Below are 57,281 nucleotides of genomic sequence, written 5' to 3'. Positions count from 1 at the left end.
TTTTCAATTACTAGACGATGTTTGTAGGGATCTTCTAGCATCCCGGCGCTTCCTAGCTGCTTAATCGCTTCAGGGAAAAATGAGGGGGCAACCGAGAGGTAGAACATCCGATTTCCTCGCGTGCCCCGTTTTTCATCTAATTCACTCAATAAGTTTTTCAGTTTCTGGTAGCCTTCAGGGTTGTCTATATCCCCAGGGCTGTAGAACAGACCTTGAGAGAAATCTTGCCAGAGTTCTCCTAAATCGATATCAGGATGTGCCTCTTCCATGCCCTTTTGCATTTGTTCACGGAAGTACTCATGGCTCCATTCTCGACGTGCCACACCGACAATAGTAATTTCTGGGGGAATCCGCCGTTCTCGCCGCAATTTATAAAGTGCTGGCACTAGTTTGCGCCAGGTAAGATCGCCGGAAGCGCCAAAAATGACTATAATCTGGGGTTCGGGCATCCCTTGTTGTTGCAGACCAACGCGCAAGGGATTTTCTAGCAGACTAACCATAACAATTTTGGATTTTGGGTTTTGGATTTTGGATTTCGAGATTGGGCATGGGGCATGGGGCATGGGGCATTGGGCATTGGGCATGGGGCATGGGGCATGGGTTATTCTCCTTGTCCCCTTGTCCCCCTTGTCCCCCTTGTGCTCTTGTCCCCATGTCCCCTTGTCCCCTTGTCCCCAATACCCAGTCCCTACACTGGTGACAATACCTTGATCTTGTCTTCTAAAGAGTTCATCAAGGACTGGAAGGGCTGGATAAACTTGTCAATACCATCAACTAACAGTTCATCCATTACGTTATCGAGATCGATGTTGATGTCGGGATCTTTGAGGTTTTCGATCAGCGTGTAAGCATTATCTACATCTGTTTCTAAGCGATCGCCTACGTTACAATGATCGGCACAAGCTTTAATCGTCGCTGGTGGTACGGTGTTGACGGTATCACGGCCAATCAACTCTTCGATATACATCACGTCTCTGTAGTTGGGGTCTTTGGTGCTGGTGCTAGCCCAAAGTAGCCGTTGTACTGTGGCCCCTTTTGCTGCCAAATCTTGCCAACGCTCGCTTCTAATGATTTTCTTGTATTCTTGATACGCAATCTTAGCGTTAGCGATCGCTATTTTTCCTTTAACAGCTCTTAGCTTTGCTTCCACGGCAATATCATCAACGCCTTTTTTCAACTTAGCATCAATCTTGCTGTCAATGTTGCTATCGATCCGGCTGAGGAAGAAGCTAGCGACTGAAGCAATTTTACTGATGTCCTTACCTTCAGCCACCCGTTTTTCTAAGCCCCGAATATATGCCATTGCTGTGTTTACATAGCTTTCTATAGAAAACAGCAGCGTAATATTAACATTTATCCCTTCGGCTATTGCCTGTTCCACTGCTGGCAAACCATGTTCTGTACCAGGAATTTTAATCATCAGATTTTCCCGATCAACTTCTTGGAAATAGCGTCGGGCTTCGGCTATTGTTGCTTCAGTATCCTGGGCAATGGTTGGTGGTACTTCAATACTCACATAACCATCTAGTCTATTCGAGGCTTCATAAACAGGGCGTAAAATATCACAGGCATTACGGATATCTGCAAAAATCAGGGATTCGTAAATTTTGTGTGTCGGTAAGCCAGCCCGAACTCCGGCTTCGATATCAGCATCATAAATAGCGTTACCTGCGATCGCTTTTTCAAAGATAGCTGGGTTAGAGGTAATCCCAGAAATTCCTTGATTTTCAACCAGTTCTTTGAGTTCCCCTGATTGAATAATGTCACGGGTCAAATTATCCATCCAGATACTTTGACCGTATTGGTTAATTTCTAGTAGATGATTGGTAGACATAGCTCTAATTTGTTTCACTCCTGTATAGTGATGTTTCTAAGTAAGTTGGTAAAATTCATCAAAATTTGATGCTTACTTTTGAATTGTGGCGTTGCCAATCACTTATTGCATCAGCCAGCTGAGATAATCTTTAATACATCTTCAAGAAGTGCTATTCTGCATTCCCAATCCTAAATCACCATGATTAACTTTTAATTAATGCTATAGGCTAGACGCATCCTTGATACTTTTGTCTCTATCTTCTGGTGCAGAATGGCAAAAATAATTATTGAGTCGAAAAAAGTTCAAAAACGGAATTTACAAGCTTTTTTTCTCCTATCTCTGCCTTCTCACACTAGTACAGCACGGCGTAAATAAACCACCCATTCCAAATCAACGAAACGCTTACGTTGTATTCATTTTGAATTTTGAATTTTGAATTCCGCTTTGCGGTACTAGTGTCCGTTTTGAATAAAAGACTCCACCTTTGCCACATCCTCTTTGCTACCAATAATTAAAGGCGTGCGCTGATGCAATTTTTTTGGCACCACATCCAAGATATTTACTAATCCTGTAGTAGCACGGCCGCCTGCTTGCTCAATCAAATAGGCTAGAGGAGCCGTTTCATAAAGCAAGCGTAATTTTCCTTCTGGGTTTTGAATTGTGCCTGGGTAGAGAAACACCCCACCTTGAACCAAAATTCTATGGATATCGCTCACCATTGCACCGCTATAACGAGCTGTGTAGCCTTCTGTGCGATGAACGTAGCGAATGTATTCTCGAATCGATTCTTCCCACTGCCAGAAGTTACCTTCGTTCACGCTGTAAACAGAACCGTGGTTAGGAATGCGGATATTCTCTTCTGTGAGAATAAACTCTCCTAAGCTAGGGTCAAGAACAAAGGAATGAACGCCTTTACCTATAGTATAAACCAGCATTGTGGAGGGCCCATACAGGATGTATCCGGCAGCGAGTTGCTTACGTCCGTTGGTGAGCAAGTCAGTTGCTTTACCATCGCTATCAGTTCCTTCTTGTTGGCGAATGGCAAAAATGGAACCTAAGCTGAGATTATTATCAGTATTAGATGAGCCATCAATTGGGTCATACAGCAGGGTATAGCGGCCAATCGGGCAATTTTCGGGAATATAGTAGGGATTTTCCATTTCCTCAGACGCGAGGCGACAGACTAAGCCACTTTGCTTAAATACTGAGATAAATACATCATTGGCATAAACATCCATCTTTTTGACGGATTCGCCTTGGACATTAACTTCCCCAGTAAATCCCAGAACGCCTTCCATTAAGCCAGCGCGACTCATGCGACGAGCAACCAGTTTCCCGGCCAGCGCAATGCGATTCATCAGCGCACTTAAATCCTGTGCATCTGGCGAAAAACTCTGAAATTGTTGGAGGACGTGACGAGATAAAGTTGTACAGTCACGATCTAAAGCTCTGTCTGTAACATCGTAGGTAGATAAGTCTAAAGATTCTGGCGCTTTAGCCATTTTTATGCTCTCCGCAGCAACTAGCTGTTAATTGGATTTTAGTCATCTATAGCAACTTATAGTTGCTGCTTCTATCTTAGAAAGGTAATTTGATAACTTAGATGCGACTTTAGATAAACTAAAGAAATGAATCTTCAGTGACCCCTGCAACCAAAGCTTAGGTACTTTACACTTAACACGACTTTCTTAAGCGGGCGGGTATGTCTACACATCCTATCAACAAGCTAAAATCCCCACATTTGCGGTAGGGACTATAGGTTTACTCTGAAACATTAATACAAAACTACTATTAGGTTTGCCTAATGCAAGCAATCTTCCTGGTTAACTAAGTACAATTTTGCGTAAAGGCGTAGCGTTTTTAATGCAGGGGGATGCATTGGCATTGTATCGGGACGCAATGGCATTGCAGGGGCACGCATTAACATTGTATCGGGACGCATTAGCATTGTATTGGGATGCATTAACATTGTATTGGGATGCAATGGCATTGTATCGGGACGCATTAACATTGTATTGGGATGCAATGGCATTGTATCGGGACGCATTGGCATTGCAAGGTATTGCCAAATTTAATTCGCTACAAATTAATGAAATGCTGTACTAAGATGCTTTTGGTTGCTGCCATAAAATGAGTTTCAATTCAGAGCAGTAGTAAGCCTGATCACTGATTTGGCGTTCGTGGTCAGCTATCCAATCATAAATTTGTCTTGCTTTTGCTAATGCCACTTTTTCTGAACGATAAAGCTGAGGAGTAGGGCAGTAGGCTTGGCCATTGATATGTATAGCTGCAATCTGCCAATAATCGCTCTCTGGGACAACTTCTAAAAACCCGTTACTGTAAGGCTGGATTATTCCTATATTCATTTACAACCATCAAACTTTCTAACATTGGTCACAATAAAGCCGATACCAACCAATTCTTCTGAGTCAAAGCTGGAATCCAGGGAATGCAGTCGCAACCCCTGCTAATGATTTTGGGTTCCTAATCAATGGAAATCTGAATTATTGGTCACTTTTTTGGCTTGATTCCGTTATTGGCAGCAACAATAGCACAAGGGACTGGTCGGCGCGGCTACATTGTGATTGCCCAAACTCAGAGTGTGGCTGGATAGATGATAATCTGTAGAGCGAATCGTAACTCTCAGTACTCACTCGAAATAACCGAACAAAAAAAGTAAATTTATGATGTCCCGTGTGCTAAGAGCGTTCTGGCAGCGATTCTTGCGGAGTATCGCTTTTGCAATACTTTTAACTTTAATTAGTAGTTTAATACTTCCTGGGGCTACTTGGGCGGCTTCTAGCTTGAGAGTTGATAATGGTCATCTTAGTGCTTGCCCAGCTTCAAATAACTGTGTTGTCAGTCAAAACGCAGATGAAAAACACGCCATCGACCCGATTCTTTATCATGTAGACCGCAATGCAGCTAGAGAAATCTTACTAAAAGTTCTCAGCGTTGTTCCCCGTACAGAAATTGTAGAACAAACAGATAATTACATCCACGCTCTTTCTAAAAGCCGCATCTTCAGATTTGTTGATGATGTAGAATTTTATTTACCTGCTAATGAGTCAGTAATTCATCTGCGATCGGCATCTCGCATGGGAGAGTTTGATCTTGGTGTCAACCGCAGGCGAAGCGAGCAAATTCGTCTGGCTCTACGCGATTTAAACATCTGATGCTGCTACTTATTCTCATTTAACTGATAGAGATGCGATGGCAATACCATTTAAAAATTTATACTTAGTGGGGAAATGTCAGACTATCTGCAATGATTGTGCTTTCCATACCTTAGTAGAAGAAGCGATCAAGTGCATTCACCCTGACGAATCTGGGGTTAATTGTTCTACTGTCATTTTCTGCAATTCATTTGAGCCAGCACTCATAATTGACAGTCCTTGCGTGACATACGGCAATGATGAAAAATAACGTCAAAAGTGTAGGCGCAACAACTAAGTCTTTGGTATTTCAGCTTACGTTTTACGTTGCTATTTAATTAAGTTATGGTAATATAAAAGGTCTTGGGCGATTAGCACAGGGGTAGCGCACATCCTTCACACGGATGGGGTCACTGGTTCAAATCCAGTATCGCCCACTTATATACAGTAAAGTTTTCAGCTAACTAGCTTCAGTTTCTTAAATACGCTTCCCACATTAAGATGCGCTTATAGGGGAAAAAGAATGGACGCTGCAATGCCACATTCGTAATTTATAAAGCCCTATTTTCTGATGTAAACAACAAAAAACGATATCGTCAGAAATTGCGGGTTGAAATTTGCTTAAGATACGCCATGAGGTGCGTAAGCGTAGCCTGTCGGAGAAATCCTATTCAATTCCCAATGCCCTATGACCAACTACTTTCGCTCCAATGTTGATGCAATGGCTAGCTATATTCCTGGTGAGCAGCCTCAACGTGGTACACAAATTATTAAACTTAATAGTAATGAAAACCCCTATCCTCCTTCTCCGGCGGCATTGGCTGTGCTACAGAATATTGATGGTGAATGGTTGCGGCGGTATCCAGAACCTTTTGGGGGGGAGTTTCGGCAAGCTGCAAGTAAAGTTTTAGAAGTTCCTAGTGATTGGATAATTGTCGGAAATGGCAGTGACGAATTGTTGAGTGTAGTAATTCGAGCCTGTGCTGAACCTGGGAAGAAGGTAGTTTATCCGATGCCAACTTATGTGCTATATCGCACATTAACTGAAATGCAAGCGGCGGAAATTATTGAGATTCCCTACAGCAAAGACTATAGTTTACCTTTAGAAGAATTAGTTGCTGCCAATGGGGCTGTAACATTTATTGCCTCACCCAATAGTCCATCGGGGCATATAGTGGCAACAAATGATTTACGAAAATTAGCCAGCCAGTTATCTGGAGTTTTAGCGATCGATGAAGCTTATGTCGATTTTACCGAAGAAAATGCACTGGCTTTGGTTAAGGAATACGAAAACGTCATCGTGATTCGGACACTATCTAAGGGGTACTCGTTGGCAGGATTGCGATTGGGCTTTGGAGTAGCGAATCCCAAACTGTTGCAGGGATTGTTTAAGGTTAAAGATAGCTATAACATTGATGCGATCGCTTGTGCAATTGGCACGGCTGCCATCACTGACCAAGCTTATAAAAATGCTTGTGTCGCCAAGATTAAAGCATCACGGACTAAGTTAGCTACAGACTTGAAACAATTAGGTTTTCATATCTGGGATTCTCAAGCTAACTTTTTGCTGGCACAACCAAAAGAAGGAAACGCAGAATATCTCTATCAAAAACTGAAGGAACGGGGAATTTTAATCCGCTATTTCAAGCAGCCCGGACTAGATGATAAATTACGCATCACTATTGGCACAGATGAGCAAAATCAGGTTTTAGTAGAGGCACTAATACCAATTCAAAATTCAAAATTCAAAATTCAAAATTAAGAAAGCCAGACAGAACAAAGGTATGTCCGTATGTATCTGTCGCATTCTTTTTTCAGATTGGTATAACTACAAACCTTTAATTATTTATACCCACTTAACTTACAGTACTTGAAAACTAAAGCCAAGACTTGCCCAATTATTCACATCCAAGCTATGTGAATCGGGTGCTGTGCCGTTCATATCTGTTTTGAGGGCACTAGCGTTATGTAGGTCTTGTAGCAAGGCTTGTACAACGTCTAAGGAATTCAACAATGGGCCAATTGGCCCTTCTTCGTCTGTGGAATACTTGGCAGCGTTCAAAGCGGTGAGAGTTCCGTTAAAGGGGGCAGTACTAAAAATTAGTTGGTGTTCGCACTCAGAAGCTGGACCTGAAATCATCCATTCGGAAGCAGTATTCGTTTGGGGTAGGGTGAGAGTTTCACCTGGAGCAATGACAACTTGTTTCAGGACGGGTTTGGTGTCGGCTGTGTTTGGTTCTTCGGGGGTTTCCCAAGAATAGAAGGCGATCGCTGTATGATTATTGTTTAATCCCAGCAAGATTAAATATACTGGGCGATCGCTCTGGTTTTCTAGCCGATATTGCATTCGACTACCGATAGGGACAATCGGAGTAGGAAGTGATTTTTGAATCGAAGTTTCTGTTTTGAAATTTCGTACTGTTTGGCGCTGCATAATAACGCGAGGCAATCTGTTGTCAATTATTTCTAAGGTTGTCTTGATAGCCAAGCGGGAAGAACCTTGATTTTCTGTTAGTCGCCATAACTTAGCTGCTAACAAGGTTGATAATTTTGGCGCTAACTTTTGCACTGTTGATTTTACTGCTTCTCCTGCTTCCCCCGTGGCATAGGAAATTAGTTCGCCACTAAGAGAAAATAGACCATAGCGACTAGGTGTTTGCTGTAGTTTGGCAAATAAATAATCAGCTGGTTTTTCTCCTACAACTACGGTAGAGATATAGGGAAATGCAGCGAAGGCACTTGTAGCGTCTACGCGCTCAATTCTTTCCAATCCAGTATCTAAAGCAATTATTAAATGGATCTTTCGGGATAAAACCCGGACTGCTTCTTGGACAAGTTGCCCGACTTGTAGGGAATTTCCACCTTCAATTTGGGAAATTTGCGCTTTTGCTGTTAACCCAGTCCGCGATCGCAATACTAATTCTTCTGTTGTCGTTGCTAAGGTGAATCGAGAATTAACTCCGTAGTATAGCAGCACTTGTGGCGGTAATCCTGCTAACCAAAGATGGACTGTTTTGCCATCTTCTTCAATTGCTGTCACTGCGCCTTCTGCACCAATAATACCGTCTGGTGGTAGAGACGTTAGATGTTGATTTTTTTCACTACTTAATAATGCTGGTTGCTGTTTACTACCTGATTTGGATAGAGAATTTTCCATATAGGAGAGGGCGACTTGAATTTTGGTAGTTGGGGTGAATTCCCACAAATACTGCGTCAAGGCGTAGGTAAATAACCCAGCACTAAAACCAGAAAAAAGTTCTTCCCTCGCCGACTGCTTGGGATTTGAGGTAGCTGCTAAGACAATCGGCGTGCTAGGTAACTTCTGAGTTTTAAGTTGTTGGAGAAAGTCAAGTTCTTCTGCTGCTAGCTTTGCCCCTACTGATTCTGGAAGGGCGCGACTTTTTAATCCTAATACTGGGGTTGGCGCATAGTAGCTAGTATCTAATACTGCTGTGACTCGTTGTGTAGGCAGCGATCGCAATAATAGCAGTAGAGTTTCTTCTAATATATAGTTGACTATTGTCTCTTCTTGTGAATTTATACTAGCATTAGCTGTCACCAGAGCATTTTGCATTGTTTCTGGTGATGTCTCCAATTTGACACGGCTACCATAACCGCTGAAGTGAAAGACGACCAGATCATCGGGTTTAGCTTGCTTACCCAAGCGATCCAAAAAAGCCGTCTTAATGAATTCCCTACTAGCTTCTTCCTCAGTTACAGTTAATATATCTGACCTTTGGAAACCAAAGCGATGAATCAAAAGTTCTCTTTGTAGTTCCACATCTGTCAGACAACCACTGAGGGCTGGAATTTTTGGGTATTGGTTAATACCTATTAACAATGCCAACTTGCGCGGACTGGGTTGTGCCAAAGCCTGATAATAGTGATTTCCCAAAGACAACCACTCAGCTTCAGTTATCCCCAATACCGCGAGTATTGAGCCAATTCTTTCTAAAAACGTGCGACGTTTCATAATTAGCTATCAGCCCTCAGCTATTCAGTTAGCAGCTTATACCAATTCAAAATTCAAAATTCAAAATTCAAAATTAAGAAAGCCAGACATAACAAAGGTTTGGGAGTATGTATCTGTTGCATTCTTTTTCAAATTGGTATTACAGGGCTGAACTCTATATTGTAAAGTTACAAAAACGTTGGAAGTGGGGAGCCGGGGAGACAAGGGGACAAGGTGACTTGAGTGAGAACTTGCAACAACTTTTTCCCCTTGTCCCAATGCCCAATGCCCTAAACCGTTACTTCTGTCCGCATTGCCCGCGCCAACTCTGCTGCTACCTCTGGACGAGAAAATTCTGGTGGAGGTAACTCACCGCGCCGCAGCATTTCCCTAACTTTTGTCCCTGATAGGTGAATGCGTTCTTCTGGCCTGCTGGGACTGGTTTTAGATGTTGCCATCTGCTTAGTGCGCGTGCAGTAAAAAGCGTGTTCAAATTTCATCGGCACAATGCCTAATTCACTTGGTGCAAACTCATCAAAGATATACTGAGCATCGTAAGTGCCGTAATAGTCACCAACACCAGCATGATCTCGTCCGACGATAAAGTGAGTACAGCCGTAGTTTTTGCGGACTAAAGCATGGAATATGGCCTCACGAGGTCCAGCATAACGCATTGCAGCTGGATTAATTGCCAAAGTTACCCGGTCTAAGGGGTAGTAATGTTCCAGCAAAATTTCATAGCAGCGCATCCGCACATCAGCAGCAATATCGTCCTCTTTTGTCGCCCCGACTAATGGGTGCAAAAATAGACCATCAACGATTTCTAAGGCGCACTTTTGAATATATTCATGGGCACGGTGGATGGGGTTGCGAGTTTGAAAGCCGACGATGGTTTTCCAACCCTTATCTTGAAATAGTTGCCGTGAGGCAGCTGGATCGATTTGGTAAGTAGGAAATTGGGGATGAGGTTCGCGTTGTAACAACCAAATATCACCCGCTAGATTTACAGTACCTTGGTTATAGAGTACTTGTACGCCGGGATGATTGACATCATTAGTACGGTAGACTTTTATTGCTTCGCGGATTTTGTCGTAGTGATATTTTTGCGTAAGTTGCAAAACTCCGATAAATTCGCCTTTGGAGTTATCCAGACGAATTAAGCCGCCTTCTGGCAATGGTGAAGCTACTTCTTCGCTTACCGATAGTGTAATCGGGATTGACCAGACAAGACCGTTAGCTAATCGCATTTCTGTCACAGTGCGATCATAGTCTTCTTGATTCATAAAACCCGTTAGCGGACTAAAAGCACCGATCGCAATCATTTCTAGATCGGAAATGGCGCGATCGTCAAGTTGCACTCGCGGCAAAAAGTCAGCTTTTGAGAGAAACTCTGCTCTTTGTTCTGGCGTGGCGATACGGTTAACCAACTGTCCACCGTGGGGGGGTATGGCATCTGGATTGTGACTCAACGTAGATCCCCTCTCTGCTTTTACTGTTATTGTTTCAGATTATGTACTAACTTATCAAATGCTGGTACGTAGAGAAAAATAGTTTAGAAAATGGAAGAAAATTTTTGCAACTAGCCTCCAACCGATCTGATTAGGTTAGGCTAAAGCTAATCCAGTCTCAAGTTTCAGAATAGTTCCTGTATAAGGAAAATGCTTATGACTGCTGTATCCCCCGTTGTTAAACCTGTTAGCCAAATGCGGCTAGCACCTGGTAGTACAGTGAATATCCAGGATATAAGTTGGGAGGAATTTGAATCTATTTTGGAAGAACTGGGAGAAAAGCGATCGCTACGAGTTGCTTATAGCAAGTCTACGTTAGAAATTATGGTTCCTCTACCCGAACACGAAAAATCAAAGGACTTAATTTCAGATATTGTAAAAATCTTGCTGAAGATTGCAGAAAAAAGTTATGAACCCTTTGGTTCAACCACCTTCAAGCGGGAAAATATAGCGGGGGTAGAACCAGATGCTTGCTTTTACATCCAAAATTACCAAAGAATGATCGGTCGTCGCAAACTGGAACCAGACGATCCGCCTCCTGATTTGGCAATTGAAACAGATGTGACATCAAAAACAACTCTTGATGCTTACGAAGCGATCGCTGTTCCAGAACTATGGATTTACGATAGTAAAAAACTGAGGATTTATTTACTCACGGATGGACATTACATTGAATCCGATCACAGTCCTAACTTTCCAAATATCCCTCTAATTCAAATTATTGGCACTACAGTTGAAAGAGCTTGGCAAGTAGGAACCGTACAAGCTTTGAAAGAGTTTGAAGGGGCATTAGATAGAAGTAGTTTTTGATAGAAAGTACGTAGTTTTAGCCCCCCAAGTATCGATTTTGCCAATTCTCCATAGTATCAATACGGTTCAGTTAAGGAAATTTATCTTTCAAGGCAGGCATGGGAAGCAGGGGGAGAACAAAAGCTTAACTAAACTGTATTGTTATCTTTTCTGAATCAGTTTTATGACAGTAATTAAAGAAAATTTAAAGCGAATCTGGGATTGCTTAGTAACAAAAGCACCTGAAATTATCTCATTACTTCAACCAGGATTTAAGCCTGAAGAAATTGATGAGATAACAAAAGATTTACCTTTTAAATTACCAGAAGAAGTTTATGAAATTTATCAATGGCGAAATGGTTTGTTAAAAGGAGTTGATCTATATGGTTGGAAATATAGGGAATCATTTATTGATTTTGATTCTTTACAAGCTGCAATACAACATCTTAAAAAAATAATTATAGCTGGTCAGCCTACTTATTTTATAATAATTTTTTCTTTGGCGCATGAAAACGGAGGAGATTTTTTTACTGTTCCTATTGGTCGAGATATCTCTTCTGTTATTTATTTGAATGATGATGATGATCTTGAATCTGTTGATTATCAAACAGAATTTGTACCAAAGCTTAATAATAATTTAATTGAAAGCGTAAACACTTCAGCAAAATCTACTTTAAAAGATGATTTATTTGAAAGGCGAAAAGCTTACAACAATGTCAGAGATTTTATTGCAGAAATAGCAGATTGTTGTGAACAAGGATTTAACAGGTTAGAAATAAATGAATATGGTTCTATTTCTGTTTATCTAAATCAAGAAAAGTGTAATTTGATTCATTACAGACATAGAGCCGCCAAGAAAAATATATACTGTTTAACGTTAGAACAAGAAGGACAACTTTCTGAAAAAAAGCAAAGTTGGGTAGATGTAATCAATACCCCTCTAAACCATGAAAAAGCCGCTAAAATTATTCAAGAATTATATGCATATGCAGGAGAAGAGATACCAGATGTAGTTTTTGTACCTAGTTTTTACACTGCACATCTAGGAATACTAAAAAAATCAGATTTTTTAGAACAAATTCAAAACACTTATCTTGCTGAAAAGCTAAAATCTTTATATTGGGACTTGTTACTAATTCCTTTTGATTGTCTTTTGGCACAACCTGTAATTACTTCTGTTTTAACTTCTTTAAAATCTGAATTGTCTGATTCTTTAAACAATTTGATAGAAGATGATTTGAAACTTGAGCTAACAGATTTTTTTCGATATGAAGTAAGTCCTATTTTTCAAAAAGTAATTAAATTATTATACTCTGGAATTAAGTATGACTTAAAAGATACTTTAGGAGATAATTTTATTGAAGTTAATCTTAAGTATAAGTATATTTTGGGTAATGAAGACTTTATTAGTTCAGCAGCACTATTTGAATTTGCTCATCTTTTAGGAGTGAAATTTGACAAGCAAAAGTTAAATTTGTTTGTTTCATACTGTCGAGAAATATGGTGTATTATTCCTTTTGATAAAACTATTATAGTTTCTGAAAAGCCTCAAATAACATGGCCAGAAAACTTTTACCCTAATAGCATACAACAACCTGATATCAATTTTCCAGATGGTTATAGCATTTAGAAAGTATGAAAAGTATAAGTATATCTCTCCCTGACGCGATGCGGATTTATATAGAAGAGAAAGTAGCGACTGGTAGCTACAGCAGTGTCAGTGAATATTTCCGTGAGTTAGTGCGCCAAGACCAAAAGGGTCAAGCTACTGAACATTTGGAAGCGATGCTTTTAGAAGGTCTAAATTCTGGGAATGCAACTGACAGACATGACTCCTGACAATTGGGAAGATATACGCCAAGCTGTGCGGGAAAGAATCGCCAAGCATAAAGGGTCAAACCAAGGTTAATCAGTAATGATTTTAGTCACTTTGAAACTGCAAATATTCCAAAAGTAGTAACCGCAAGTAATCTAACGTTCTAATATAACTCTTTATCTGCTCATAATTGCCATTACTGCCAAAATAAAAACTCGCAATCTGAGGTACATTTAAAACTCGCATAGCTTGTAATTGCCCAATTGTCTGGGTTTTATCGACAATTTGACCTGTACTTTGAATTTGACTAGCATAACCTCTGAGATTTACTGTTAAAAGTTCAAGTTCTTCTAAAAGTGAAAACTCTTCATCTTCTGGTGGAAACTGAATAGAAATTTCTTCTCGTTCGCTGCGTGTATTTTTATAAATATTAGTCAACTGTGCTAATAAGTGACTAATATTTCTCTTAATTAATTCTTGCTGATTTAAAATTGCTTTAGTCATCATTGACTCCATAAGTAACTATCTTTTCAGTACCGTATTGATCGGGTCTGACAATCAGATATTCATTGCTTTTACGATATACAGCTGAACTATCTCCACGATATCCAGTTTTCGGAACTCTAATAGCTCCTTTTTTATTAAAGTTATGAGCCTTGCGTAGATACTTTAATGGGTCAATTCCTTTTCTATTAGCATGGTCTAAGATACTCTGGGCAACACTCGTATAGGTGGCAGCATCCCACTCACTTATGTACTTTTGAATCTCTGCCACCTCTGCTGAGGTATAGCTTTCTAATAACTGTATCAAAAACTGGTCATAGATAGGTTCTTCCGGCATATATCCAATTTAAAAATAAAAATACCCCTCCTTACAAGTGAGGAAGGGTGGTTTTGCTTTATGCCAAAACAGGGTAAGAGTTATTATTAACTAAACTGTTCAATTATTCCGCCACCTAAGACTTTCTCGCCGTCGTACCACACCGCCGCTTGTCCGGGGGTGATGCTGATTTGGGGTTCATCAAACACCAAGCGCACGCGGGAGTTTTCCAACGGAATCACCGTCACAGGTGTCGCAGTTGAACGATAGCGAATTTGCGCTTTGGCATGAATTGGGGTAGATGGTTCGGCAATGGAAACCCAATTTACCCGATTTACAGTGCATTCTGGCTGAGTTACTTTTGTGCGATCGCCTACTACTACCTTATTATTTTCCGCATCTAATTCAATCACATACAACGGTTCGGCAGCAGCAATTCCCAAGCCTTTGCGCTGACCAATGGTGTAATGATGGACACCATCATGCTGTCCCAAAACTTTGCCTGTGGTATCGACAATATCGCCTGTTTTGGGAGTTAAATATTTCTCCAAAAATGCCCGCATGGAACCGTTACTTTCCACTAAGCATAAGTCTTGACTTTCTGGTTTATCAGCAGTTTTCAGTCCGTATTCAGTTGCAATGCGGCGCGTGTCAGTTTTTTCTAGTTCACCTAGAGGGAATATGGTTGCAGCAAGTAAATCTTGAGACAAATCATAGAGAAAATATGACTGGTCTTTGTTGCGGTCAACGGCTCTTAATAACTGGTAACGTCCAGTTGCTTCGTCATGGCTAATTCGGGCATAATGACCAGTGGCAATGCGATCGCATCCCAATTCTTCACGAGCATACTGCACCATTGGCCCAAACTTTACCGTTTTATTGCACTGGGAGCAAGGCAAAGGTGTAATACCAGCACTGTAACCAGTCACCAGGTAATCGACAATATGCGTCTGAAAGACATCTCGAATATCTACAATCTGATGGGGAACGCCCAATTGTTCACAGATATCAGCCGCGTCGATCATACCTTCAGAGCAACATTGACCTTTGCCTTTCATTAGCCAAAGAGTCAAACCAATCACTTCATAGCCCTGATGGTGCAGGATAGCGGCGGCGGTGGAACTGTCAACGCCACCAGAAAGACCAACGACGACTTTTTTCATACAAAGCACGACACGATAGCTGCGTGGTTGTCCAATTGTAGCACATACTCTTCAAAGCCTTGCTAGCAAAGCACTTCAGTTTTAGAGCTGCTGAATTAGCAATCGCTATTCACTGCTTCATCATCTTTATCTAAGATTAATTACAGATGTATTTTTTGCACGCAGATGAGCTAATTTTACGTTAACGCTATATAGTTGCTACAACGGTGAATTCATAAGTTCCTGATTGGAAATTACCTAAAAATACTGTGACTACTTTCTAACTATTATGTCGAGAGGAATATCAAGTAAATTTATCCCATTTCAGATGCTGCGCCAAAGTTCTCAGGGTTGGAAGCCCAGTCTAACAGTTCTCTTTTTGTTAGTGGGAGGATGGTTAGTACTGATTCCCGACTCTACCCCAGCACAAGCACAAATTTCCAACAGCAACCTCTTACTGGCTCAAGAAGGTGAGATTTTACCGCCACCGCCAATTCCTTTTGGTCAACAGCCATCACCGCAGTTACAACCAGCTCAATCACAGGACTTCAATCAACCGGAAGTGAACTTTCAGCCTTCCCAACCAATACAGAACAATCAACCGGAAGTGAACTTTCAGCCTTCCCAACCATTACAGAACAATCAATTTGAGCAGAATTTTCAGCCCTCTCAACCCGTACAGTTTAGTCAATATAACCAAAATGAGCGCTATTTAGTTTACGTTGATGGTAGTGATTACCAGACACTACAAGCAATACGTCAGATTGAACCCAGTGCTTACATTCGCCAGTTCCAAGGTCGGACTGTAATTCAGTCAGGAGTTTTTAACAGGGTATCCAACGCTCAACAACGAGTGAATGAGCTACAGTCACGAGGTATATATAACGCCCGAATTATCAGCTTTGGTAACGGACAGGAAATAAATGCAGGCAATGGCAGCTTTATAGGCTATCGCAATAATATAAATGCTAATAGACGAGTCTCTAGATATTATGTCGCCATTCCTACTACTTCCGAACAGTTACCTGCGATCGCAGCACAACTTAGGCAGAATTTAGGCCAATTTACGCAAGATTTTGGACGATCTGGCGGAGTCCTCGAAAGGAGGCAACCACGAGGTCCGCACGTAGCAGTAGGGCCTTTCCAAAATCGATTCCAAGCTGAGGAATGGAACAAGTATATCCGAAATATCGGATACGGTAATGCTAGAGTTTACTACGGAAAGTGAATAAGTCGGAAGTTAGGAGTGAGATAGGAAGTACACCAACGGCAAGCCCTCCAATGTAAGTATCATAGAATTTTAGGCAAATCAGTTGTAAATCATGCTACAGCTATAAGCCAAAATTTTTATAGAGACTCACACAAGTACAGTCAAAATGGATATAAAGAATGGCTTCGTTGGTACTGTTGGCAATACCCCTTTAATTCGCTTAAACAGTTTTAGCGAAGAAACAGGGTGTGAAATCCTTGCGAAAGCAGAATTTCTCAATCCTGGGGGTTCCGTCAAAGACCGCGCCGCACTTTACATTATCGAAGATGCGGAAAAGAAAGGTCTACTCAAACCTGGTGGCACGGTTGTAGAAGGAACCGCTGGTAATACTGGCATTGGACTAGCACATATTTGCAACGCCAAAGGCTACAAATGTCTAATTATTATTCCCGATACCCAGTCACAAGAAAAGATAGACGCACTGACAGCACTAGGAGCAGAAGTTCGTCCCGTTCCCGCCGTACCCTATAAAGACCCGAACAACTACGTCAAGCTATCTGGCAGAGTCGCTGCTGAATTGGAAAATGCCATTTGGGCAAATCAGTTTGATAATTTAGCTAACCGCCTCGCCCACTACGAAACCACAGGGCCGGAAATTTGGACGCAGACAGATGGTAAAATAGATGCATGGACAACTGCAACTGGTACTGCTGGTACTTATGCTGGTGTAGCATTGTACTTAAAAGAACAAAATCCAGCAATTAAATGTGTTGTAGCCGATCCGCTAGGTAGTGGACTTTATAGCTATGTCAAAACTGGCGAAATCAAAATAGAAGGAAATTCCATCACTGAAGGTATCGGTAACGGTCGTGTCACAGCCAATATGGAAGGCGCACCTGCTGATGATGCCATCCAAATCGATGACCAAGAAGCTTTGCGAGTAGTTTACCAACTGCTGAGGAAAGATGGGTTGTTAATGGGCGGCTCAACGGGTATTAATGTTGGGGCAGCTGTTGCCATAGCGAAGCAGTTGGGATCAGGACATACCATTGTCACCATCTTGTGTGATAGTGGTTCCCGGTATCAGTCGCGGATATTTAACCCGGAATGGCTAGCCTCAAAAGGACTTTCAATAGATTAGTTATGGGGCATGGGGCATTGGGGATGAGGATTGAATATTTAATTTTGAATTTTGAATTTTGAATTGATTTCTCCCTGCCCCCCTGTCTCCTCTGTGTCCTCCGCACCTCTGTGGTTCGCTAAAAAATGTCAAACATCAGTAAACCATTCAACTTCCCGATAATAGATCAAGACTCTTCTGCCAAATGTGTGCGGGTTTGTCAAAATCGTACTTGTAAAAAGCAAGGTGCAGCCAAGGTTTTAGCCGCTTTTACAGCTTTGCCAATCCCCGGTGTAACTGTAACGGGTAGCAGCTGTTTAGGACAATGTGGCAATGGGCCGATGGTGCTGATATTACCCGATATGGTCTGGTATAGCGGCGTTCAACCTGATGAAGTATCTTTACTGATAGAAAATCATTTGCTAGGTGGTCAAAGAGTCAAACAGATGCTCTATTATCGGTTTCATCCCCAGAAATAAAGCTAAATTTTCAATATTAAGGTCTGCAATCTTTTTGACTGAAGTGAGGCATCCAATGAATATTCAGCAATTGCGTCAATCCTTGAAACAAAAGTGGCTTATTTACTACAAGCAAAATATTTCTTGGTTGGTCAAAATGCGAATTTGGGCTACTTATGATGGTTTGCGCCGTCCTTTGTCCGGTTTTATTTTGGCAACACTGTCTGCTTTGGAACCCCAATTTGATGAAATACTTTCTTTTATGGTGGAACTGAATAACGATCCAGATAAAATAGTCGCTGCTTTAGGTCTTAATTTCAATCCTGATCAAGAGTTACGTTTAATAAAATCAGACCATTCTATAGCTACCACCCAACCTGAAAACGAGCCGCTAGATGAAGAGTATTCTGAGGATAAACATCTGTCATCGGTTGTAACTGCTACCAAGATTGCGCCTCATTCTCTTGCCAAAACTCCAGACTCCAACTTGCCATACGCCGATCAAGTTGTGCCATTATTTACGGCTACTACGGGGGTAGTTCGGACACGCAAACCTGAGTTGGTAGTAGCAAATGCAACTAAAATTGCTCCAGATACTCCGCCAAAAACGCCAGTCCCCAGTTTTGTCAGCGAATATCAACCACTACGTAGCGGCTTTGCAACTTCTCGTCAGACATCACTGACAATGATTGCTGAGGTTAAAACCAAAGCCAAAACTATGCCATATGCGGCGTTAGCTACTGAAGTTAAAAGCAACGCGCCATCTAACCTAATCCCTGTGGGCGCATTCCTGGCAATTACCACTGAGATTGACAGTAATGGCAAACCAGTGCGATCGCTAGCAATTACTACTGAGGTTAAAAGTAACGACAAACAACCGAATATTCAACCACAAGAGGTTAAAAGCAAAGTGAATTTACCAACTACAAATGCCCGTAGTCTAGCTTCTTGGGTAGATGAATTTTGTTACGGTGTTAGGGATAAAGAGAAAGATATTTTGATTTGAGTTACTTATGGGTACTCGTGAGAAACAAACGGGATTTCAACTATTTCACCATCAGTTTCTCCCACTTTGACTTTTAAGCCTACACCACCAGCTTTGGTGCGAATGTAACCTAGTCCAAAGTAACCATCAGCGGTTTGGATGTAACTAGTAAGTTTGCCGACCTTTTCATCTCCAACTGCGATCGCACTTCCAACTTCCACAGGGGCACTGAGGCGAACACCAAGCAGGTGTTGTTTTACACCTTTATATGTATTTAACCGAGCAATAGTTTCTTGCCCAATATAGCAACCTTTAGTAAAAGAAATTGTTTGCCATAAACCAACTTCCAGAGGATTGTAATCATCTGTGAGTTCTGCATCTGGGGCGGGGCGGCCTTGTATGATTCGCAAGGCATCCCAAGCGCGATCACTCATCTCTACCGCTCCAGCTTCTAACAGTTTGTTCCACACTGTTTCTTTGTCAGTATAGGGGAAAGTGAAGGTGTATCCGGGTGCAGCTAACCCGCTACCTACAGCAATTCGCACTCCCTCAGCCGGAGCGATTGTGTATACTTGGTGACTACCATAAGGTTGGCCGATGAGTTCGCTAATACCTAATTTTTCTAAAACAGCGTCGCTTCCTGGGCCAATCAGGCTGAAGGTGTTGGTATATTGGGTAATATCAGATAATTCCACCTTATCTGCATAGAAAATATATTTATCCAGCCATTCCATCAAGAACTGGCGACGGTTAGGTGAAACCAGCAAGATTACTGCATCTTCTCTAACGTAGGCGGTTACTAAATCAATTGTTCTGGCTGTAGAAGTGACGAAAACCGTATCACAACCTTGTCCTGGCTTGAGTATTTGGAAATTGTTAGTACTTTGGTTGTGTAAGAAATTGAGGCGATCGTCGCCAGCTACTTTGATCCGTCCCCAGGCGGTGCGATCGCAGATTGCAACCCCAACTCTGGCGGCTTGGATAGCTGCTGCGTCTTTATCGTCAAGTGTAGATGTTGGCATAGCGATCAGAAGTTGCCCTGTTTGAATGTTGTCGCATTGGAAATCTTAGCAAATAAGCGTTTGCGGCTTCAATGCACCTCCTCAGAACGACCAAAGTAGTGAACTGAGGAATTAATTATAACTTTTGTCTTTGTCATGCCATTCTGCTTGGCATAACCCATTGCTTCTGTTCAAGCTCTGGCGGAATTCTAATACTAAATTGAGGTGAAGTCATACTGTAAATTCCACTGCATAATCTTAGTATACCAGTGTCATTTTTGTACAACATCAAAAAATGCGTTTCTTTACTCTGTAGTACTGCAAATTACTAATTATGGTCAAAAAATACGATGTTGTACTGTCTTTTGCAAGTGAAAATCGAGAATATGTTCGAGCAGTTGCAGTTACTCTTCAAGCTGCTGGTATCAAAGTTTTCTATGACGAATTTGAACAGGTTAATCTTTGGGGCAAGAACTTGTATGTTCATTTAGATGAAATTTATCGTAATGAAGCACACTTTTGTGTCATGTTTATTTCTAAACATTATTTAAAGAAAACTTGGACTAATCACGAAAGAGAAAGCGCTCAGGCTCGCGCATTCAAAAGAGAAGAAGATTATCTTTTACCTGCCAAGTTTGATGATACAGAAATTCCAGGGCTTCTTCCAACAATTAGTTATATCAAATTACAAAAAATTACACCTAAAGAATTTGGACAGATTATTATTCAGAAGCTTATAAATGCAAACCCAAATTTTTTAACTTCTACTAAGAATGTACCTAAAGCTAGGGTTATTGCAGATAATAGTATCGAAACACCGAATATTAATAAATCAAAGCCTGACCAAAAGACTATTATCACACGTAAAAACTCATCAAATGATGCTAAAAAACCAAAATCAAAAACCAAAAGTGTAAATTTTACTCTTGAAGGAATTAGTCAATTATCTAACGATAAACCGATAGTTTATAAAATTTTAACTAAAGGAGGCAAAAATAATTATACAGGAGTAGCGAAGAAAGGAGAAATTTACATAACTATTCAGAAACATTTACAACCAGGGAAAAATCGTATTCCAGGATGCAAGGTCAGAATTGAGCGAATGAGTACTATTCAAGAAGCACAGGATAAGGCAGACAGAATTATAAAGATAAGTAAGCCTAAGTATAATAAATCAATAAAATATTAGCCAACTGTGATCGCGCCTCGTCATCGAGAAATTACTATCGGTACGCTGGGCAGTATTTTACGACAAGCTGGGATAAGTGTAGAAGAGTTTGAGGTTTTGTAAGGGCGCGTAGGGGTGAAAAGGGCTAGGCGATGCCTACAGCGGGCTGCACCTATTTTCCTAAGCATCAATAGCCCATTTTGCACACCGTAAACAATTACTTGTCTGCTGACTTCCGATTCAGCACTCATGTAAATTCTGCTGATTCTTCTCAATCTACTACCAACACAGCAGCACCACAAATCTTACCGCTACGTAGAGATTCTAAAGCTTCATTCGCTGCTGTGAGGGGAAATGCTTCAACTTCTGTGTGAATGGGAATCTGAGGTGCTAAGGCTAAAAATTCCTCTCCGTCTTGCCTAGTAAGATTAGCTACTGACCTCAAGATGCGTTCTCCCCAAAGAATTTCATAGGGAAATGTCGGAATATCGCTCATGTGAATTCCAGCACAAACTACTATCCCTCCCTTACACACAGTCCTCAACGCAGCAGGGACAAGGGAACCAAGCGAAGCAAAAATTATGGCTGCGTCTAAAGGTTTTGGCGGTAATTCATTAGAACTTCCAGCCCAAACAGCACCTAAACTACGGGCAAATTCTTGACCTTCAGTATCGCCAGGACGAGTAAAAGCGAATACTTGGCGATTTTGATAGCGAGCCACTTGAACCAAAATATGAGCAGCAGCACCAAAGCCGTAAAAACCAATATTTTTGGCATCCTCTACCATTTTAAATGCCCGATAGCCAATTAAGCCAGCACATAACAAAGGAGCCGCTTGCAAGTCGGGGTAATTAGGGGGAATAGGAAAACAGAAGCGATCGCTAGCAACCGTATATTCCGCATATCCGCCGTCAATTTGGTATCCAGTAAACTGGGCCCAATCACAAAGATTTTCCCTTTCTGCTAGGCAATAACGGCAATGGTTGCAAGTATGTCCAAGCCAAGGAACACCGACTCGTTCCCCAACTCGAAATTTTGTGACTTTTTCCCCTATTTTGACTATTTTACCGACAATTTGATGACCAGGAATCAAGGGTAACTTAGGGTTTGTTAGTTCCCCGTCAATTATATGTAAATCTGTGCGGCAAATACCACAAGTGTGCACCTGAATCAGAACTTGATTAGAACTAGGAGTAGGTAAGGGTAAATCGGCAAGTCGTAGTGGTTTTCCGGGTGCATCCAGAATCATTGCACGCATATATTTTAGTCCTCAAACCATTAGGTAGACTGGAAAATACCATCCCTGTTATATCCTAATATTACTCAGCCAAATTTGATACTTCCTAGAGGATGTTTGAAAAGTCCTCTAAGAAGTATCAAAAGTTTTAGCTCCCTCTAAATCCCTTTTAAAAAAGGGGACTTTGATTTTGGTTCACCCCTTTTTAAGGTGGGTTAGGGAGGATCTAAAAGTGCCTAAAGTCACAGCGAAACACTTTTCAAGCAACTGCTGAGGGTATTTTATCGTACATTCAAGGGTTTAAGACCCCTCTGTTACAAAGTTCTGATTCGAGGAAACCTCGGCTCAGACTTTGCGCTACGTCTTGTCGTAGCATATTTTGAGTCGCGGTTTAAATCCCAGAATCAAAATGTCTTTAATTTTGAATTTTGAATTGTTAATTGTTAACTCTCCGGCAATTTAGCAAACGCTTGCTCAACTAACTCCTTTGACTTAGCATCCAAACGCAGCCAATCCACTTCACCGAATTCATCGATTAAACTAGTATCAATATCAGCAGTTTCCTTCTCTGGGGTGTATTCAATAAAACATACTTCGTAACACAGTTCCCACAAATCGATACTCGCTTCTTGCTGTTGACGCTGCAAACGTAGATGATATCCTGGATGGGGCATCGGCAGACGAGCCAGAGTTCCTCTGATTTCATCTGCTTCTTGGGGTGTTGCAGTTTCCATAGCTTGCAACAGTTCAGTCACCAATGCTTTGATTTCATCAGTGGTGCTAGGCGGCCAAATCAGAACATCATGGTAAGTTCCAGTCCAAGAAGATTCATCAAGCCGCTTGCGGATATTGTCGATAACGCGAATGAAAGCGGGTTGCATGAGAATTTCAGCTTGTTGCCATGCAACTGGATTTGTTATTTTAGGTGGCATTGGTAATAAACAGGGGCACTAAAAGAAAAATAAACAGTCTGCGTTTATTAAAAAGCTGCGTTTTTAATCTAAATCTTTTCTCAAGATAGCGGATTTCGTTGAAGAAAATTTGGAGATATTTATTACCAGCTGGAAAATTAGGTAATAACTCTGGGGAGGGAATATGATAGGCAAGCTACTAGACCATCGTTACCAAGTAATTCGAGTCCTCGCGATGGGAGGATTTGGTCAAACCTATATTGCCCAAGATACTAGGCGGCCAGGCAATCCCATCTGCGTTGTCAAGCACCTTAAACCCGGAACTGACCCCAGAGTTTTTGATACTGCTAAACGCTTGTTCAGCAGTGAAGCCGAAACCTTAGAAAAACTGGGAAACCATGACCAAATACCCAGGCTGCTAGCGTACTTTGACGAAAACCAAGAATTCTATCTAGTACAAGAATATATTGAAGGACATACCCTAGCTGAGGAACTTATACCTGGTAAGCGCTGGAGTGAGAGCCAAGTAGTTCAACTGTTGCAGGAAATTCTAGAGATTCTCGAATTTGTCCATCGCCAAGGCGTGATTCACCGCGATCTCAAACCGGATAATATCATCCGTCGTGCCTCAGATAATAAGTTAGTTTTAGTTGATTTTGGAGCAGTGAAACAACTGCGTACACAACTGGTAACTGTAGGCGGACAACCCTCTGCCACAGTGGTTATCGGCACTCCTGGCTATATGCCTACAGAACAAGGGCAAGGTAAACCTCGTCCTAACAGCGATATCTATTCTCTTGGTATCATCGCCATTCAAGCATTAACAGGATTACATCCAACAGAGTTGCAAGAAGACCCAGAAACGGGGGAAATTATCTGGCGGCATTCAGTAACCGTGAACCATCAACTGGCAGCAGTGTTGTCCAAGATGGTGCGCTATCACTTCAAAGACCGCTACCAAAACGCTACGGAAGCACTGCAAGCGTGTAAAGATGCGATCAATCCAATAGCTGCACTTTCCACACCTCAAGAAGCTACCAAAAATTCCACTTACGAAGCAGCCAAATCTCAGCCTCTAGTATCTCGGCTGCAAACTGTTGCAGTTGCACCAGCCAATCCTGTCAAACCTGCGCGTAAAGACTCTACCAAATCCGACCCCTGGCCGATATTAATTGGCATATTACTGGCGGGTGGTGCAGCTGCTTTGGTAGCAAATGTATATCCAAATGTGAAAAATTTAGCTTTAAATCTTACAGGTAAGGATACTGCTTTAGCAAACAAATGCTCGGCTGTTGTCGTCGGAAATTCTAATATCCGTTCTGAACCTAGTTCGATAAATTCTGATAATGTTTTGCAAACTGTTGCTGATAACACCAATTTTGAGGTGACTGGCAAGCGGACAAAACGAGGTTGGATAGAAGTTAAGCTTAAATCTGGTCGTTTGGCTTGGGCACACTCGGATGTGATAACTAATAATCAAGAATGGGGTTCTTGCCTACGTGAAAAGGGCATTGCAACTAGGATTGTAGATGATAGTAGCTTAATTTCAACTCGAACAACTCCCCAGCCAAAACCAAAATCTAAGGATGTAGTAACTCCATTACCAGAAAAGCCAAAGGGGTCAACTGACGATGCTGAAAAATCAGAACGATCACAGCCTAATGATAACAGTGCCAATATTATCGAACAAGCAAAAAAGAAGTATGATTCAGGGGATATAATTGGAGCGATCGCACTTTTGAGATCAATTCCGGCAAATGCTGCTTCTAGTATCCAAGAAACAGGCAAAATGATTGCCCAGTGGCAGTCAGATTGGGCTAAGGCGGAGGCGTTATCTAATGAGATCAACAAAGCAATAGATGATGGTAAATGGGACAAAGTTTTAGATTATAGAAACCATCCAGAAAAGTTGCCTAATACTCAATATTGGCGAAATAGAATCGAACCATTATTTAAACAAGCAGCCGAAAATCTGGCAAAACAGGCACTAACTAAACTAGAAAATCAAGATAATCAAAAGACTACCCAACAGAAACTTCCTCATATTAACCAACCTGTCACTACAGAAAGTCCTAATGCTAGAGAAACTCCGAAAGGCAGTTTATAATATTAAGGTTGATTAACCATCCTATTTAAGCATCTATTGATTGGGAAGAACAACGTAATCAACAAAAAGCAAGTGTCTATTGGGCTTTTAAAACCACAGATGCACGCAGAAAGTACAGCGTTTATATCCAATTATTTTGACTTAGCAAAGTTTGTGTGGCGGACTACTAGAGCCGTTCAGCCTCGCGTCTTACTTCTGAATAAGAGATTTCCGCACTCTTGGCTTGGTTGAGCGCGTTCAAGCCAGTCGTTGATTCGTCATCCTCTTCAATGAGACCTTTGATAGCGATCCACGAGACGGCATCCACCTCCGGTTTCCATCGAGTATTGTAGAGTATAGCTGCTTCGAGCAGTTGCGTGGGTGAATTGCCTGCTTCGCCAATGGAGAGGTCGAGTGTCATTGCAGACTCCATCGCCGCGTTGACTCCCTGTCCGATCGGCGGGAACGCCGCCGCTGCATCTCCAAGCAATACAGCCTTTCCACCATAGAGTTGGGAGCAAGTCAGCGTTTGACCAATATGTCTAGAGGCGCGCTTTGCAAATGCGGCAATCTGCTCCTCACTTGTCAATTCGAGTATCTGTGGCAGGCGATCACCCAAAAACTGCTGTGCTGCTTGAGCAGAGGAGAACTCCAGCGGTGCATCAGTTCCGACGGCGCAGAACCAACGGGCTGTGTCAGAGCCTTGACCTCCTGTAATCGCACCTGCAAAGCTGAAAACGGGCATAACGGATAGGTCATAAAGGTAGTTTTTGTCCCATTGATCGAGTTTGCGATCAAGTTCAAGCATCGTGCAGTAGATCGGAAATGATTGGGTCTTGGCAGTAAATTCCGGAATCTGCTCCAGCATGGCTTTGCGGACGGCAGAACCTGTACCATCGGAACCAATGATGAAATCGAACTGCTCAGTCAGCGCACCCTTCGACTGAGATTCATAGGTGAGGCTGCCAGTCAGGACATCGACTGAAGTCACGCGGCATTCAAACTCGCAGGATATCCATTCTGAATACTGTTCTTCTACGAGTGCTATTAGCGTACGCACGATATCGCCACGCGACCCAATCCAACCTGGTAAGTTCCATTCCCCCGCCTCTCTCCCCAGCTTGATTCCCTTAAATTGCAGCATCCTTTGATCAAAGTAAGGACAGGCATCGATGTGGCGCAGGGCTTTGAGTCCGTGCCCCGTGATGTCTATCGCGTAGGAGCGCTCGGGGTTAAAGCGGGGTGCAACTTCTGGATGAGCATCCCGCTCGAAAAACGTTGTCCGAATGCCGCGACGGGCAAGAGCGATCGCGGCAGTCAGTGCAGCAGGACCACCACCGACGAAGGCAATCTTTGCTGGGGTTTCTATTGTCTCGTCTGTTTGCATAGTATTTTGTCCTCGTGTCCTTATAACCAGTCAGCGACCAGCTCAATGATGACTCGACCCGTGACCGGTTTCCCACGCAGTGTCCCAGTGATGGCGCTGAACCCTTCGTACTTGTGCATCCCAACCGGGGAGACGAACTCCTGCTCAATCACCTCCGGTCTAATGATCAGATGCCCATCCAACTGAGGTATCCGAATGTCCCAGTTGATCGGATAGATATGTCCGGTTTCTGGACTTTTCCACGGATTCGATGCATTCGCCGTCATGGGATCGCAGGCGACTACATCAACACCGCCATCAAGGCGCACCACTGTTGCCCAAGAATGTACGGGGCGATCCTCTTCAATAAACTCCCAGACGCTGATCCGATCGCCACTGTCGAGGATAATACCAAACCAGACCCACTTCTTGATTTCCTTGCCGAAGAAGCGTGGTGTCACACCCCATTGGCGATCAAGCCAGCCATCTCCGGTCACTTTGTACCGATCGCCGCTGATGGATACTGTTCCAGTGACGCTCATGGTTGGGAGTGCATAGTGGTAGGTTATGCCACCAAGACACGGAAACAGGCCGTTACCGACATTAGGCAACAAGGGTCCGGTTTGCTGGGCGGTGACATCAACCTCAATACCCGCCTTGGACCAGTTGCCCTTGAAGTTGAGCGCAGAGGTGGTACCGGATGCGGACGCGATCGGCGTGATCACCTCGAACTTTTCCGTATTGAACGAACACTTTTCACCGGGGAAGTCCTGTTCTTCTGCGATGTATTTATTAGTTTGCGGATTTAACACCGAGACCATCGCCGCCAGCAAGTCATCGCCGGTCGGCGGCGTAACGTGCAGAAGGTGAACCAGCAGATACATCGTCCCGCGATCGGACTCAAGATTTCCGACCAGGAACCACGAGTCGAGGTTTGCCCCAGGCTTAGCGACAAGATCTGGGTCAGTCGAGACAAAAAGGCTTAGTCCATTGCCCTCCTTTGAGGCGGATTCCCCTTGCATTGCTGCTGTGGGTATTGTTACTTGTAAATCCCGGTCCATTTTCGTATCTTCTGGTCTTAGGTTTGATACTGATCGCTTAACAATATGCGATCATTAGAAAAAACTTACAAGGACTATGCGCGAATTAAATCGGACATTTCACGACAAGTTGCATAGCCGCCAAATGCTCACAAGCATTGTTGCTAATACATTTAATTACGCTGTGGGTCGTGGCTTAGACTTGAAGCAGATCAAGGCTGCTACTGGAATAATACAGACCGATTTAATTAATTCAGAGTCTCGCTTGCCTGAAGAACTTGTCCCAACGATCTGGAAGTTGTTGGGTGAGGCTTACCCAAGGCAACCCTTGGCGCTCCATATGGCAAGTGCGGCTCCCTTCTCAACCTTTGGTCAATTGGCTCAGGGCGTTCAATATGCTGAAGATATTCGTTCAGCATTGCGGGCTTTTGTGAAATATCGATCTGTGCTTTCAGATCAACTCTGGCTGGACTTGATTGAATCTGGCTCTGAAGCGATTTTGCAAGCGTATCATCCGGTCGGTGAAATTGATGGGGGGTATGGTGCTGAGTTCGGACTAGCTTTGACAAAGCGCTTGGTGCAAGAAATCCTCGGAACAAATGATGCCGTGGTACGAGTAGAGTTCAAACATGAGCCATTTGGCTCAAGCCACGTTTACGAAAACTTCTTCGGTGTGACTGTCTGTTTTCAAAAAGACCATAATGCCCTCGTGTTGCGTCGGGAGGCACTAGATTTACCCACTCAAGGGCAAGATATTCACTTATTTCAGTATATTCAGGGAAATCTAGATCTCCTGCAAGACCATTGGCGATTACATCATAATCCTTCTCAGATATCTGCACTGTTTGACGCCATTGCTCGTAATGCAGAGTTGTCTGAGTATGGGGCTGAGACACTAGCCCAACAAATGAACATGAGCTTGCGTACGTTACAACGTCTGGTTCAAGAGCAAGGTTTAACGATTCGCCAGCTAATAGATAATGCTCGTGAAGCTAGGGCCCGACAGCTACTAACTAATTCCACACTCAGTGTCGCAGCAATCTCGGCTCAACTGGGTTACTCTGATGAGCGAGCTTTTCGCAGAGCCTTTCAGCGTTGGACTGACAAGACTCCTACAGAGTTTCGGCGTAGATTAGGCAGGGCTTGATACCAATTCACGAAAAACCTGAGACAAATAAAGCGTCAAGAATAAAACCCCAACCTGTAATAGAAGCAACAATTGATGTGTTTAATTTCTCAAGACGTTGCCAGATAACTGGTCGTCCTGTTTTTTGTTTTCGCTGACTGTGCGATCGCACTACCTCCAGCATTTGGTTAAAAGTATCCGGACGTAGGCCACATAAGCGTTTAAAGTCTTCTGGCTTCAGACTCTTTACCTCAAGGTAGGTCATAGATGCTACCTAACTCTAACTTACTTGTCCCACGCATCTGGAACTTTTGCAAGAGGTCTATTCTTGATAACTTCAGTTTTTCAATCCCTTTTATCCAATATAAGATTTATTAATAAAATATGTAGTATTGATCACCAATTCCTACTGACTATCTAATTGGCGATCGCCCTTGAGCAAAACTTTGCGAATGTCTTCTACACGATTAGTGACAAACCCAAAAAAGCCAGAGCCTTAAAATCTACTAGCCGCCGCCCTGCTAAAGAACTCTGTAGCGATCGCTGACTATAAACTACATACTATACTCATTATGTCAAGCAATTCTGCGCTTTTATTAATCAGCAAATAGACAAACTTGAATAAAAAACGCATAGGCGATCGCAGAATCTTGCCAACATGATGCACAAAGCCTGTATTCATTGCTGAATCAGGCTTTTGATATTTTTTATTAAATTTGCACCGACAACTTCAGTTTAATTACTGAATAGCGAATCCTTCTGGTCTGATTGCATCGTCCAAATCAACGCCCATCAAGTTAGCTCCCTGGATGTTTGCATTTGTTAGATTTGTATCTTCCAAATCTGCGTTTTGTAGGTTAGCGGTTTGCAAATTTGCTCCCAAGAGATTGGCTTTCTCTAGGTCTGCATCAAAAAGGTTTGCTCCTACCAGGTTTGCTCCCCAAAGGTTTACCTTGCCTAAATCTGCTCCTTGAAAGTTAGCCCCTTGTAAGTTTGTTTGCTGCAAGTTAGCTCTTTCTAAGTCTGCATTTTGTAAGTTAGCACCCTCCAAGTTTGCTGCTTGCAGGTTTACGTCCTTTAGCATTGCCCCAGCCAGGTTACAGCCTACACATTCATTGGTTTGTAATAAATGTCTAATGTTTTCTGCTACAGACACTATTGGCGATACAACCGGAGATATTACTGGTGGTGTTACAGGCTCCGTTGGTAATTTCAGCGGAGATATTACTGGTGGTGTTACAGGCTCCGTTGGCAATTCAACTGGAGCTAGTTCAGATTCTGTAGGTGTGGATGGTGTTAGTGTTTGCGCTCTAGCGCTAGGCTGGATAAGCAAAGTAAATCCCGCGACAACTACCAGAAAGACTGCTGTTACGAGCCACTGAGTTAATTTTTTAGAGTTTGATTGATTCATTAGTTTCTTCATATTACGCTTCGTAGTGGTAGGCTTGCTTTTATAAGAGCCATCGATAATGTGCTTTATCTTACTTTAGATAGCTTAATTGATAAGAGCAAATATTATTGTTATTCATATTGATAAATTCAAGTGATTAATAAATCTTTTGGATGGGAAGCGATCGCTGATTTTTTTGCTGACATCAGGGACATAGCACCCATTAGGAATTGCGGCGTCATATTTAATTCCCAAGCATTGCTAAACTAGGTAAAAGTCGATATGTTTCACTTTTAATTAAGATAGAGAGTCCCAAGTAAATTAAGACAAAGGGGAAGATTTTTCGACCATAGCGAGTTAAAACAGGAGTCATCAGAGGATTACGAGTCAGGTTGTAAGAGAGTAAGCACCACGTCCCAATACTGAGATAGCAAACACAAACAATTACGCTCAAACTTGGAAGATTGCTACTGGCAAACAACGGTACATAAATTCCAATGTTGTTTCCTCCATTGGCAATGGTGACAGCGGAAACACGGTAAGTTTGAGGATCGCGGATGGTTGCGAATAGTGATTTCTTTTGGCGTCCAGATTTTACAGGAGAGTTTAAGTCAAGTGACACCGCTTGCACTGTCTCCTCTTCCTCTTCTCGACTAATGAAATTACTGATACCAATGGCAATGGGAAGCAAACCCAGCAAACCAATCCAGGTGCTGGGAATAATCAGGCCGCCGAAGAAACCAGGGAGACTAGCACATATTAAGGTAGTAAATCCAAGAAATTCACCAAGAACAATATGCTTAGGACGAAAGCTACGATTGACTTTCCCGAAGAAAGCCGTCAAATATAAGTTGTCGTCAAAGGTAGTTGCAAAAGCGACAGAGATTCCAATCAATAATGTACTAATTAGCCAGGTCATAGTTGTTGCTCGCAGTTAGATTCAATGCTGTTGGTCTTAGTCCTCTCTGCTTCTCAACGTGAGGGCAGGTTAGGAGATTTTGTGACTGTTTCCCTAACGACAACGGATCGATATTCGTTATTAATCAGCCAATTCCCCAATTGTTAAAGGCAATCGCCTTTAATCAAATTGGTGATTTTTTTCTCAGCAAGGTACCTTGGGAGCTCATGGAGTCAATATTATGGCTTTCTGCCAAATAAGAGCAAATACTCTTGTTTTTTAAAAGGATAAATAAAAGTGATTGACAATTTTACTATATGTTTTGGGCATTCTACCCATTAACACTGATCGCCAGAAAAGGGAAAGAAAAAACTTTGCTATTGTTTGAGAAACTTCTATGCGTAGTTTACCGCCGTAGGCATCGCTTTTATTGAAGAGAACCCTTGTCAGATGGTAAAGCCTGGGATATCCTTGACGGCTAGCGTTCAACATCGATAATATGACTAATCGCCCTCTGACTTCAGTTTTGGGATGTTCAGTAATGTTGGATTTTTAACTTGTAATTATGCTAACCAGTGTTGACCGTTTATTATTTGTCCGGCGAGTCCCGATTTTTAAGGAATTGCGGGATGATTTTATTGTGCGGCTCACTTCAGTGATGAACGAATTGTCATTCCCAGCTAATTACACCATCTTTCGACAGGGAGAAGAAGGGCGATCGCTCTATATTGTAGTGTCCGGTCGAGTTAAAGTTCACATTGGGAATAAACAGTTGGCAGAGGTAGAACAGGGAAAATATTTTGGTGAGATGGCAGTATTCGATACTCAACCTCGATCCGCCACTGCAACCACTTTGGAGCCTTGTGAATTTTTAGAACTGACGCAAGAGCAACTATATGATGCGATCGAAGAAACTCCCGAAATTGCGGTGAATATTATTCGTGAGTTATCCCGTCTGATTCGGAGATTGAACGACGATATGAATGTAACCTCTTTGCAGAGTTAATAGACAAATGTAGAGACGCAGCACTGCTGCGTCTCTACAAGGGTTTTAGATTATGTAAAATGTGGTTCAAAATAAATGAAAACTGCTGTAAGTTTGATTATTAAACTCAGCATTCATCACTGCTTATTACTTAGGTTCACTCACACCCGGAGTTTCTTCTTTATCAACTTTAGGCACAATATCAGGACGTTCTTTGCTTTCCCAACCTGCGGGGCGTTTCGAGTTGTACCAAGCTATTGAGCCAATGGTGACAGCAGCAACAAAACCAACGACATACACCAAGGTAAAAGCAACAGGAAAATGAGGAGCAGCATCTATAGCTGGTGCTGCTGTTTGCATAAATAATAAATTCATGAGTATATTCTCCACAGTTAGGTAACACTATTGAACACGTTATAAGATGAGCGTATCACCTAACATCCCTCTGTAGTTTAGTTTGAGCAACTTCATATTGCATAAAAAAGGACAGAGGGGCGGGGAAGTAGCTGATATGTGTAGGTTTGTTGCACCTATTTCTGTCAGCCTGCGGCGTTGCATAGTTGCGGGATGATTTAGTAACTTCCAAAATTCTCCCCTTGCTTCCCCTGCCTCCCCTGCTTGCCCCAATTCATCCCACTGTTCTGCAACGCCTAGCCTGTCCCCTGCTTCTTCTTCAGCATTTATATCTTTGCCATGCAGACTCTACTATTTCAGAAATGATTTCTGTATATGTCACACCACCCAAACGTCCCATAATTGGCAAGTCTGAGCGGACATGATCTAATCCTGGCAATGGGTTAACCTCCATAAACTGCAACACACCGTTAGGATCGCAGCGCAGATCCACGCGGGCAGTGTCACGGCAACCAAGAGTATGGTAAGCATCCAGCGCCAGTTGTCTTGCCTGTGCTGCCAGTGGTTCAGGATCTATGAGTAAACGATAAGATACCCGTTCCAAATACTCATCTTTGTTGAGGGTGGTGTAGGCGAAAGCTTCTACTTGCCCTGTAAAAATTACTTCCATCACACCTACTACCCGTGAGTTGCTACCGTTGCCAATAATGCCTACTGTTACTTCTCTACCAGGAAGAAAGGTTTCCACGAGTATTGGTTGCCCAAAAAGTTCGTGTAACACTTGATAAGCATTTACTAGCTCCTTGTGTTCTTTGACAAGAGAACGTCCAGTTACCCCTTTAGAACTGCCTTCCGCCATCGGCTTAAGAAAAAGTGGCATTGGCAACGACACAGCTGCTGCTTCTGCGGTAGTATTCACGACCTCAAAAGGGGCTGTCGGCAAACCGCGATCGCGCACTACTCTCTTAGCAAGTGCCTTGTCTAACGTCAGAGCGCAGGTAAGCGGATCGGAAAAGGTGTAAGGTTGAGCGAATAATTCGCAGATTGCCGGGACTTGAGCTTCACGAGAGCGACCCTTTAAACCCTCAGCAATATTAAAAACCAGATCCCAGCGATCGCCTTTTGCCAAGCGCCGAGCAAGTTCTCTACCATTACCGACACGTTCAACCTGATGACCTAACTGCAACAGTGCAGTTTCCAGCCCGATGATAGTTTCTTCATCGTCGAACTCCATCACCTCAAAGGCACTGAAACCAGCCTTAAGGTAGTCTGCTTTCAGGTCATAACACAGACCAATAAATAACCCCATAACCCGATAATTCCCAGTGAGAAAACTTTCTCTGTTAGCTTTAACGTATAAATCAGATATCTTAATTAAGGAATTTCGATTACTAAATCGTTAATTAAGTGACAATATCTCATCAACAACATCAAACCATATAGGAGATTTATCATCAGGAGAACCGTTGTAGTTGGCAGTAATTTCTTCTCCTACTTCTATATCTCGATAGGCAATCAGATCCAATTCTCGGTCAGCGAATTTTTTCACATAATAAGTATTGGGATGGTAAGAATGGTTGATCAAGGAAGATAAACCTAAAGCGATCGCCACAGCTTTATCTTCCCAATCGTAGTAATAGTTGCCCAAAATCGTTTGATCTAGGAATTTAACCTGTTCTGCGGGTATAACAACAACTGACACTTTCTCAATGAGTTGTCCTTTCAAAAAGCGCTTCTGTGCGAAGACACCTCGACCTTTTAGGTTTGTATTACCAACAATCAACATTCCAACTAATCTCCTGCAATTACTTAGTTTTTTGGTTTGCCAAGAACTCAACAGAACCTATTCCAACTGACCCTTTTTGATGATGGCAAGCAACTTATATATAGGGTTAAACCTACTTTACTGGATCTACATAGGTGTACATCTTACCTGCCCAATTTCGCACTGTAGCTGTACCATTCTCATAAGCAGCTAAAGTCTCAGCTTGAATTGGGATTTTGCCACCACCACCAGGAGCATCAATTACATAGGTTGGTACAGCATAGCCAGTAGTATGACCACGTAATTTAGAAATTAAATCAAGCCCCGTTTGCACACTCGTTCGCAGATGTGCAGTACCAATAACTGGATCGCATTGATAAAGATAGTAAGGTCGCACACGCAGCTTGAGAAGACCGTGAAACAGATTCTTCAAGGCTTTTTCAGAATCATTCACATCTTTTAACAGCACGGTTTGACTACCTAGAGGAATGCCGCCATCAGCTAGGCGATCGCAAGCTTGTGCCACTTCTGGAGTAAGTTCCCGCAGATGACAAAAGTGCAAAGACAGCCACACACGATGTTTACGAAGCAAGGCAACCAGTTCCGGTGTAATGCGCTGCGGTAAGAAACTTGGCACGCGAGAACCAATTCGGATAAATTCAATATGCTTAATGGCACGCAGCCGCCTAAGCAAGTTGTCTAAAGGTTCATCAGCCATCAATAAAGGATCGCCACCGGAAATTAGCACATCACGGATCTCGGTGTGTTCCTCCAGGTAAGCAGCGATCGCATCCAACCGCCGCGTTACTGGATACATCTCACCTTGGCTCACCAAACGAGAGCGGGTGCAGTAACGACAATAAGCGGCGCAACTGTCTAAGGCAAGCAGCAACACGCGATCGGGGTAGCGGTGTACGAGTCCTGGTACTGGAGTGTTGTTATCTTCACCACATGGATCTATCATGTCTGCTGGACTAACTATTAGTTCTTCTTGCCGTGGTATCACCTGTAACCGTAGTGGACAAAGCGGATCTTCTGGATCGAGTAGTGATGCAAAATATGGGGTTACAGCGACAGCAAACTTTTCTGGTGCGATTAAAAGTCCCTGTTCTTCGGTAGCATTAAGCCTTAATAACTTCTGAAAGTGTTCCAGCTTAGTCAACCGATGCCGCATTTGCCAGCGCCAATCGTTCCAGCGTTCTTGGTTGTAAGTCTCTCCCAAAATCTGACAAATTTCTTCACACCGAATATCAGTTACTAGAGGATCTAGAATAGTGTTTTTGATCATGATTAGACCTAAATTAAGCTGAGAAAAATAAACAAATCACAGCCTAATAGAGTGCGGCGCAAATCCAGCTACCATCTCAATTAAGCAAGCAGACAAATAGGGGCAATTTATAAATTCCTCTACTCAAGTCTCCTTGTTAAAGGTAAGCAAATTTCTGTCACAGTGTATTAGTATGTTTACTTAGATTTTTAGTTCAGATAAAAAAATCTATTTCAAAGTTTACTGAAAGTATAATTTTACACATTTTTTTTGCACTGTGATAATAGTGATCGCTCTTATAGTGTCTTTGTTCACTTGAGTCGGTCGGGCTTTCCGTGTTATTATGCCGTATTAATACATACATGAATGTCGCATATTTAATTATGTAGGGATTTTTGGGGTGCGATCGCTCAATCTACAACCTGTGTAAATAATGCAGCCAGCTACACCACATTTGATTAGCGTTGGGTGATTGTGCCCAGAAGACGACTAGGATAAATTTCTTCGTTGCTAATCAGCGACTCATTGCAAAAATCTGTTCAGCCGTTAAGGGAATGTTCCCAAACAATCTAAAATCAACTTGATCCTGCCCTCGAAACACCTTTGGGGGTAAATACTCTCCATCTTCAAGTTGGTAGATTGTAATGGTTGGCTGCTTGGGAGAGCCAATGAACCGAATGCCACCAAAAGCAGCATAGTCCACAATGATGTACTCGAAAACGCCCAAGTCCTCATATTCAGCAAGTTTTGTCAGATAGTCGTCCTTCCAGTTGTTGCTAACAACCTCAATGATTCCGGGTGGTGGAATATATGCAGCAGCAGAACTAGAGCTAGTTTTCATCTTCTGCCATTCTTCTCTAGCAAATATGACAATATCTGCTTTCCGGCTTTTTTCCTTTTCTCCTAGTGCTGTTTTGAGCCGAACCTGCTTGGACTGGCGTGACACGTAAGGCAGGTCATTTTCTTGGCAGTGATTTTCTAAGTAGGCACACAGTCGCTCGATCAAATCCTCATGATTTGCATTTGGTTCTGATAATGGCACGGGAATCCCATCCAATAGCTCAAACTCTCTGCCTGAACCATCGTCCCAGGCAAGAAACTCTTCAAAAGTCAGTAGTTGTGTGACGGTTGCGTACATCGCCCTCGCTCCCTTGCTGACGGGTACTTCACTCAATGCTACCAAGATGTATAGCTTTGTCTATGAGTCCTGCTTGATTTTCCTGCTGTAGTTCTGAAATAACAGCTTGAGGTAGGACAACAAAAGGCGATCGCAATTGGTGAGTGTAGTTTTGGTCTAATAAATAACATCAGATTTATTTTATATAAATATCTAAAGACTACTAAAAATTTTACCCAAGTATCATATAGTAGTACAATAATACTTTGACTAGAATACTTGTTTTGACAATCACATTTTTAATATGAACCAATATAATAACTCTTGGGAAAACATAGCCTCTTTAGCAGGTCACACTAGCTGGGTTTATGGTGCCCCAATTGCTCCAAATATGGAAAATAGAAATGTAGAAAAGCTACTAGACAAACACTTCAACATTAATATAAGGACATAAGAACGCTTGAACAACAAACACACTATGCGGATTACAGCTGACGGTCAGATTACCATCCCTCCTGAAATCCGAGAGGTGCTAAACATTTCTCCTGACGTAGAATTAGCGTTTGAAATCGAAGGCGATCGCCTCTACCTCAAGAAAATACAACCTACCGATAAAATCTCAACCTGGATTGACACCATGCGGGGTTGCGCTGCTGGAAACCTCACCACTGACCAAATCATGACCCTCACCCGTAGCGACGATAATCTATGACGGTCTTGGTAGACAGCAACGTTATCCTCGACATTCTTACCAACGATCCCAACTGGTTTGATTGGTCAGCCCTTCAACTGACAACCTATGCCCGTCAAGACCAACTTGCGATCAATCCCATCATATACGCTGAGATTGCCATCGGCTTTCTCAGAGAACAGGAACTCATCACTGCATTGCCAGAAGATATATTTTAACGTCTCCCTTTACCTTGGGATGCGGCATTCCTAGCAGGTCAAAGTTTTCTTAACTACCGTCGTCGTGGTGGTGCAAGAACCTCCCCATTGCCTGATTTCTATATTGGTGCCCATGCTAGCACTGCTAATTTGCCTCTCATTACCCGCGATGTCAATCGCTATCGCACCTACTTTCCCAATGTTAGGCTCGTTTCACCTGAATAGCCATTAAATTGAACGAGCAAACACATTAGTACAACAAGGCAAAAGTAAAAAGTAAATTCGATAATCAGATAGGCTATCACCTACCAGAACATAAGGCGCGATCGCTATTGGCGTTGTATCCATAAATCTAAGTACTGCTTATAACACTCTTGAATCCATTTTCAATCAGATATTAAACTTCATCAGGATTTATCCCAAGCTGTCTCAAGCGTTCTGCTAAACGCTGGGCTTTTTGCTGTTCTTGTTCTAATTGGGATGTTAATAACTGCGATTTTTCCTCACCAGTTAGTAATAAATTTCCCTGTGTATCCCACCAACGCAACCAAGGCACTGTAGTATTTCCATACTGTCCTTGCCAAATACCCAATTCGACATCCATCAAGGAAATCTCATAGTGTCCACGTTCGTTAGCTGTGAGTTGCTGATATCTACCATCAACTAAGTGATAAACCTCAACCGCAGCTTTACTAAATTCGTAAATGCCATAAAAAGGTACGCGGATTGCTTGCTCGTATACCCAGAATTTACCAGTAATTGGAGTATTATCTCTTTCTTGGGAACCATCCCCAGAAGCAAATTCCAGTACAATTAGGGGAGCGATATATTCTTGCCACAATACATACGAACGTCGAAACTGACCATTTAACATAGGTGGAACATTCGGGACGTAAAACCAATCGGGTACTTCAGCACCGCGTTCAGGTGGTTCGGTCAAACGCCAGTAAATGCCACAATCTTGACCAATACAATACTGTTTATCCGAGTGAATTTGCTGTAATATACCTTGAACAGAGTCAGTTAAAAGTATGCTTTGCGGGTGTTCTTGAAAATTTTTCACAAAAGTCCCATTCGACTCTGGTAACTCAGTATGGTCGGGAAGGTGAGTAATGCCTAGTTCGGACAGTTTGGCAATAGTCATTTGTCAACAAAATTGCACTTTCATTATTAGCCAAGTTGAAAACTTCATCGTCAAGAATTCCTGGTTCCATTTCCACAACATACAAAACTTCGTGACCATTCAGCCGCAGACGTTCAACGATTTGCCAATCTAAATTTTCGTCTCCTAAAAACTTCAAGAAGCTTTCTCAATTGTTGGATAAACCACATCATAACGCAAAGCTTGAGCCGCAAATGCCAAAGCTGCTTTAATTCCTTCATCACTAAGTCGCGGATGCGCTTCGATTATTTGCTGAGGTGTTTCACCAGCAGCAAGCTTTTCGAGAATTAATTCAACTGTAATGCGAGTTCCTGAAATGACAGGTTTGCCCATCATTATTTTTGGATCGGATATGATTTTTTGCATGAATTAGGATTATTTGGATAGATAATTAATTTAATATATAACGCTTTTCAACATTCTTCTCCATCACCTACCAGAACACAAGGCGCGATCGCTTTTCATTACTTTCTGGTTAGTCTGCAAATAATCATGTAGCAAATTGCAACCGCGTGCCAGTAATTTATCCAGTTGGATATCTGCCAAATCTCGGAAAATTACTGTACCATTGCCACTACCCGCAGCTAGAGTCTTGCTGTCATGACTAAAACTGACGCTGGTTAACTCATCCTTATCACCTTTCAAAGCAATCAGCAATGTCCCTGCTCGGTTCCAAATCCTCACTTTGTCATCACTGCTAGCTGCTAGAGTCTTACCATCGGGGCTAAAACTGACACTGATAAAACTATCGCCATCACCTGTGAGAGTATCTAGTAAATTCCCGTCTCGATTCCAAATCTTCACTGTACTATCAATACTCACTGAAGCAATACTTTGACTATCGGGCGACCAAGCAACTCCATTTACCCGGCGGCTATGACCAGTTAATGTATATAGCAATTTACCTTCTACACTCCAGATTTTCACGGTTTTGTCATCACTGGCTGAAGCTAGCAACTTGCCATCAGGGCTAAAGCTTACCCAATTCACTGCTTCTTGATGATCCTGTAAAGTGTTGAGCAGTTTACCGTTGCGACTCCAAAGTTTTACTGTTTTATCTTTACTAGCGGAGGCAATTACTTGACCATCAGGCGACCAAGCTACACTCAAGATGGCATCATTATGACCCTGTAAGGTGTTGAGCAGTTTACCGTCACGGCTCCAGAGCTTGACTGTTTTATCTTTACTAGCAGAGGCAATTACTTGACCATCAGGCGACCAAGCTACACCCCAAACTTGATCCTGATGCCCTGTGAATGTACGAAGTAGTTTACCATCACGACTGAAAAGTTTTACAGTTTTGTCTCGGCTTGCTGCTGCCAAGGTGCGATCGTCTGGGCTAAAACTAATGCTAGTTACCCAGTCATCATTATCGGCTTTCGGTTTTCGCAATAGCACATCGTCCCAATGCCAAAGTTTAATAGTTTTGTCCCGACTGGCGGAAGCAAGGGTGCGACCGTCTGGACTGAAACTGACACTGTTAACCCAATTATTATGTCCCTTCAGAGTTCCCAGCAACACACCTTCAGAACTCCAAAGTTTGATTGTCTCATCAGTACTTGCGGAAGCGATAAGCCCGTAGGGCATGGCTTCGCTTACCGTGTTACCATCACGGCTAAAACTGACGCTAGTAACTCCAGCACTATGCCCTGATAAGGTTCGCAGTAGCTTTCCCTCCAGATTCCACAGCTTGATTGTCTGGTCTAAACTAGCAGATGCAATTGTTTTCCCATCAGGCGACCAAGCTACACTTTTGACTGCATCATCATGTCCCTGCAAAGTTTTGAGCAGCTTACCATCCCGACTCCACAATTTCACTGTCTTGTCAGCACTCCCGGAAGCAATAGTTTGACCATCGGTTGACCAAGCGACACTCAAGACTGCACCATCATGTCCCTGCAAAGTTTTGAGCAGCTTACCATCCCGACTCCACAGTTTCACTGTTTTGTCTGTACTCGCCGAAGCAATAATCTGGCCATCTGGGCTGAAACTAGCACTATTCACCACACCCTGATGCCCTAATAAAGTAGCAAGCAGTTGACCTTCTCGATTCCAAAGTTTTATCGTCTTGTCTTGACTAGCGGAAGCAATGATTTGACTATCTGGGCTAAAACTGACGCTATTAACTACATCTTCATGCCCCGACAAGGTTTTGACCAAGCTACCATCAGGACGCCAGAGTTTGATTGTAGTATCGGCACTGGCTGAGGCAATTAAAGAGCGATCAAGGCTGAATGTAGCACTATTGACGCCAGATAGATGCCCGTCCAAGCGGTTATACTCTCTGACGCCTGAAACAGCTTGATAAAGCGCCGTCTGTACTTGTTCTCTTGTATTGGAATCTACCCAGACTGTTTGTTGTAATTTTCCCCCTGCCTTTAAAGCTTCTTTTAAAGCATCAATACCTTTTTGCGAGGCAAAGAGGGCTTCACTGGATGCACTAAGGGTTTTAATTTCGCTATCTACTGCTGTCACTATGGAAACACTTAATCCTAAGATGGCGAGAACGGAAGCAGTTAGGGCAATTTTCAGCGAACGATTTAATTGAGCTTCACTAAGTCTTTGTTTCTTTTGACTTTCTGCAAGTTTAGCTGTTAACTCTTTTTCTTTAAGTTCAGCTCGTAATTGCTCAATTTCTAACTGACTTAATTCTTCCCGCTTTTGTAATTCTCGCAATTCTGTTAATAAGTCTAATCCCTGTTGGGGATGAGGAGCTACCAATTTAGAACGCTGCTTATTTTGACTCAGTTCGCTCTTAAGTCGCTCAATCTCAGCTTTACTTTGTTCTACTTTATAGCGCAACTGATTTAGTTGTACCTGTAAGCTCGATTCTTGTTGTTGCAGGTGGCGAATCAAGTCTACTAAATAATCGTGAATCAGTTGATAGCGTTCTGGTACATCAGGAAAGAGAACTACTAAACCAGAGCGCACTAAAATTTCTAATACTAAGTCTAATTTGTCAGCATCTTCTAATTCTGCTAGTTGCGCCGCTAACTCAGCACGAGTTTTAAAAGGTCGGTTGTTACTTTCATCTGTTAATAAATATAAAACGAGTAAAGCGGCTCGTTCGTTTTCTGGGCCGCAGTCTTTAATCAGTTCCTTAATATATCGTTCGATGAGTTTGTTAGGTCTATATGGCTGATATTCTTCTAGTGTAGTAATGCGCTCATCTTGAATTTGCGCTCCCACAACTTGTAATTCAATCGGGCGGACTTCTCCAAATTCTGTTGATAAATCTTCGATTAAGGCATCAATTAAAGCGGGTTCTAAATTAAACTGCGATCGCTCCGTCAATTTGCGGATAATTGCTTTCGCATATTCTGGCGAAAAATTATTTAACTGATAGCGGATATGCTTATCGAGAATATTATTATTAATCGCTTCCAGTGCTGAGAGATGTTTAAAGTCTAATAACCGATGTAAATAATCTTCTCGCAAGGAAAGGATGACTTTGACAAAGGGTATATTCAGACAATCGCTAATAAATTTATCAAACTCTTGTTTTTGATTGCGATCGCTATAACCAAAGAAAAATTCTTCAAACTGGTCAAAAATTAAAACTGTGATCAAATGGCGATCAGCATTTTCTTGGAGTTGTTGTAAAATGCTACCAATGGTGAACGGTGTGCCAGAGTAAGGCAAAACTTCCGATTCAATGGCTGTTTCTGGCTGAATATCAGCGTAAATCGCCAGGGATGCATCACTAGATATCGCCTCACTTAAAGATTTGCCTAATTCCCGTGCCCAATCGGTATAAACTTGCAGTACCACAGGTACGGCTATTTGATCGCCAATGGCTCGATTTTGCAGTGCTGGAACTAAACCCGCCGTGACGGTAGAACTTTTACCCACCCCCGATTGACCGTGAATCACCGTTAACTTTTGATCGGCGCGGCTAATTCTGCCAATTAAGTTATCAATATCACGCTCCCGACCAGAAGCCGCAATTTCTAAAGCAACGCTGCTACTTCCAGAAGGTGACATTAATGCTGGGTTTGTCGCCTGTCTTTGGGGTTGTAAGCGCCCTGCACCAATAAAAGCCCGAAAACCATACTGCTGCTCAACAGAACGCCGTTTCTGGCGAATGTAATAGGCTTCGAGATATCGCCCTTCTTCAAAGTAGAGCGATCGCAGTCTCCGCAATAAGCGAATATAACGATGGGCATCATATTGATGGGAACTGTTTTCTAAGGCTGCTGGCAGTTCTTTTGTCGCCTTATCTAAGTATTCATGAGCGATTACTAGCTCACCTAAATTTCGCTGTGCTTTCGCCAAAACTAAATAGTAAATTTGCGCCAGCAGTAATGGAAATAAGCAGTTATAAGGGTCATTCTGCTTTTGCGCCTCACCTAATTTCAGCAGTGATACGTGTGCTAAAATACTCGCCTGTACCCACCGCGACTGCTGCACAGCCACTTGCGCCAGAAAACCGTAGTCACAAGCTAGTTGGATTTGACTACCATAAGTTTGATGTAACTCCAGAGACTTTTGAGCAACTGTCTGCAATTCTTCCCACTCTTGCAGATATTGCAAAACCTCAGCGAGTTGATTAATAAATCCAGCAACTATATCTAAACGCCCAGCCACCTGCAAAATATTCAAGCACTGCTGAAAATAAGATTTAGCAGTATACCAATGGCGGCGATTTTCGATTTGATTTTGCTCTGCAAAACGGCAATAACACAACCCAATATAAAACAACAAAATTCCCTGTCGCAGCAGTAGAGGCGATGGTGGAGATGGAGGAGATGAGGAAGAAAATACCCCCTCATCTTCCCCTGCTCCCCCTGCTCCCCTGCTCCCCTGCTCCCCTGCTTCCCCTCTCTCTGCCAACTTTTGCCAAACCTGCAAGCTTTGCTGAAAATGGCTTAAACCTGTATTGATGCGATCGCTAATATAATTATCTAGACCAAAAACAAATTCTAAACTAGCGTGTAATTCTGGCTCTAAGGTAATACCACGATTGTGCAACTCTTTAATCGCAAAGTGAAGTTCATAGCTATGTTCCCAGACTTGCTCGACAGTGGAATAATGCTTTGCAACTTGAGGAGGTTGGTGTTGTGCAGCATCGTTTGCTAACACCGTAGCAAATAAAGAGTCAGTTTCCTGTTGCAGAAATTGCAGCAGTGATTGAGTTGTCATTTCAAACCGAATCGGTGTCGCCGCCCAACTAGCAAAATCTGGTGCTAAACGGACTATCTTTTGCAATATTTCCTCATTCACCCACAAAATCATCGGAAATGGGTGGCGTTTGCGAAATTCATCCCGAATATGATTGATAGACCTCAGTAAATCGTCGAGTCCATCTACTGACTCTAAACCCAAAATCATCAACGCCGATGGCGGATTAGCTTCGGTTAGCAGTTGTAAATGAATACTTGTGTAAAGACTTCTGGCATTATGCGGTAGAACTACCCTTTGAATGTGGTGTACTCCTGAAAAGAGTTCTTCGAGTCGTTGCAGCATAAGTTCTTGCAAAACTCGATAATTGCAGCACACCAAAACCAGGGAAAATTGACCGCTAGAAAGGGTAATTGCTCTCCCCAAACTCCGCAGAGCACGCTCGTTAGCTGCTCTGATATCTACTTGTGTGTGTCGTTCAACCATGATTTAAATTTTTCTGTCTCCGCTAAAACTGGGTTGACGGCAAACCAAGCTCCTTGATGATCGCGGTATTCAAATACAAATAGACTTCGCAAGAGGGTATGGTATTCTATATCACCTCTAACTCGTTGCTGTTGCACCACCTGAAAGATTAGTTCCCACTCATGGGGGTCGATAGCGTTGGCTCGGTAATCACGCTGTCTTTGAATTACCAGTTCAACACATTCCCGGTCAAAGGGTGGATCTTGTTCTCGCAGACAGTCAAACAGTAAACCTAGTAAATCGCGTACATGACCACCACTTATCAAGCACAATCGATCTAAGGTTTCCAGACTATCAAACACCTCTGTAATTAAGCCTAACCGATCGCTAGGTAAAATGTCTGGAAAAGCTCTAGCTAGAACCATTTGCCGCATCATTGCTAGTCCTTGGGGAAAAATCTCGCCAGAGCGCAAACGCACAGGGATCATCGGTAAAACTTTTGGGGCGACTCCACCTCCCAAACGATGCTGAAGTTCGGCGCTATCGTTAGAGAAAGTTAAGGCTAGGGGAATAGTGTAGACTACATGACAATTCAGTTTGCGTAATTGTTCGCCCCGCTGAATAAATAAATATTCTGGCAGCGATCGCCCCGATGGTAAAGGTCGAATTGCGACTCGATCCAAGTTATCAACAATAACTACCAGTCCTTTTTTACCCCTGGTTTTCAGTTCTTTGTTGGCACGTTCTAGTAATTCTTGATTAATTGACTGTAAAATATTTGCGGTTCGCGGTTCGAGATAATCTCTTAACCGCCGCCGTAATTGCGGACTTTCTTTCGTTTTAGCTGTAATTTTGGCAATTCCCACAGACAATTCTGCTTCTACCCCAAGGTCAATTGGCGTTTGCAGAAAATCTACAAGTTCGCCAAATAACTTGCTAAAGTAGGTAGGTTTGAGCCTAATTTTCATCGCTTCTAAGCTTTCACTCACCTGTCCAGCGATCGCTAACAAAATATCAGTCACATCCACATCCGCCATTTCTAAGACATGGGTAGACTCAAAATAAACTACATGAAATTGCTGCGCTTCTAACTCAGCTTTCAGGCGCAACAACTCTGTTGATTTTCCACAACCGAGATGTCCTGTAAATAGTTGACAAGTTGGTGTATCTGGCGATATTCTAGCGATCGTGCGCTGCAAAGCTTCGATAATTTTGCCACCCCGCACCGCAGCAAAATCGATATAGTACCTGCGATCGCTAGCATTTCCTATAATTAGAGGTCTGCTCGGATTGCAAGCCTGATAAAATCTTTCTAAATCTAGGAGCATAACTAATCGAGTTCACTCAGGAATAGGGATAACAAAATCTACTGAATAAATATAAATGTATTGATTTTAAGGAATTTCTCCCTTAATTTAAGTACATTTCAATTAAACTACTAACTAAATTAACAGCATTTCGGATAATCGTTCATATCTGAGGTTGGACATAACACATAGCAATGTTGATATTTAATTTTAAGTAAGCAGAAATACTACTATAAGTACAAATAGCAAAAACCTCTAAAATAAAATAAGTTCCTCTTATGAATATTAAAAATATCCAACCCCAAAAAAGGTACTGTTAAGTACAATTATGTAGTGCTATTGAATATATAGCGGTTCTCAATGTTTCAGTTCGCAAAAATTAGAAAGGTTCAACTGAACTGTCTGGCGATCATCGCCATTGGCAGGTACAGGCGTTTAGGCTGGCCAGGAAACACAGTAAATCCATGATATTCAGAAAAAGCCCGCGCCTGCTCATTTTTGGCATCCACCACCACCGCCATAGTTGTAATATTACTCATCATGTCAATAGGAGGCTATTTAATCCATGAAAAGCTTTTTCAGCCTAGCCGCAGCGCAGATAGCACCTAGTTTGGCACTCTGTGCGACTTCTATCGTTGCTTCTACTAATCTGGCTCAAGCTGCTGACTTAACATTTAACTGGAAAGGTAATGCTGGTTATTCGGCTTCTGGCTCGTTCAGCTACGATGAAAGCACTACCCCAGCCATAATTTCCGAAAGTGGTGTGGGAACTACAAAAGCCTTGCGGTCACTCAATGTTTCTTTTTTCAATCCATCACAGGAGTTGATTGGAACTAACAACGAAGTTGTTAATGGTGTATCAAGCAATCAGTTTTTCGAGTTTAACTTTGACACGACCACAGGCAATTTGTTTGGGGCTTTTGATGTTGGCACTGGTAGTGGCATAGGTGATGTTTTTCTCAGCAATGTTGAGGCTCCGGGTCGTATCTTCATCTCTCCGGGAGCGACCTCTTATCTTTACCAAAATATTACAGCAGACTATACTCAATTACTCGATTCGAGTACGAATCAGATTAAAGCGTCTGCGGTTCCTGAACCGACAACTGTTTTGGGAACCCTGGTAGTTGGCATGTTGGGTATAGCACTCAGCAGTAACAGAATTGCATTCTTCTCAAAAAAGCCAAAGAAAATCTACAGGACTTAGGCATATAAAGTATAAAAATTCTTTAATGAACCTATCCCACTAATAATATTTTGTGAATCCAGATGTGGATAGTAGCCAAGTCAAACCCTGCGGGGAATTCAAAATTCAAAATTCAAAATTATTATTCCCATAAATAAATTTAGCGCAAATAAATAAATTTAGTGCAAAGTCGAGCCAGTCGCACAGGAAGGGTTTCCCGACTTGGGCAACTGGCGTTGAGCGGAGGTTTCCGACGCTCGCGGACTCGCTAACGCTGCGCTATCCGTTGGTGTAGCCCGCCGCAGGCATCAGACGGCAGTTCCTTTAAGCGGGGGAACCCCGCCAACGGACTGCCTCAACTTTGTAAGAGAGGGGCTTGTATCATGAGTCTGTTTTGGTCAATAAATGCCTCAAAATAAACCTTTCGACGCTCCCATATTACGATGAGACAACGGTCAAATGTGTTGATATCGACTCTGTTGGCCAATTGCGAGCGCTATTCCTCAAAGCCAAGAAATATTGTAGCGCCTTCCCCTATAAATTGCGGTTTAGATGAATTCGCAAACATTGTCATATAAACCGCGAATACTTTCTTCTTCGTTTTACCCTCTATTTTCCTTAACTAAACAGTATTGACATGAGGAAGAATTAGTTCTGAAATCAGGGCGAAAAACCCTTAAAAATGCTCAGGAAGTAATCTACAAACCCATTGAGTATAAAATTATCCGGTCATGCAAATGATCGGGCAAAATATGCTTCAGTAACGCTCCGATTTTGGCATCTTGTCCAACAAGGTAGCGTGTCTTGGGTTGTTTGGCAGTCAGCGCATGGACAACAACTTGAGCCACAATATCCGCCGAAATTCCTCTAGATGCGATAATCTGCATTTTTTTGCGGACAATATTCATCGCCTGACCATAGAGATTGTGTGCCGTTTCGGGTAGATCCTGCTGTGCTACTTCAGATTGATTGAGAGACTTGTCCCAGATTGGGGTAGCAATAGAACCAGGTTCAACAATTGAAACTGAGATTCCCCAAGGTCGTAACTCCATCCGCATCACATCAGTGAGTGCTTCCAAGGCAAATTTAGAAGCATTGTAAGCACCCAAAAACGGCGTTGGACTTCTACCAGCAATGGAACCTATATTGACAATTCGACCTTGACTTTGGCGTAAAAGACCAAGAAATGCTTGTGTCACTGCTAATTGTCCAGTGACATTAACCTGCATCTGGTGTTGAAAATCAGCGATCGCTAATAATTCTAACGGGCCAGGAACAGCAATTCCGGCATTATTCACTAAACCTAAAATTCCCACACCACCAACTGCATTTGTTACCTGATTAACCGCGGCTGCGATCGATTCAGCATCAGTAACATCTAAAAAAATCGGAATCAGCCTTTGTGACCCTTTCTGTTTGAGTGTTTGAGCATCAGTATTTTGACGCACTCCAGCAAAAACAGAGAAGCCCAATTGATCTAAAAGCAAAGCACACGCTTGACCAATTCCTGTTGAGGCTCCTGTAACCACTACTGTACGTTGATTTTCTACAACCATTAATTTCCTTTGATGATGGAGCTGCCTCCTGCCTCTTCTTATCAATCTTTGCAAGTGCCAGCACGAAGGCAATCTTCGGTTTGGTCATCTCTAGCCGATATTTGCCACGGCAAGATGCGTAACTGAGCATTTGTACTGTAAGCAATTAAAGTAGCTATTGTGGAATACTGGTTTTTAACAATTGTCACGTCACTACTAGAAGTATTGCCTAGCTCAACATTGTATAAATAAACAGGCAATGCCATTAGGGCAATGCAAATTATCCGGTTCATACTCAACCTCAGTTAACAATTTCCGATTACCATCTGTATAGATGCCACTTTGATGAACCGGATTTTTAAAACTGAGTATTAAATGTTGATGTTGTGGCAATTTACTCAGCGCTACTAGTGGTCTGTCAAGCCGAAATTGATGGGTAAGCCAGTTCGTAGTAAGGACTTTAGTCCTTTATTCTCTAAACACTGAAGTGCTCACTACTAACTTATCAAAATCAATAGGACAGACTACTAACCGCAGAGACATGATTTCTAAATTATCGGTTCCACCCTTTTTTATTTTAGATTAGGCATTACCTACAAGATGGCTTCCTACTTACTTATGCAGATGCAAACCCAAAAAACAGGACAAAAAACCCACAGCACCCAAAAACATATATTAGTAGCTGCATTCCCCAGATAAAATAGTGAAGAATGCTGAGTCACCGAAATGGTCGATGACCTACAAACACTCATGATACAAGCCCATAAATAAATTTAGGGTATTGTTAATTTTGAATTTTGAATTTTGAATTTTGAATTCGGAGCGAAGTGACGTGACGCCTTCACAAGACGTAGATACTGTAAACGTTCCTAACCTCGACCCAGAAGGATATGGCAACTCAGACACCGATCCTCTTGATGAGTTACCGGGTGAAGTCGAAATGTCCCTTTTCGACCATCTAGAAGAGTTGCGACAGCGGATTTTCTATTCGTTAATTGCCGTAGCAGTGGGCATTATTGGCTGTTTTTTTGCCGTTAAGCCAATTGTCCAGTTACTTGAGGTTCCAGCACAAGGAGTCAAATTTCTCCAACTTGCACCTGGAGAATATTTCTTTGTCTCCCTGAAAGTTGCCGCCTACACTGGCCTCATACTTACTAGTCCTTTCATTCTTTACCAGATTATCCAGTTTGTGCTTCCAGGACTGACTCGCCGCGAACGCCGTATACTGGGGCCTGTGGTTTTGGGCTCGAGTGTGCTGTTTGGGGCGGGTTTAGTATTTGCTTATTTACTCCTTATCCCCGCAGCCTTGAAATTTTTCATTAGCTACGGAGCAGATGTAGTTGAACAACTTTGGTCAATTGATAAATATTTTGAATTTGTGCTGCTATTGTTATTCAGCACTGGTTTAGCATTTCAAATTCCCATTATTCAACTGTTGCTCGGTAATTTGAACATTGTCTCGTCAGAACGGATGATTTCTGGTTGGCGTTACGTGATTATGGGAGCAGTAGTTTTAGGAGCCGTCCTCACGCCTTCTACTGACCCCCTGACTCAAAGTCTCTTAGCAGGAGCAGTTTTAGCGCTTTATTTTGGTGGTGTGGGACTAGTGAAGCTTACAGGTAAATAACCTCTGGAATCGGTTATAGGTGAGAGTGAATCAGTTCTAAGGAGGGCTAGGAAAACGGACATCTGATGAAAAGGATCTTTATAAGTTATTTATTAGGGTTGACATTATTAACCGCTTGTAGCGAAGCAGCCACAGATAGGCTTACACAAGAACTACAAACTGTAAAGTCATGGACAGCTACAAGCAAAATGGTTGCTGATGCTTGGGTACGAGGTGCTGTGCCAAAGGTCTATGCGAAACAAACACTCAAGAAAGCACAGCAAGAGTTGCAAACAGAAACCGACAACATAGCCCAGATAGAATCATCTACGGCTATTCCCCAGTCTTACAAATTAGCACTTTTAGGTCATATCAAACAGTTAGCAAAAATCACGGAGCAAATATCAACCTCAATTGAACAAGAAAATTATTCTGTAGTGGCACAAAGAATTGGGGACTTATCGCTAGAAGGACGAACACTAGACTCGCAACTACCACAGCAGAATAAACCATGAAGAAAATTTTTGAAATTGCGCTGGGCATTGTGACTAGTATTGGTGGCTTCTTGGATGTGGGTGCGATCGCCACAGCAGCAGAGGCTGGATCTATTTTCGGCTTTCAACTAATCTGGGCGATTATCCTGGGTACAATTTGTGTGATTTTTTTGGTAGAAATGTCTGGGCGGTTAGCAGCAGTTAGCAAGCATACATTAGCTGCTGCGGTGCGTGAACGTTTTGGGTTTAATTTTTATATTATTCCACTGATTGCTGAAGTCGTAGTTGATTTTCTAGTTTTAGCAGCTGAAATCGGTGGTGTTTGCATTGCCTTACAACTGCTAACGGGTATTAGCTTTCAGTGGTATGCTTTACCCGTTGCCTTTGCAATTTGGTTGCTAATTTGGTACGGTAACTTTGGCATTATTGAAAATGGTATTTCCCTATTAGGGTTGGTTACAGTAGTTTTTGTTGTCGCTACTTTTAAGTTGCATCCATCTCTAACACAACTTGGCGGTGGTTTGTTGCCAACTCTGCCACAACAAAATACCGCTCATTATTTATATCTTGGAGTTGGGATTTTGGGTGCTTTGATTAGCCCCTATTTATTTTACTTCTACTCATCTGGAGCAGTAGAAGATAAATGGGATGAAAAGTATATTGGTGTAAATCGCGCAGTTGCTGGTTTAGGGATGAGCTTTGGTAGTGTCGTATCGCTAGGGGTGCTGATTGTGTCAGCACTGGTACTCAAACCCAAAGGCATTGAGGTAGATAGCTACGAACAAGCGGCATTGATGTTGACAGAAGCTTTTGGTTACTGGGGCTTTGTGCTATTTGCAGCGTCCTTGGGCATTGCTTGCTTTGGTGCAGCACTGGAGGTGACTCTCGACACAGCCTATATTGTTGCTCAGACCTTTGGTTGGAATTGGGGCGAAAATCTGAAGCCAAAAGATGCCGCACGCTTTAGTTTGGTCTACACTGTGTTTGTCTTTCTCGCTTCGTTATTAATGGTATTTGGGATCGACCCATTGCAATTGACTTTGTTTTCAATGGCAATTACAGCAGTGATTTTGCCACCTGTGATTGTGCCATTTCTGGTATTGATGAACGATGAATTATATGTCGGCAAGTATCGTAACGGTTGGATAAGTAATAGTGTTGTGATCTTTACAATTGTGCTGACATTCGTGTTAGCGATCATTGCTATTCCACTAGAAATTCTTGGAGGGTGATCACTGGTGTGCGTTCTTGTTAATAATCAACTGGAAGTGATAGAAAATGAACATTATTAGAGATGTACTTGATAACCAATTAGTTGACAGCGATCGCCGCCATCTGGGCAAAGTCGATGGAGTTGTCATCGAGTTACGCGATGGAGAACCGCCACGACTCACTTATATCGAAACTGGTATGACAATTCTTGCACGACGTATTCATCCACGTTTGGGAAGGTGGGTAGCAGCAATTGAAAGTAGCTGGGGTGCTAAACAAAGTGAACCCTTTAGAATTCCGTGGTCAAAAGTGCGGGATGTTGGTATTGATGTCAAAGTTGAGATTGAAGCTGACACAACTCCGGCATTAGCTTATGAAAAATGGCTTCGGGAACACATTATTAGCCGAATTCCAGGGGCAGAACATGGCAAGTGAAATTCATCTGGAACTGCTACTAGGCAAACAAGTATTAGATTCAACTGGTAAACCCGCCGGATGCATTGAGGAAGTACATGCCCAACAGCAAGGTGAAGAATGGGTTATTCAGGAATATCTGATTGGAACCACTGCTGTGTTAAAAAGACTATCTGTTTGGACAATTGGGTTGAGAATCTTACACTTGCTTGGGGCACACAAGATCCATAGTGGCTATACAATATCTTGGGAGCAACTAGATTTGACTGACCCTGAAAAGCCTCGTTTGCTCTGTACCTTAGATGATTTAAAAGCATTAGAGAATTCCAAAAAATAAAACTTAAAATTCAGGGCAGAAGGCTATATTTAGCGCGTCAGCATAAAATGCTAGTAATAAGACTACTATTATTACTTAGCAAGGGTTTCAAATCTTTTAGTAGACGGATTTAACATATTAAGTAATGAAAATCCTGTTTTTAATATTCAAACACTAGTACAGCACGGCGTAAATAAGCAGACCATTGAAAAGCCCTAAAGAGCTTATTGCATAATACTTTTGACTTTTGAACGCCAGTTGCTTCTCCCAAAGGGAGACGCTGCGCGAACAAGTCGGCAAAGCCGAACGCCAGTCGCTCATGGGGGAAACCCCCAAGACCGCGCTGGCTCCCCAACGCACTGGCTCCTTTTGACTTCCGCCTTGCGGTACTAGTTCTCACTTCCCGATAATGAGCTGCGAATAGTTCCCGGCGCACCCAATTTATGTATGAAAGGCATAGTAGAGTTTGCCTACAAACATCAAGTAAATATACATTTATACTAAACTTGCTAGTCAATCTTTTATACCTGAGTATGCTTTTTTGTAACTCCCCTAAAAATGGGCAAACCGGGAGTTATTAATCATGTTAATCCAACAGCGGGTCATAATATCCATTCCGAAGAACGTTCACCTAAATCTAGAGGAATGCTGACAGCTTTGCCGAGGCGGGGGCGATCGCGTGTTTGAGCAATAAATTTTTGTACCTGTGTTGACCCACCCAAGGCATGAAGATAATTGGCAATGCTATCGAGATGTTCTTGGTACTCCGCCTCGCTTAAAGGAAAAGAAACTTGCTCGACGTATTTCCACATAACCTGCAAAAATATCTTTCCCTGTGTCCGCCGGAACTGGACATCATAAGAATATCCCCACTTATCAAGCAATATCTGACGTAATTCCTGTCCTGTCATAGCTTTTCTCAATCAGATTTTACATTTAGTTATGATGTTAAGTTCCGTGACTCCAGTATGATAAGGATATAAAGAAATGTAATGCTAACAGAAAAGATGCTAAATATATCTTGGAACAAAGAAGTATGGCATCGTTGTGAGCGCTAGCATTTCGACTTAGACAAGAGTTGCTCAAGTACAAGTACTTTTGTCAAAATGCTTAACAAAATACACAAAGAGCGCGTAGATTATGGCTCAATTTTCTGAATCAGCAGACGTGCCCGATATGGGGCGTCGTCAGTTCATGAATCTGCTCACTTTTGGGACTGTCACGGGAGTAGCTCTGGGTGCATTGTATCCCGTTGTCAAGTACTTTATTCCACCAGCAGCAGGTGGCGCTGGTGGCGGTACAACAGCAAAAGACGAGCTAGGTAACGATGTTAGCGTCGCTAAATTTCTAGAAAACCGGAATGCAGGCGATCGCAACCTAGTTCAAGGATTAAAGGGAGATCCTACCTATATTGTGGTAGACAGCAAAGAGGCGATCAAAGATTATGGCATTAACGCCATCTGTACCCATTTAGGTTGTGTCGTCCCCTGGAACGTTGCTGAGAACAAATTCAAATGTCCTTGTCATGGTTCCCAGTATGACGAAACTGGTAAAGTTGTTCGGGGCCCAGCACCTCTGTCTCTGGCTTTAGCCCATACCAACGTCAACGACGACAAAATCGTTTTAACCCCTTGGACTGAAACCGACTTCCGCACAGGTGATGCACCTTGGTGGGGTTAATAATTTTGTCATTAGTCCTTAGTTATTTGTCCTTCGTTCAGGGCTTAATGACTAATGATTAATGACCAATGACTAATGACTAATGACTAATTCAATTGTCGCCCTTATAGAGATGAGAAATGTTTTCATAACAGCGAGATTAACTCGCAGTGCTAGAGCGATTGTAAAAACATTGCTCATAGCGATCGCCACTGTGACATTTTACTTCACCAGCGATCTAGCCCTTCCCCAATCGGCTGCCGCCTATCCCTTTTGGGCACAGCAAACCTATCCCGAAACCCCCCGCGAACCAACAGGGCGAATTGTTTGTGCCAACTGTCACCTAGCCGCCAAGGTTACAGAAGTGGAAGTTCCCCAATCGGTGCTACCTGACACTGTATTCAAAGCTGTAGTCAAAATCCCCTACGATTTGAGCGCGCAGCAAGTTGGTGCCGATGGTTCTAAGGTTGGCTTGAACGTCGGTGCTGTATTAATGCTACCTGAAGGCTTTAAGATTGCTCCTGAAGACCGTATTTCCGAAGAACTTAAAGAAGAAGTTGGCGACACTTTCTTCCAACCCTACAGCGAAGACAAAGATAACGTCGTCATCGTCGGTCCTTTACCTGGTGAACAGTATCAAGAAATCGTCTTCCCAGTTCTTTCTCCCAACCCCGCAACTGACAAAAACATCCACTTCGGTAAATATTCAGTTCATGTAGGTGGTAATCGAGGACGCGGACAAGTTTTTCCCACTGGCGAAAAGAGCAATAACGCTGTTTACAACGCTTCCGCTACTGGCACAATTACCAAGATTGCTAAAGAGGAAGATGGAGACGGTAACGTTAAATATTTAGTAAACATCCAACCTGAATCGGGTGATGTTGTTGTTGATACGATTCCTTTAGGACCAGACCTGCTTGTTTCCGAAGGTCAAGCAGTTAAGACTGGTGATGCTTTGACCAGCAACCCGAACGTTGGTGGATTCGGTCAAACAGATGGAGAAATCGTATTACAAGACGCTTCTAGAGTCAAATGGATGATTGCGTTTATCGCTCTTGTAATGTTGGCTCAAGTTATGTTGGTGCTGAAGAAGAAGCAGGTTGAAAAAGTTCAAGCTGCTGAAATGAATTTCTAAATTTTTTGCGACATCATCCTTTGTAGGACAGGCATCTTGCCTGTCTTTTTTATATGTTATGTTCTATAGAAACCAATTAAGTGAACTAGAGTATTCACTAATACCAATTCTCTAAAATAAGGCAACAGATATAACAGGGATTGCCTTGCTGTATCTAAATTTCTCAATTGCGTTAGCGAGTCCGCGTACTCTGTAAGAGTTGCAAGCTACGCGCAGCGTCTTGTAGAGAGCGTCATTGCGAATTGTGAATTGGTATAATTCATCGGGGAAGTAAACTCTGAAGACCTCAGCTTTTGGTCAGAGGCAGACCGTGTATTGCAATAACTAATAGAAGAACAGCAACAATCAATCAGACAAAGTAAAGAAATCTTTCTTTAGGTGATGGCGCAACTCTCTTCGCTCAATCCTTGCGGTGTCTGCCACTGCTACAAATCCACTTGTTGAGTAGCAAATAGTAATAATAATCATTTTCAATGGCAACAGCAGTCAAAGTGATAGAATCTAGCCAACAACATCCTACGGGGTAAGATGGATGGTGATAAATACAGTTCTCCGCAACCACTATAAAATTGTAGGGCTTTTAGGAAGCGGTGGGTTCGGCGATACCTATTTAGCTGAAGATTTAGATTTGCCTAACAAGCCCAAATGTGTTGTCAAACACTTAAAACCGAAAACCTCCGATGCAACAGTTTTACCAATTGCCAGACGATTATTTGAAAAAGAGGCAGAAGTTTTATACCGCTTAGGGAACTTGAGCAAGCAAATACCCAAATTATTCGCTCATTTTGAAGAAAATGGGGAATTTTACCTAGTACAAGAATTTGTAAATGGACAGAACTTGTCTACAGAGATAATTCCTGACCAGCCGTGGAATGAAGCTCAAGTAGTTCAACTGTTACGGGAAATTCTTGAAGTTTTGGTAGTGGTACATCAGCAGAATATTATTCACCGAGATATCAAGCCGCAAAACTTGATGCGCCGACGCGATGATGGCAAAATTATGCTGATTGACTTTGGAGCAGTTAAAGAAATTAAAGGTTTGGCACAAAATACTCAAGGTCAAGTGACTTCGACTATTATCATTGGCTCCAATGGTTATATGCCTAATGAACAAGCTAGTTCTAAGCCAAGATTGTCTAGCGATATCTTTGCAGTGGGCATTGTTGCTATTCAAGCTTTGACAGGTAGAATACCTCAAGAATTCTCAGAGGATGCAAATGGCGAAATTATCTGGCGTCATTGGACAAATGTCAGCGATCGCCTAGCTGATATCTTAACAAAAATGGTGCGTTATAACTTTAGCCAACGCTACCAGTCAGCAGCAGAGGCGTTACAAGCACTGGCATCCTCAACATCTTGGACTACCGTCCTAGCTCCAACTTATTCAGTTTCTCCTGTAGAACCAAAATCAACAAACAGGCGGATATTTGGATTTAATGGGAAAGTTTTAGCTGGAACTGTAATCGGAGTAGGAGTAGTGGCGATGCTTGCATTATCTTATTTTACCAAACAGCAATCTCCCCAAATAGCTGAAAAAACTGAACAATTTATTTCACTACCTTGCAGTTCTGAACCAACTTCACTTCCTTCAACTGGAAAACCCGATATAAAGTTTTCAGATGGTACTGAATATTATGGACCTAGAGATAAAAATAACAATCCATTTGGTAAGGGAGTAATGATATTTAAGAATGGTAGTCGATACTATGGAGAATTCAACAATAATCAGCGCAATGGTTGTGGCATATTTTCATATTCCCCAAATACCAGTTTTTATAAAGATTATGTAGGTCAATTTGTCAACGATAAATTTGAGGGGCTAGGAAAAATGAGATGGAAAGATGGTCGTGAGTATCGAGGCAATTTTAAAGCTGGGCACTGTGAAGGGCAAGGAATATTTCAATTCGCAAATGGCTCTTTTAAGAGTGGAATTTGGCAGAATGGAGAATTGCAAGGAAGCAATTTATCATGTAATATATAGAAAAACTTAATGTATTATGTGTAGCATTGCTGAATAATGATAAATATTAATATTGAATGTAAATCAGATTTCTTAACAAAAAATGAAACAAAAATCATCTAAAAAATTGAAATTCATTGTTTCTACTGCTTCGTTACTCTTCTTCGCCAGTTTTGGTGTAGCTGTTCTGCCACAGGTAACTTTAGCACAGCGGGAACAACCAAGCCAAACTCCAGCAACTCCAGAGCAAACTCCAGCAACTCCAGAGCAAACTCCAGCAACTCCAGAGCAAACTCCAGCAACTCCAGAGCAAACTCCAGCAACTCCAGAGCAAACTCCAGC

58 protein-coding genes, 1 tRNA gene and 2 pseudogenes (1 of these 61 running past the window's edge) are annotated in these 57,281 nt (G+C 42.3%); 29 read left to right on the top strand and 32 right to left on the bottom strand.

The window, feature by feature from the left end; translation table 11 throughout:
- The 4 genes from zwf to fbp form a co-directional block, all read right to left on the bottom strand.
- A protein-coding gene (zwf, locus tag V7K56_RS35220) for a glucose-6-phosphate dehydrogenase (protein ID WP_334918515.1) crosses the window boundary here: on the bottom strand, positions 1-500 show its start. 1,030 nt of this gene lie to the left of the window's left edge; only the first 500 of its 1,530 coding nucleotides appear in the window; it begins with the start codon at positions 498-500; its stop codon lies off the left edge, out of view.
- Positions 493-654 carry a histidine kinase gene (locus tag V7K56_RS35215; protein ID WP_334918513.1) on the bottom strand — a complete coding sequence of 54 codons (162 nt, stop codon included), beginning with the start codon at positions 652-654 and terminating at the stop codon, positions 493-495. Before V7K56_RS35215 ends, zwf begins: the two co-directional genes overlap by 8 nt.
- 34 nt (positions 655-688) lie before the next feature.
- Positions 689-1,834, bottom strand: coding sequence for a transaldolase (gene tal / locus V7K56_RS35210; protein WP_334918511.1), 1,146 nt, complete (start codon positions 1,832-1,834; stop codon positions 689-691).
- A 434-nt stretch (positions 1,835-2,268) separates the two neighbouring features.
- The gene (gene fbp, locus V7K56_RS35205) at positions 2,269-3,318 is read right to left on the bottom strand and encodes a class 1 fructose-bisphosphatase (protein WP_334918510.1); all 1,050 of its coding nucleotides are present in this window, start codon (positions 3,316-3,318) and stop codon (positions 2,269-2,271) included.
- 337 nt (positions 3,319-3,655) lie between these two features.
- On the opposite strand from fbp, the gene V7K56_RS35200 reads away from it, so the two are divergent.
- Entirely contained in the window at positions 3,656-3,922 is a 267-nt protein-coding gene (locus tag V7K56_RS35200; protein WP_334918508.1) for a hypothetical protein, read from the top strand.
- Here the strand turns inward: V7K56_RS35200 and V7K56_RS35195 are convergent.
- Complete coding sequence (locus V7K56_RS35195) at positions 3,919-4,182, bottom strand: hypothetical protein (protein WP_334918506.1); 264 nt, start codon at positions 4,180-4,182, stop codon at positions 3,919-3,921. The genes V7K56_RS35200 and V7K56_RS35195 overlap by 4 nt on opposite strands.
- Positions 4,183-4,503: 321 nt before the next feature.
- On the opposite strand from V7K56_RS35195, the gene V7K56_RS35190 reads away from it, so the two are divergent.
- The 3 genes from V7K56_RS35190 to hisC all read left to right on the top strand — a co-directional run bounded on the left by V7K56_RS35190 (position 4,504) and on the right by hisC (position 6,733).
- Positions 4,504-4,992, top strand: coding sequence for a DUF1499 domain-containing protein (locus tag V7K56_RS35190; RefSeq protein WP_334918578.1), 489 nt, complete (start codon positions 4,504-4,506; stop codon positions 4,990-4,992).
- Positions 4,993-5,336: 344 nt separating this feature from the next.
- Positions 5,337-5,408, top strand: a tRNA-Val gene (locus V7K56_RS35185).
- Between the two features lie 251 nt (positions 5,409-5,659).
- Positions 5,660-6,733: a histidinol-phosphate transaminase gene (gene hisC, locus V7K56_RS35180; protein ID WP_334918504.1), complete on the top strand. Its 1,074-nt coding sequence runs from the start codon at positions 5,660-5,662 to the stop codon at positions 6,731-6,733.
- Positions 6,734-6,832: 99 nt separating this feature from the next.
- Here hisC and V7K56_RS35175 read toward each other — a convergent pair whose 3' ends face one another.
- Positions 6,833-8,944: a caspase family protein gene (locus V7K56_RS35175; protein ID WP_334918502.1), complete on the bottom strand. Its 2,112-nt coding sequence runs from the start codon at positions 8,942-8,944 to the stop codon at positions 6,833-6,835.
- 269 nt (positions 8,945-9,213) lie between these two features.
- Positions 9,214-10,392, bottom strand: coding sequence for a sulfate adenylyltransferase (gene sat, locus V7K56_RS35170; protein WP_334918500.1), 1,179 nt, complete (start codon positions 10,390-10,392; stop codon positions 9,214-9,216).
- A gap of 195 nt (positions 10,393-10,587) precedes the next feature.
- On the opposite strand from sat, the gene V7K56_RS35165 reads away from it, so the two are divergent.
- The 3 genes from V7K56_RS35165 to V7K56_RS35155 all read left to right on the top strand — a co-directional run bounded on the left by V7K56_RS35165 (position 10,588) and on the right by V7K56_RS35155 (position 13,059).
- The gene (locus tag V7K56_RS35165; protein ID WP_334918498.1) at positions 10,588-11,241 is read left to right on the top strand and encodes a Uma2 family endonuclease; all 654 of its coding nucleotides are present in this window, start codon (positions 10,588-10,590) and stop codon (positions 11,239-11,241) included.
- 163 nt (positions 11,242-11,404) lie between these two features.
- A complete protein-coding gene (locus V7K56_RS35160; RefSeq protein ID WP_334918496.1) occupies positions 11,405-12,850 on the top strand; it encodes an SMI1/KNR4 family protein in 1,446 nt (481 codons plus the stop codon).
- 5 nt (positions 12,851-12,855) lie between these two features.
- Positions 12,856-13,059, top strand: coding sequence for a type II toxin-antitoxin system ParD family antitoxin (locus V7K56_RS35155; protein WP_334918494.1), 204 nt, complete (start codon positions 12,856-12,858; stop codon positions 13,057-13,059).
- Positions 13,060-13,141: 82 nt separating this feature from the next.
- Here the strand turns inward: V7K56_RS35155 and V7K56_RS35150 are convergent, their stop codons facing one another.
- The 3 genes from V7K56_RS35150 to mnmA form a co-directional block, all read right to left on the bottom strand.
- Complete coding sequence (locus V7K56_RS35150) at positions 13,142-13,543, bottom strand: hypothetical protein (protein WP_334918492.1); 402 nt, start codon at positions 13,541-13,543, stop codon at positions 13,142-13,144.
- On the bottom strand, positions 13,533-13,877 hold the full coding sequence (locus V7K56_RS35145) for a hypothetical protein (RefSeq protein ID WP_334918490.1): 345 nt from the start codon (positions 13,875-13,877) through the stop codon (positions 13,533-13,535). The genes V7K56_RS35150 and V7K56_RS35145 overlap by 11 nt, the downstream gene beginning before the upstream one ends.
- 86 nt (positions 13,878-13,963) lie before the next feature.
- Positions 13,964-15,019: a tRNA 2-thiouridine(34) synthase MnmA gene (gene mnmA, locus V7K56_RS35140; protein WP_334918488.1), complete on the bottom strand. Its 1,056-nt coding sequence runs from the start codon at positions 15,017-15,019 to the stop codon at positions 13,964-13,966.
- A 268-nt stretch (positions 15,020-15,287) separates the two neighbouring features.
- On the opposite strand from mnmA, the gene V7K56_RS35135 reads away from it, so the two are divergent.
- The 4 genes from V7K56_RS35135 to V7K56_RS35120 all read left to right on the top strand — a co-directional run bounded on the left by V7K56_RS35135 (position 15,288) and on the right by V7K56_RS35120 (position 18,792).
- On the top strand, positions 15,288-16,226 hold the full coding sequence (locus tag V7K56_RS35135; protein WP_334918486.1) for a hypothetical protein: 939 nt from the start codon (positions 15,288-15,290) through the stop codon (positions 16,224-16,226).
- Positions 16,227-16,374: 148 nt separating this feature from the next.
- Positions 16,375-17,349 carry a cysteine synthase A gene (locus tag V7K56_RS35130; protein WP_334918484.1) on the top strand — a complete coding sequence of 325 codons (975 nt, stop codon included), beginning with the start codon at positions 16,375-16,377 and terminating at the stop codon, positions 17,347-17,349.
- Between the two features lie 125 nt (positions 17,350-17,474).
- Positions 17,475-17,807 (top strand): (2Fe-2S) ferredoxin domain-containing protein, encoded by a 333-nt coding sequence (locus tag V7K56_RS35125; protein WP_334918482.1) that lies wholly within the window; start codon positions 17,475-17,477, stop codon positions 17,805-17,807.
- Between the two features lie 55 nt (positions 17,808-17,862).
- Entirely contained in the window at positions 17,863-18,792 is a 930-nt protein-coding gene (locus V7K56_RS35120) for a DUF5331 domain-containing protein (protein ID WP_334918480.1), read from the top strand.
- A gap of 5 nt (positions 18,793-18,797) precedes the next feature.
- Here the strand turns inward: V7K56_RS35120 and ygfZ are convergent, their stop codons facing one another.
- The gene (gene ygfZ, locus V7K56_RS35115) at positions 18,798-19,793 is read right to left on the bottom strand and encodes a CAF17-like 4Fe-4S cluster assembly/insertion protein YgfZ (protein WP_334918478.1); all 996 of its coding nucleotides are present in this window, start codon (positions 19,791-19,793) and stop codon (positions 18,798-18,800) included.
- 313 nt (positions 19,794-20,106) lie between these two features.
- Between ygfZ and V7K56_RS35110 the strand changes: the two genes are divergently transcribed.
- Positions 20,107-20,961 carry a toll/interleukin-1 receptor domain-containing protein gene (locus V7K56_RS35110; RefSeq protein WP_334918476.1) on the top strand — a complete coding sequence of 285 codons (855 nt, stop codon included), beginning with the start codon at positions 20,107-20,109 and terminating at the stop codon, positions 20,959-20,961.
- 250 nt (positions 20,962-21,211) lie between these two features.
- On the opposite strand, the gene V7K56_RS35105 is transcribed toward V7K56_RS35110, so the two are convergent.
- Together V7K56_RS35105 and V7K56_RS35100 are read right to left on the bottom strand one after the other, a co-directional pair.
- Positions 21,212-22,198 carry a zinc-dependent alcohol dehydrogenase family protein gene (locus V7K56_RS35105; protein ID WP_334918474.1) on the bottom strand — a complete coding sequence of 329 codons (987 nt, stop codon included), beginning with the start codon at positions 22,196-22,198 and terminating at the stop codon, positions 21,212-21,214.
- Positions 22,199-22,620: 422 nt separating this feature from the next.
- Positions 22,621-23,109 carry a hypothetical protein gene (locus tag V7K56_RS35100; RefSeq protein ID WP_334918472.1) on the bottom strand — a complete coding sequence of 163 codons (489 nt, stop codon included), beginning with the start codon at positions 23,107-23,109 and terminating at the stop codon, positions 22,621-22,623.
- 163 nt (positions 23,110-23,272) lie between these two features.
- On the opposite strand from V7K56_RS35100, the gene V7K56_RS35095 reads away from it, so the two are divergent.
- Positions 23,273-25,195 carry a serine/threonine protein kinase gene (locus tag V7K56_RS35095; RefSeq protein WP_334918470.1) on the top strand — a complete coding sequence of 641 codons (1,923 nt, stop codon included), beginning with the start codon at positions 23,273-23,275 and terminating at the stop codon, positions 25,193-25,195.
- A 166-nt stretch (positions 25,196-25,361) separates the two neighbouring features.
- Here V7K56_RS35095 and V7K56_RS35090 read toward each other — a convergent pair whose 3' ends face one another.
- A complete protein-coding gene (locus V7K56_RS35090) occupies positions 25,362-26,561 on the bottom strand; it encodes an FAD-dependent oxidoreductase (RefSeq protein ID WP_334918467.1) in 1,200 nt (399 codons plus the stop codon).
- 20 nt (positions 26,562-26,581) lie between these two features.
- On the bottom strand, positions 26,582-27,601 hold the full coding sequence (locus V7K56_RS35085) for a lipocalin family protein (protein ID WP_334918465.1): 1,020 nt from the start codon (positions 27,599-27,601) through the stop codon (positions 26,582-26,584).
- Positions 27,602-27,677: 76 nt separating this feature from the next.
- Between V7K56_RS35085 and V7K56_RS35080 the strand changes: the two genes are divergently transcribed.
- Complete coding sequence (locus tag V7K56_RS35080; RefSeq protein WP_334918463.1) at positions 27,678-28,727, top strand: AraC family transcriptional regulator; 1,050 nt, start codon at positions 27,678-27,680, stop codon at positions 28,725-28,727.
- Positions 28,728-28,734: 7 nt separating this feature from the next.
- Here the strand turns inward: V7K56_RS35080 and V7K56_RS35075 are convergent, their stop codons facing one another.
- Positions 28,735-28,971 (bottom strand): hypothetical protein, encoded by a 237-nt coding sequence (locus tag V7K56_RS35075; protein WP_334918461.1) that lies wholly within the window; start codon positions 28,969-28,971, stop codon positions 28,735-28,737.
- A gap of 201 nt (positions 28,972-29,172) precedes the next feature.
- Here V7K56_RS35075 and V7K56_RS37410 point away from each other — a divergent pair.
- Positions 29,173-29,328: pseudogene (locus V7K56_RS37410) on the top strand (Coenzyme F420 hydrogenase/dehydrogenase, beta subunit C-terminal domain); the annotation flags it as partial.
- Positions 29,329-29,445: 117 nt separating this feature from the next.
- On the opposite strand, the gene V7K56_RS35065 reads toward V7K56_RS37410, so the two are convergent.
- Together V7K56_RS35065 and V7K56_RS35060 are read right to left on the bottom strand one after the other, a co-directional pair.
- Positions 29,446-30,117, bottom strand: a complete 672-nt coding sequence (locus V7K56_RS35065; RefSeq protein ID WP_334918459.1) for a pentapeptide repeat-containing protein — start codon at positions 30,115-30,117, stop codon at positions 29,446-29,448.
- A 223-nt stretch (positions 30,118-30,340) separates the two neighbouring features.
- Entirely contained in the window at positions 30,341-31,015 is a 675-nt protein-coding gene (locus tag V7K56_RS35060) for a cadmium resistance transporter (RefSeq protein ID WP_334918456.1), read from the bottom strand.
- Between the two features lie 544 nt (positions 31,016-31,559).
- Between V7K56_RS35060 and V7K56_RS35055 the strand changes: the two genes are divergently transcribed.
- On the top strand, positions 31,560-32,000 hold the full coding sequence (locus V7K56_RS35055) for a Crp/Fnr family transcriptional regulator (RefSeq protein ID WP_104909222.1): 441 nt from the start codon (positions 31,560-31,562) through the stop codon (positions 31,998-32,000).
- A gap of 126 nt (positions 32,001-32,126) precedes the next feature.
- On the opposite strand, the gene psb35 is transcribed toward V7K56_RS35055, so the two are convergent.
- The 5 genes from psb35 to V7K56_RS35030 form a co-directional block, all read right to left on the bottom strand.
- The gene (gene psb35 / locus V7K56_RS35050) at positions 32,127-32,354 is read right to left on the bottom strand and encodes a photosystem II assembly protein Psb35 (RefSeq protein ID WP_334918454.1); all 228 of its coding nucleotides are present in this window, start codon (positions 32,352-32,354) and stop codon (positions 32,127-32,129) included.
- A 298-nt stretch (positions 32,355-32,652) separates the two neighbouring features.
- Positions 32,653-33,642, bottom strand: a complete 990-nt coding sequence (locus V7K56_RS35045) for a D-alanine--D-alanine ligase family protein (RefSeq protein WP_334918452.1) — start codon at positions 33,640-33,642, stop codon at positions 32,653-32,655.
- Between the two features lie 90 nt (positions 33,643-33,732).
- Positions 33,733-34,119 (bottom strand): SET domain-containing protein, encoded by a 387-nt coding sequence (locus tag V7K56_RS35040; protein WP_334918450.1) that lies wholly within the window; start codon positions 34,117-34,119, stop codon positions 33,733-33,735.
- A 112-nt stretch (positions 34,120-34,231) separates the two neighbouring features.
- The gene (locus V7K56_RS35035) at positions 34,232-35,386 is read right to left on the bottom strand and encodes a KamA family radical SAM protein (protein WP_334918448.1); all 1,155 of its coding nucleotides are present in this window, start codon (positions 35,384-35,386) and stop codon (positions 34,232-34,234) included.
- Positions 35,387-35,879: 493 nt separating this feature from the next.
- Positions 35,880-36,503, bottom strand: a complete 624-nt coding sequence (locus tag V7K56_RS35030) for a Uma2 family endonuclease (RefSeq protein ID WP_334918446.1) — start codon at positions 36,501-36,503, stop codon at positions 35,880-35,882.
- A 439-nt stretch (positions 36,504-36,942) separates the two neighbouring features.
- Here V7K56_RS35030 and V7K56_RS35025 point away from each other — a divergent pair, with 439 nt between their 5' ends.
- The 3 genes from V7K56_RS35025 (at position 36,943) to V7K56_RS37405 (ending at position 37,595) form a co-directional block, all read left to right on the top strand.
- On the top strand, positions 36,943-37,194 hold the full coding sequence (locus tag V7K56_RS35025; protein ID WP_334918444.1) for an AbrB/MazE/SpoVT family DNA-binding domain-containing protein: 252 nt from the start codon (positions 36,943-36,945) through the stop codon (positions 37,192-37,194).
- Positions 37,191-37,391, top strand: coding sequence for a type II toxin-antitoxin system VapC family toxin (locus V7K56_RS35020; RefSeq protein ID WP_334918442.1), 201 nt, complete (start codon positions 37,191-37,193; stop codon positions 37,389-37,391). Before V7K56_RS35025 ends, V7K56_RS35020 begins: the two co-directional genes overlap by 4 nt.
- Positions 37,392-37,478: 87 nt before the next feature.
- Entirely contained in the window at positions 37,479-37,595 is a 117-nt protein-coding gene (locus tag V7K56_RS37405; RefSeq protein WP_442940374.1) for a type II toxin-antitoxin system VapC family toxin, read from the top strand.
- Positions 37,596-37,767: 172 nt separating this feature from the next.
- Here the strand turns inward: V7K56_RS37405 and V7K56_RS35015 are convergent, their stop codons facing one another.
- From V7K56_RS35015 to V7K56_RS34990, 6 genes are all read right to left on the bottom strand, one after another.
- Positions 37,768-38,514 carry a Uma2 family endonuclease gene (locus tag V7K56_RS35015; RefSeq protein WP_334918440.1) on the bottom strand — a complete coding sequence of 249 codons (747 nt, stop codon included), beginning with the start codon at positions 38,512-38,514 and terminating at the stop codon, positions 37,768-37,770.
- The gene (locus V7K56_RS35010) at positions 38,459-38,671 is read right to left on the bottom strand and encodes a DUF5615 family PIN-like protein (protein WP_334918438.1); all 213 of its coding nucleotides are present in this window, start codon (positions 38,669-38,671) and stop codon (positions 38,459-38,461) included. Before V7K56_RS35010 ends, V7K56_RS35015 begins: the two co-directional genes overlap by 56 nt.
- Positions 38,668-38,898 (bottom strand): DUF433 domain-containing protein, encoded by a 231-nt coding sequence (locus tag V7K56_RS35005; RefSeq protein WP_292697875.1) that lies wholly within the window; start codon positions 38,896-38,898, stop codon positions 38,668-38,670. Before V7K56_RS35005 ends, V7K56_RS35010 begins: the two co-directional genes overlap by 4 nt.
- Before the next feature lie 63 nt (positions 38,899-38,961).
- Positions 38,962-44,139, bottom strand: coding sequence for an nSTAND1 domain-containing NTPase (locus tag V7K56_RS35000; protein ID WP_334918433.1), 5,178 nt, complete (start codon positions 44,137-44,139; stop codon positions 38,962-38,964).
- The gene (locus V7K56_RS34995; RefSeq protein WP_334918431.1) at positions 44,115-45,446 is read right to left on the bottom strand and encodes a P-loop NTPase fold protein; all 1,332 of its coding nucleotides are present in this window, start codon (positions 45,444-45,446) and stop codon (positions 44,115-44,117) included. The genes V7K56_RS35000 and V7K56_RS34995 overlap by 25 nt, the downstream gene beginning before the upstream one ends.
- A gap of 368 nt (positions 45,447-45,814) precedes the next feature.
- Positions 45,815-45,967, bottom strand: a complete 153-nt coding sequence (locus V7K56_RS34990) for a hypothetical protein (RefSeq protein WP_334918429.1) — start codon at positions 45,965-45,967, stop codon at positions 45,815-45,817.
- Positions 45,968-45,990: 23 nt separating this feature from the next.
- Between V7K56_RS34990 and V7K56_RS34985 the strand changes: the two genes are divergently transcribed.
- Positions 45,991-46,629 (top strand): PEP-CTERM sorting domain-containing protein, encoded by a 639-nt coding sequence (locus V7K56_RS34985; RefSeq protein ID WP_334918427.1) that lies wholly within the window; start codon positions 45,991-45,993, stop codon positions 46,627-46,629.
- 677 nt (positions 46,630-47,306) lie between these two features.
- On the opposite strand, the gene V7K56_RS34980 is transcribed toward V7K56_RS34985, so the two are convergent.
- Positions 47,307-48,164, bottom strand: a complete 858-nt coding sequence (locus tag V7K56_RS34980; protein ID WP_334918425.1) for an SDR family oxidoreductase — start codon at positions 48,162-48,164, stop codon at positions 47,307-47,309.
- A gap of 41 nt (positions 48,165-48,205) precedes the next feature.
- Complete coding sequence (locus V7K56_RS34975; RefSeq protein ID WP_334918423.1) at positions 48,206-48,436, bottom strand: hypothetical protein; 231 nt, start codon at positions 48,434-48,436, stop codon at positions 48,206-48,208.
- Positions 48,437-48,975: 539 nt separating this feature from the next.
- Here V7K56_RS34975 and tatC point away from each other — a divergent pair.
- The 5 genes from tatC (at position 48,976) to V7K56_RS34950 (ending at position 52,206) form a co-directional block, all read left to right on the top strand.
- Positions 48,976-49,770, top strand: a complete 795-nt coding sequence (gene tatC, locus V7K56_RS34970; protein ID WP_334918421.1) for a twin-arginine translocase subunit TatC — start codon at positions 48,976-48,978, stop codon at positions 49,768-49,770.
- Positions 49,771-49,835: 65 nt separating this feature from the next.
- Positions 49,836-50,264, top strand: coding sequence for a hypothetical protein (locus V7K56_RS34965; RefSeq protein ID WP_334918419.1), 429 nt, complete (start codon positions 49,836-49,838; stop codon positions 50,262-50,264).
- Complete coding sequence (locus V7K56_RS34960; RefSeq protein ID WP_334918417.1) at positions 50,261-51,475, top strand: Nramp family divalent metal transporter; 1,215 nt, start codon at positions 50,261-50,263, stop codon at positions 51,473-51,475. Before V7K56_RS34965 ends, V7K56_RS34960 begins: the two co-directional genes overlap by 4 nt.
- Before the next feature lie 46 nt (positions 51,476-51,521).
- Entirely contained in the window at positions 51,522-51,890 is a 369-nt protein-coding gene (locus V7K56_RS34955; protein ID WP_334918415.1) for a hypothetical protein, read from the top strand.
- Complete coding sequence (locus V7K56_RS34950) at positions 51,880-52,206, top strand: hypothetical protein (protein ID WP_334918413.1); 327 nt, start codon at positions 51,880-51,882, stop codon at positions 52,204-52,206. The genes V7K56_RS34955 and V7K56_RS34950 overlap by 11 nt, the downstream gene beginning before the upstream one ends.
- Positions 52,207-52,787: 581 nt before the next feature.
- On the opposite strand, the gene V7K56_RS34945 is transcribed toward V7K56_RS34950, so the two are convergent.
- Positions 52,788-53,096: a DUF3067 family protein gene (locus V7K56_RS34945; protein ID WP_334918411.1), complete on the bottom strand. Its 309-nt coding sequence runs from the start codon at positions 53,094-53,096 to the stop codon at positions 52,788-52,790.
- Between the two features lie 229 nt (positions 53,097-53,325).
- On the opposite strand from V7K56_RS34945, the gene petC reads away from it, so the two are divergent.
- From petC to V7K56_RS34925, 4 genes and pseudogenes are all read left to right on the top strand, one after another.
- Complete coding sequence (petC, locus tag V7K56_RS34940) at positions 53,326-53,865, top strand: cytochrome b6-f complex iron-sulfur subunit (RefSeq protein ID WP_334918409.1); 540 nt, start codon at positions 53,326-53,328, stop codon at positions 53,863-53,865.
- Positions 53,866-53,977: 112 nt separating this feature from the next.
- Positions 53,978-54,979 (top strand): cytochrome f, encoded by a 1,002-nt coding sequence (petA, locus tag V7K56_RS34935; protein ID WP_334918576.1) that lies wholly within the window; start codon positions 53,978-53,980, stop codon positions 54,977-54,979.
- A 532-nt stretch (positions 54,980-55,511) separates the two neighbouring features.
- Positions 55,512-56,960: a protein kinase domain-containing protein gene (locus V7K56_RS34930; protein ID WP_334918407.1), complete on the top strand. Its 1,449-nt coding sequence runs from the start codon at positions 55,512-55,514 to the stop codon at positions 56,958-56,960.
- Between the two features lie 82 nt (positions 56,961-57,042).
- Positions 57,043-57,281, top strand: a pseudogene (locus tag V7K56_RS34925) (hypothetical protein); the annotation flags it as partial.

This window comes from Nostoc sp. (assembly GCF_036917535.1).
Lineage (GTDB): Bacteria > Cyanobacteriota > Cyanobacteriia > Cyanobacteriales > Nostocaceae > Nostoc.
Note: the sequence above shows the minus strand (reverse complement) of the source record. Positions and strands in the feature narration are given on the sequence as shown.

Bases quoted from the DNA above. Each gene is read 5' to 3' on its own strand.
- V7K56_RS34985 (WP_334918427.1), top strand. From the start codon at position 45,991: ATGAAAAGCTTTTTCAGCCTAGCCGCAGCGCAGATAGCACCTAGTTTG.
- V7K56_RS35015 (WP_334918440.1), bottom strand. From the start codon at position 38,514: ATGACTATTGCCAAACTGTCCGAACTAGGCATTACTCACCTTCCCGAC.
- V7K56_RS35145 (WP_334918490.1), bottom strand. From the start codon at position 13,877: ATGCCGGAAGAACCTATCTATGACCAGTTTTTGATACAGTTATTAGAA.
- V7K56_RS34945 (WP_334918411.1), bottom strand. From the start codon at position 53,096: ATGACAGGACAGGAATTACGTCAGATATTGCTTGATAAGTGGGGATAT.
- fbp (WP_334918510.1), bottom strand. From the start codon at position 3,318: ATGGCTAAAGCGCCAGAATCTTTAGACTTATCTACCTACGATGTTACA.
- V7K56_RS34955 (WP_334918415.1), top strand. From the start codon at position 51,522: ATGAACATTATTAGAGATGTACTTGATAACCAATTAGTTGACAGCGAT.
- V7K56_RS35165 (WP_334918498.1), top strand. From the start codon at position 10,588: ATGACTGCTGTATCCCCCGTTGTTAAACCTGTTAGCCAAATGCGGCTA.
- V7K56_RS34995 (WP_334918431.1), bottom strand. From the start codon at position 45,446: ATGCTCCTAGATTTAGAAAGATTTTATCAGGCTTGCAATCCGAGCAGA.
- V7K56_RS35090 (WP_334918467.1), bottom strand. From the start codon at position 26,561: ATGCAAACAGACGAGACAATAGAAACCCCAGCAAAGATTGCCTTCGTC.
- V7K56_RS35120 (WP_334918480.1), top strand. From the start codon at position 17,863: ATGAATATTCAGCAATTGCGTCAATCCTTGAAACAAAAGTGGCTTATT.
- V7K56_RS34980 (WP_334918425.1), bottom strand. From the start codon at position 48,164: ATGGTTGTAGAAAATCAACGTACAGTAGTGGTTACAGGAGCCTCAACA.
- ygfZ (WP_334918478.1), bottom strand. From the start codon at position 19,793: ATGCCAACATCTACACTTGACGATAAAGACGCAGCAGCTATCCAAGCC.
- V7K56_RS35020 (WP_334918442.1), top strand. From the start codon at position 37,191: ATGACGGTCTTGGTAGACAGCAACGTTATCCTCGACATTCTTACCAAC.
- V7K56_RS35030 (WP_334918446.1), bottom strand. From the start codon at position 36,503: ATGTACGCAACCGTCACACAACTACTGACTTTTGAAGAGTTTCTTGCC.
- V7K56_RS35075 (WP_334918461.1), bottom strand. From the start codon at position 28,971: ATGACCTACCTTGAGGTAAAGAGTCTGAAGCCAGAAGACTTTAAACGC.
- V7K56_RS35105 (WP_334918474.1), bottom strand. From the start codon at position 22,198: ATGCGTGCAATGATTCTGGATGCACCCGGAAAACCACTACGACTTGCC.
- V7K56_RS35035 (WP_334918448.1), bottom strand. From the start codon at position 35,386: ATGATCAAAAACACTATTCTAGATCCTCTAGTAACTGATATTCGGTGT.
- V7K56_RS35160 (WP_334918496.1), top strand. From the start codon at position 11,405: ATGACAGTAATTAAAGAAAATTTAAAGCGAATCTGGGATTGCTTAGTA.
- V7K56_RS35055 (WP_104909222.1), top strand. From the start codon at position 31,560: ATGCTAACCAGTGTTGACCGTTTATTATTTGTCCGGCGAGTCCCGATT.
- V7K56_RS35095 (WP_334918470.1), top strand. From the start codon at position 23,273: ATGATAGGCAAGCTACTAGACCATCGTTACCAAGTAATTCGAGTCCTC.
- tal (WP_334918511.1), bottom strand. From the start codon at position 1,834: ATGTCTACCAATCATCTACTAGAAATTAACCAATACGGTCAAAGTATC.
- V7K56_RS35080 (WP_334918463.1), top strand. From the start codon at position 27,678: ATGCGCGAATTAAATCGGACATTTCACGACAAGTTGCATAGCCGCCAA.
- hisC (WP_334918504.1), top strand. From the start codon at position 5,660: ATGACCAACTACTTTCGCTCCAATGTTGATGCAATGGCTAGCTATATT.
- V7K56_RS35135 (WP_334918486.1), top strand. From the start codon at position 15,288: ATGTCGAGAGGAATATCAAGTAAATTTATCCCATTTCAGATGCTGCGC.
- V7K56_RS34930 (WP_334918407.1), top strand. From the start codon at position 55,512: ATGGTGATAAATACAGTTCTCCGCAACCACTATAAAATTGTAGGGCTT.
- V7K56_RS35110 (WP_334918476.1), top strand. From the start codon at position 20,107: ATGGTCAAAAAATACGATGTTGTACTGTCTTTTGCAAGTGAAAATCGA.
- V7K56_RS35045 (WP_334918452.1), bottom strand. From the start codon at position 33,642: ATGGGGTTATTTATTGGTCTGTGTTATGACCTGAAAGCAGACTACCTT.
- V7K56_RS35005 (WP_292697875.1), bottom strand. From the start codon at position 38,898: ATGCAAAAAATCATATCCGATCCAAAAATAATGATGGGCAAACCTGTC.
- V7K56_RS35190 (WP_334918578.1), top strand. From the start codon at position 4,504: ATGTCCCGTGTGCTAAGAGCGTTCTGGCAGCGATTCTTGCGGAGTATC.
- V7K56_RS35060 (WP_334918456.1), bottom strand. From the start codon at position 31,015: ATGACCTGGCTAATTAGTACATTATTGATTGGAATCTCTGTCGCTTTT.
- V7K56_RS34990 (WP_334918429.1), bottom strand. From the start codon at position 45,967: ATGATGAGTAATATTACAACTATGGCGGTGGTGGTGGATGCCAAAAAT.
- psb35 (WP_334918454.1), bottom strand. From the start codon at position 32,354: ATGAATTTATTATTTATGCAAACAGCAGCACCAGCTATAGATGCTGCT.
- V7K56_RS35150 (WP_334918492.1), bottom strand. From the start codon at position 13,543: ATGATGACTAAAGCAATTTTAAATCAGCAAGAATTAATTAAGAGAAAT.
- V7K56_RS34960 (WP_334918417.1), top strand. From the start codon at position 50,261: ATGAAGAAAATTTTTGAAATTGCGCTGGGCATTGTGACTAGTATTGGT.
- V7K56_RS35085 (WP_334918465.1), bottom strand. From the start codon at position 27,601: ATGGACCGGGATTTACAAGTAACAATACCCACAGCAGCAATGCAAGGG.
- V7K56_RS35130 (WP_334918484.1), top strand. From the start codon at position 16,375: ATGGATATAAAGAATGGCTTCGTTGGTACTGTTGGCAATACCCCTTTA.
- V7K56_RS35100 (WP_334918472.1), bottom strand. From the start codon at position 23,109: ATGCCACCTAAAATAACAAATCCAGTTGCATGGCAACAAGCTGAAATT.
- V7K56_RS35040 (WP_334918450.1), bottom strand. From the start codon at position 34,119: ATGTTGATTGTTGGTAATACAAACCTAAAAGGTCGAGGTGTCTTCGCA.
- V7K56_RS35215 (WP_334918513.1), bottom strand. From the start codon at position 654: ATGGGGACAAGAGCACAAGGGGGACAAGGGGGACAAGGGGACAAGGAG.
- V7K56_RS35125 (WP_334918482.1), top strand. From the start codon at position 17,475: ATGTCAAACATCAGTAAACCATTCAACTTCCCGATAATAGATCAAGAC.
- V7K56_RS34975 (WP_334918423.1), bottom strand. From the start codon at position 48,436: ATGAACCGGATAATTTGCATTGCCCTAATGGCATTGCCTGTTTATTTA.
- petA (WP_334918576.1), top strand. From the start codon at position 53,978: ATGAGAAATGTTTTCATAACAGCGAGATTAACTCGCAGTGCTAGAGCG.
- V7K56_RS35175 (WP_334918502.1), bottom strand. From the start codon at position 8,944: ATGAAACGTCGCACGTTTTTAGAAAGAATTGGCTCAATACTCGCGGTA.
- V7K56_RS34950 (WP_334918413.1), top strand. From the start codon at position 51,880: ATGGCAAGTGAAATTCATCTGGAACTGCTACTAGGCAAACAAGTATTA.
- V7K56_RS34965 (WP_334918419.1), top strand. From the start codon at position 49,836: ATGAAAAGGATCTTTATAAGTTATTTATTAGGGTTGACATTATTAACC.
- V7K56_RS35195 (WP_334918506.1), bottom strand. From the start codon at position 4,182: ATGAATATAGGAATAATCCAGCCTTACAGTAACGGGTTTTTAGAAGTT.
- V7K56_RS35000 (WP_334918433.1), bottom strand. From the start codon at position 44,139: ATGGTTGAACGACACACACAAGTAGATATCAGAGCAGCTAACGAGCGT.
- V7K56_RS35155 (WP_334918494.1), top strand. From the start codon at position 12,856: ATGAAAAGTATAAGTATATCTCTCCCTGACGCGATGCGGATTTATATA.
- mnmA (WP_334918488.1), bottom strand. From the start codon at position 15,019: ATGAAAAAAGTCGTCGTTGGTCTTTCTGGTGGCGTTGACAGTTCCACC.
- petC (WP_334918409.1), top strand. From the start codon at position 53,326: ATGGCTCAATTTTCTGAATCAGCAGACGTGCCCGATATGGGGCGTCGT.
- V7K56_RS35065 (WP_334918459.1), bottom strand. From the start codon at position 30,117: ATGAATCAATCAAACTCTAAAAAATTAACTCAGTGGCTCGTAACAGCA.